This window comes from Klebsiella sp. CD33 (assembly GCF_051992865.1).
Lineage (GTDB): Bacteria > Pseudomonadota > Gammaproteobacteria > Enterobacterales > Enterobacteriaceae > Klebsiella > Klebsiella pneumoniae.
The window spans coordinates 4,258,509-4,316,179 of the sequence record NZ_CP197023.1 but is presented as its reverse complement, the minus strand read 5'-3'; the positions used below and the strand labels follow the sequence as shown (position 1 = coordinate 4,316,179).

Genomic DNA, 57,671 nt, shown 5'->3' with positions numbered 1-57,671 from the left:
GCGGGCAATAATATCGCCCATTTCATCAGTGCTGACCGCCGCCGTGCCGCGCGCTAAGTCGCCGGTTCGAACCCCTTCTTCTAAGGCGCGGTTGATCGCGTTTTCAATGGCGGTCGCCGCTTCGTCAGCGTCGAGGCTGTAGCGCAGCAGCAGAGCCAGGGAGAGGATCTGCGCGATCGGGTTGGCGATATTTTTGCCGGCGATATCCGGTGCGGAACCGCCCGCCGGCTCGTACAGGCCAAAACCTTGTTCATTGAGGCTGGCGGACGGCAGCATACCCATCGAGCCGGTGATCATCGCGCACTCGTCGGAGAGGATGTCGCCAAACAGGTTGGAGCACAGCAGCACGTCGAACTGGGACGGATCTTTAATCAGCTGCATGGTGGCGTTATCGATATACATATGCGCCAGCTCAACGTCCGGATACTCCTTGCCGATCTCGCTGACGATTTCGCGCCACAGGATGGAGGACTGCAGAACGTTGGCCTTATCGATGGAAGTCACTTTGTGACGACGCTTGCGGGCGGATTCAAAAGCGATGCGCGCGATACGCTCGATCTCAAAGCGGTGATACACCTCGGTATCAAAGGCTTTCTCATGCTGACCGCTGCCTTCGCGGCCTTTCGGCTGGCCGAAGTAGATGCCGCCGGTCAGTTCGCGTACGCAGAGAATGTCGAAGCCGTTAGCAGCGATGTCGGCGCGCAGCGGGCAGAACTCTTCCAGCCCCTGATACAGTTTGGCCGGGCGCAGGTTGCTGAACAGTTTAAAGTGTTTACGCAGCGGCAGCAGCGCGCCACGCTCTGGTTGTTCCGCCGGCGGCAGGTGCTCCCATTTCGGACCGCCGACGGAGCCGAACAGGATCGCATCCGCCTGCTCGCATCCGGCGACGGTCGCCTGCGGCAGGGGAGTTCCCTGACGGTCGATGGCCGCCCCGCCAACGTCATACTGGCTGGTGGTAATGTGCATGGCAAAACGTTGGCGCACGGCTTCCAGTACTTTCATCGCCTGGTTCATCACTTCCGGGCCAATGCCATCACCCGGCAAAACGGCAATATGGTAATTCTTCGACATTACACGGTTTCCTTATTGTTCTCTTTATTCTGAGCTTTGCGTTGCAATTCTTTTTCGACTTCGGCGGCGCGCCAGATGTTGTTCAGCACGTGAACCATCGCTTTGGCTGACGACTCTACGATATCCGTTGCCAGACCAACGCCATGGAAGCGGCGGCCATTGTAGTCAACGACGATATCCACCTGGCCCAGGGCGTCTTTGCCGTGGCCTTTCGCGCTTAAGCCATACTTCACTAATTCAATGTTGTAGTCGGTGACGCGGTTAATCGCCTGGTAGATAGCATCGACCGGACCGTTGCCGTTGGCGGCTTCGGTTTTGATCTCATCCCCGCAGACCAGTTTGATCGAGGCGGTGGCGATATCGCTGGATCCGGATTGGACGTTGAAGTAATCCAGGCGGAAATGCTCTGGCTCTTCCTGCTGCTTGTTGATAAAGGCCAGCGCTTCCAGATCGTAATCGAAGACCTGGCCTTTTTTGTCCGCCAGCTTCAGGAATGCGTCGTACAGATGATCCAGGTTGTAATCGCTCTCCTGGTAGCCCATCTCTTCCATCCGGTGTTTCACCGCCGCGCGGCCGGAGCGGGAAGTCAGGTTCAGTTGCACCTGGTTCAGGCCGATAGATTCCGGGGTCATGATCTCGTAGTTTTCGCGGTTCTTCAGCACGCCGTCCTGGTGAATGCCGGAGGAGTGGGCGAAGGCGCCGGTGCCGACGATGGCCTTGTTCGCCGGGATCGGCATATTGCAGATCTGGCTGACGGTCTGGCTGGTGCGCCAGATTTCATGATGATTAATGTTGGTGTGCACGTTCATGATGTCTTTGCGCACTTTGATCGCCATGATCACTTCTTCCAGCGCGCAGTTGCCGGCGCGTTCGCCGATACCGTTCATCGCACCTTCTACCTGGCGCGCACCGGCGTGGACCGCGGCGAGGGCGTTACCGACAGCGATGCCCAGATCATCATGGGTGTGGACGGAAATAATTGCTTTGTCGATATTCGGCACGCGATCATAAAGGCCGCTGATGATGTTGGCATATTCGAACGGCATGGTATAGCCGACGGTATCCGGGATATTAATGGTGGTGGCGCCGGCGTTGATCGCCGCTTCCACGACGCGAGCCAGATCGGCAATCGGCGTACGGCCGGCGTCTTCACAGGAGAACTCAACGTCGTCAGTGTAGTTGCGTGCCCGCTTCACCATATAGATCGCGCGCTCAATAACCTCATCCAGCGTACTGCGCAATTTGGTGGCGATATGCATCGGCGAGGTGGCAATAAAGGTATGAATACGGAAAGCCTCGGCCACTTTTAACGATTCCGCCGCCACGTCGATATCTTTCTCAACGCAGCGCGCCAGGGCGCACACGCGGCTGTTTTTAATGGTGCGCGCGATGGTTTGCACCGATTCAAAATCGCCCGGCGAGGATACCGGGAAACCGACTTCCATTACGTCGACCCCCATTCGCTCAAGGGCCAGTGCGATCTGCAGCTTCTCTTTGACACTCAGGCTTGCCTGTAACGCTTGTTCGCCATCACGTAAGGTCGTATCGAAAATAATGACTTGCTGGCTCATGGTTTGGATCCTTAGTCTGTGTCCTGGCGCCTTGTTGACGAGCATAAAAAAACCCGCGCCAAGGCGCGGGTTTTATAGTCTTGCTGGAAGATGACTTAACGCTGAACGTCGCCCAACAGCCTACCGCGCAAATGGCATGCGTTTAGTAGTAGTAGGCTGGTGATACGAGCGGTGCGAATCATTGCGTCAAACTCCAGATGAAATCGTTATGCTTTTAGAGTTACTGGATAGCTGTTTTAAAGTCAACCCCTGGCATGGAAAAAGCGTTTTGGGCTGACTAAATGAATTAGCAAAATGTGCTGATGTAAGCCCCATTTTGCCGAAGATCCTATTTTGGACCGAAGGCGGTTTATCCCCATTTGTTTCATTTGAAAAAGTGCTTTGCATTCAAGGCATCGTCGAAGAGGTGTCGCCAATGAAGGGACAAAAAACGGTATCTGGATGAAAATATTAAATTTATTTTTCCTGTGAATGTATTCGAACGCTAGCGGATTATTTTTCAATGATAAGGATTTGTTAATTTTATGGAGGGAAAAATAAAATACTTTATTATTGCTTAAGTTACAGTTAACTCGTGGTGCTGTTTTTATTTTTATGGATTATGGTTACACTTATCATCATTAAGTAATCAGTATGGTTTGAGCGGCTCAATTTTTTGATCAGGACCGTTTCTTCACTGCCACTCATAGCCTTGATATATTCCTAAAAATTTCTTTTGCTATTTTGTAAATGTCATTTGCATGGTAAATGATATTTTCGGCGCTAATTATAGCGGTTTAGTGAAGGGAATTCATCGTGACGGCGGAATTAGATATGTTAATTGAAACTCCAGAATATAAATCAGCCCCCGGACAGGAAGTCGTTAAACCTCAACTACGGATGGTTGATCTCAATCTGCTTACCGTTTTTGATGCGGTTATGCAAGAGCAGAATATTACTCGTGCCGCCCATACGCTCGGCATGTCACAACCCGCGGTGAGCAATGCGGTTTCACGACTGAAAGTGATGTTTAATGACGAGCTTTTTGTGCGCTATGGCCGCGGTATTCAGCCGACGGCGCGCGCCTATCAGCTGTTTGGCTCGGTACGCCAGGCGCTGCAGCTGGTCCAAAACGAATTGCCAGGCTCCGGTTTTGAACCGCTGAGCAGTGAACGCGTGTTCCATCTGTGCGTCTGCAGCCCGCTGGATAACATCCTGACGTCGGTTATTTTTAATAAAGTTGCAGAGATAGCACCCAATATTCATTTAGTCTTTAAGTCTGCGCTGAATCAAAATACGGAACATCAGCTACGTTATCAGGAAACAGAATTCGTAATCGGTTATGAAGAGTTCCGTCGCCCTGAGTTTGCCTGCGTTCCGTTATTTAAAGACGAAATGGTCCTGGTCGCCAGTCGCAACCATCCGCGTATTTCCGGGCCGATGATGGAGGCGGATATTTATCGCGAGGAGCATGCCGCCGTTGCTCTCGACCGGTATGCCTCATTTAGTTTGCCGTGGTATGACACGGCCGATAAACAAGCGCGTATCGCCTATCAGGGTAATGCGATGGTCAGCGTATTAAACGTAGTATCGCAAACCCAGATGGTGGCCATTGCCCCGCGCTGGCTGGCAGATGAATTTGCTGACAAGCTTGCCCTGCAAATATTACCTTTGCCGTTGAAGGTCAACAGTCGGACCTGCTATCTCTCCTGGCACGAAGCCGCTGGTCGTGATAAAGGCCACCAGTGGATGGAAGAGCTGCTGGTGGACATTTGCAAGCGCTGACCCGACGACGATAGATAGCAAAGGAGCTTCGGCTCCTTTTTTTATATGACATAAATCAAATAAAGCAGAATTTTATTCTGTTTACCTTGCGCGAGGAGTTCGTTGTGTTCGTGAAAAATGGATCTATTCCTGTTATCACCCTTTTTCGCCGAGTATTTACCATTCTCTTTTCTTATCTCTGAAGCAATTCACCATATTTTCCCCTCACCGCTTTCTTTTCTTCTTATTCAAGAAATAAGGCCTCAGCTGCGGCGAATTGCCTGCCTGCTGGCGAGCAGTTATGGTAGTGGCATGCAGTACATTCACCTCAATGCGGAGGACCACTCCTTCGCATCGTGCGAGCGCGCGGAAATTGAGTTCCGCTGTCGTAAAACAATAAGCCTGGAGGCAAACCATGGAGATGTTGTCAGGAGCCGAGATGGTCGTCCAATCGCTTGTCGATCAGGGCGTCAAGCAAGTATTCGGCTATCCCGGAGGCGCAGTCCTCGATATCTATGATGCGTTACATACCCTTGGCGGTATCGATCATGTGCTGGTTCGTCACGAGCAGGCGGCGGTGCATATGGCGGATGGCCTGGCGCGGGCGACCGGGGAGGTCGGCGTGGTGCTGGTGACCTCTGGGCCTGGGGCGACGAACGCCATCACTGGCATTGCGACAGCCTATATGGACTCTATTCCGTTGGTGATCCTCTCGGGGCAGGTAGCCACCTCGCTTATCGGCTACGATGCCTTCCAGGAGTGCGACATGGTGGGGATTTCCCGTCCGGTGGTGAAGCACAGTTTCCTGGTGAAGCAGACCGAAGATATTCCCGGCGTGCTGAAGAAAGCCTTCTGGCTGGCGGCCAGCGGTCGCCCCGGTCCGGTAGTGGTCGATCTGCCGAAGGATATTCTCAATCCGGCGAAGAAGCTGCCTTACGTCTGGCCGGACGCGGTGAGCATGCGCTCGTATAACCCAACCACCAGTGGCCATAAAGGGCAGATTAAACGCGCCCTGCAGACCCTTGTGGCCGCAAGTAAGCCGGTCGTCTACGTCGGCGGCGGGGCGATCAATGCGCATTGCGAACCTCAGCTGCGCGAGCTGGTGGAAAAACTGAAGCTGCCGGTGGCCTCATCCTTGATGGGACTTGGCGCTTTCCCGGCGACACACTCGCAGGCGCTGGGGATGCTGGGGATGCACGGCACCTATGAAGCCAACATGACCATGCACCACTCGGACGTGATTTTTGCCGTCGGCGTTCGCTTTGACGACCGGACCACCAATAACCTGGCCAAGTATTGTCCGAACGCGACGGTACTGCATATTGATATCGATCCGACTTCAATCTCGAAAACCGTGCCGGCAGATGTGCCGATCGTCGGCGATGCCCGGCTGGTGCTGGAGCAGATGCTGGAGCTGCTGGAGCAGGAGGAAGCGCAGCAGCCGCTGGACGACATTCGCGACTGGTGGCAACAGATCGAGCAGTGGCGTGCCCGTCATTGTCTGCGCTACGACGACCAGAGCGATAAAATCAAACCGCAGGCGGTAATTGAAACTATCTGGCGGCTGACCCAGGGCGATGCCTACGTCACTTCCGATGTGGGTCAGCATCAGATGTTCGCCGCCCTGTATTACCCCTTCGATAAACCGCGGCGCTGGATTAACTCCGGTGGTCTCGGCACCATGGGCTTTGGCCTACCGGCTGCGCTGGGGGTCAAAATGGCTCTGCCGGACGAAATGGTGGTCTGCGTGACCGGTGACGGCAGTATCCAGATGAACATACAGGAACTCTCCACTGCGCTGCAGTATGAGCTGCCGGTCCTGGTGCTTAACCTCAACAACCGCTATCTCGGGATGGTGAAGCAGTGGCAGGATATGCTCTATTCCGGGCGTCACTCGCAGTCCTATATGGAATCGCTACCGGACTTTGTCCGTCTGGCGGAAGCCTATGGCCACGTCGGGATCCGCATCAGCGAGCCGCAGGAGCTGGAGACGAAGCTTGCTGAAGCTCTGGAGCAGGTGCGCCAGCGTCGGCTGGTGTTTGTCGATGTGACCGTCGACGGCAGTGAGCATGTGTACCCCATGCAGATCCGCGGCGGCGGCATGGATGAAATGTGGTTGAGCAAAACGGAGAGGACCTGATTATGCGCCGGATATTATCGGTATTACTGGAAAACGAATCGGGTGCATTGTCCCGCGTTATCGGCCTCTTTTCCCAGCGTGGCTATAATATAGAAAGCCTGACTGTCGCGCCGACGGACGATCCCACTCTCTCCAGAATGACCATTCAGACCGTGGGCGATGAAAAAGCGATTGAGCAGATTGAAAAGCAACTGCACAAGCTGGTGGATGTCCTGCGGGTCAGCGAGCTGGGGCAGGGGGCTCATGTTGAACGCGAAATTATGCTGGTGAAGGTTCAGGCCAGCGGCTATGGCCGTGAAGAAGTGAAGCGCAACACCGAAATCTTCCGCGGACAGATTATCGACGTGACGCCTTCTATCTATACCGTCCAGCTCGCCGGCACCAGCGATAAGCTGGATGCATTTCTGGCCTCGCTGCGCGATGTCGCTCGGATTGTGGAAGTGGCTCGCTCCGGCGTGGTCGGCCTGTCTCGCGGTGATAAAATCATGCGCTAAGGATCGGGAACTGCTGTAAAAATAGCCCGGCAGAGACTGTCGGGCTTTTTTTTTGCGAAATCAGTAGGAACTGTAAGCGAAAGCGGTTGCTGCGCTAACTATTCTGCGCTTAGATGTTATAAAAAGGATTCCATACCTGAATAATGGTTATGTTTGGCACTTCTTACCCAAGGGGCAATTGTGAAACTGGATGAAATCGCCCGGCTGGCCGGTGTTTCAAGAACCACCGCGAGCTATGTGATTAATGGCAAAGCGAAGCAGTACCGCGTAAGCGATAAAACGGTCGAAAAAGTGATGGCTGTGGTGCGAGAGCACAACTATCACCCAAATGCGGTCGCTGCTGGCCTGCGTGCAGGACGCACACGCTCTATCGGTCTGGTGATCCCGGATCTGGAAAACACCAGCTATACCCGGATTGCAAATTATCTCGAACGTCAGGCGCGTCAGCGCGGCTATCAGCTGCTGATTGCCTGCTCGGAGGATCAGCCCGATAACGAGATGCGCTGCATCGAGCATCTGCTGCAGCGCCAGGTGGACGCTATCATTGTCTCTACTTCGCTGCCGCCGGAGCATCCATTTTATCAGCGCTGGGCTAACGACCCGTTTCCGATTGTCGCCCTCGACCGCGCCCTCGATCGCGAGCACTTCACCAGCGTGGTTGGCGCTGACCAGGATGACGCCGAGATGCTCGCAGCTGAGCTGCGGACGTTTCCTGGCGAAACGGTGCTCTATCTCGGCGCGCTGCCGGAGCTGTCGGTGAGCTTCCTGCGCGAACAGGGCTTCCGTAAAGCCTGGCAGGACGATCCGCGTGAGGTGCATTATCTCTATGCCAACAGCTATGAGCGCGAAGCGGCGGCCCAGCTGTTTGAGAAATGGCTTGAAACCCATCCGATGCCACAGGCGCTGTTTACCACCTCTTTCCCGCTGCTGCAGGGCGTAATGGATGTGACCTTGCGTCGCGAGGGTAAACTGCCCTCCGAGCTGGCGATCGCCACCTTCGGTGATAATGAGCTGCTCGATTTTCTGCAGTGTCCGGTACTGGCCGTGGCCCAGCGTCATCGCGATGTCGCTGAACGGGTGCTGGAGATCGTCCTCGCCAGCCTCGACGAACCTCGCAAGCCGAAGCCGGGTCTTAGCCGCATTCGCCGTAATCTCTATCGTCGCGGTAGCCTGAATCGCCGCTAAGGGCGCCATATCGCCAGCGCCCAGGTATAAACCTGGCAGGCCTGACCGTAAGCAGGCCGCTGGCGATAAATCAGGCAATTGACGTGCAAAATGCAAAACTGAATATATTTCAGACAAATCCCTAAACTTCTTTACGCGTTATTTTATTTTATTCACTGACCATCGTTTTGTGACTCCAAATGGGGTACAAAAAATGACTGCGCGGACTTTAATTGTATTATTTTGTTACATTCATCAGGTTAATTGCTGAATTAACACTCATTTTGTACGCGCCACGCTTTCTTCCCCGTCATATCCCGCGCCTGGCCAGTCCCTCTGCCAGCAACAGGTACTGTTAACGGCCGGCATAATGGCCTAAAATGCCGCTCGCGTCGCAAACTGACACTTTATATTTTCCCGCCGAAGATATTCTGTTGTTTATAACTGTTACGAGTTTGTTGGTTATTTTCTTACACGTATTCATAACGTTAATTTGCCTCGCCTGTTGATGATTTTTTCATCAGGGCTAATGTCGGCTGTAAATAATGGGTTTTTGAGCTCCGTTGGCATCCGTGCTGGCTTGACAAGCTTTTCCTCCGCTCCGTAAACTCCTTCTGGTGGGAATTTGTGGGGTAAAGTGGCGAAAAGGGGTGAGGCTGGCATGTTCCGTGGAGCAACGTTAGTCAATCTCGACAGCAAAGGCCGCCTGGCCGTGCCAACGCGCTATCGCGAAGGGCTGATCGAGGACGCTGCCGGTCAATTGGTATGCACCATTGACATTCATCACCCGTGCCTGCTGCTTTATCCATTGCCTGAATGGGAAGTCATCGAGCAGAAATTGTCGCGTTTATCGAGCATGAATCCCGTTGAGCGGCGCGTACAGCGTTTGCTTTTGGGTCATGCCAGCGAATGTCAGATGGATAATGCCGGCCGCTTGCTGATTGCGCCGGTGTTACGGCAGCATGCCGGGCTGACAAAAGAAGTGATGCTGGTCGGGCAGTTTAATAAATTTGAACTGTGGGATGAAACGACCTGGTATCAACGGGTCAAGGAAGATATCGACGCTGAGCAGTCCGCGACCGGTGAACTGTCGGAGCGCCTGCAGGATTTGTCCTTATAAAAATGATGGAAAATTATAAACATACTACGGTACTTCTGGATGAAGCCGTCAACGGCCTCAATATTCGTCCAGACGGTATCTATATTGATGGTACTTTTGGCCGCGGCGGTCACTCGCGCCTGATCCTCTCCCGGCTGGGTGCGGAAGGACGCTTGCTGGCTATCGATCGCGACCCGCAGGCTATTGCCGTCGCGCAAACCATCGATGACCCCCGCTTTTCCATCGTACATGGTCCCTTTTCACAACTCGCTGAGTACGTCGGCGAGCGCAATCTTACCGGTAAGATCGACGGCATTCTGCTCGATCTCGGCGTCTCTTCCCCGCAGCTTGACGATGCGGAACGCGGCTTTTCCTTTATGCGTGACGGGCCGCTGGATATGCGCATGGATCCGACGCGCGGTCAGTCCGCGGCCGAATGGCTGCAGACGGCTGAAGAAGACGATATCGCCTGGGTGATTAAAACCTTTGGCGAAGAGCGTTTCGGCAAACGTATCGCCCGCGCGATCGTCGAACGTAATCGCATTCAGCCGATGACCCGCACCAAAGAGCTGGCGGAAGTCATCGCCGCGGCGATGCCGGTAAAAGATAAGCACAAACATCCCGCGACCCGTACCTTCCAGGCGGTGCGCATATGGGTAAACAGTGAACTGGAGGAGATAGAGCAGGCGCTAAAAAGCTCGCTCAGCGTGCTGGCCCCGGGCGGGCGGCTGTCGATCATTAGTTTTCATTCGCTGGAAGATCGCATTGTGAAGCGCTTTATGCGTGAGCAAAGCCGCGGTCCGCAGGTTCCGGCGGGAATACCGATGACCGAAGCGCAGCTCAAAAAACTGGGCGGCCGTGAGTTGCGAGCACTAGGCAAGTTGATGCCGGGCGAAGAAGAGGTGGCAGAGAATCCACGCGCCCGTAGTTCAGTGCTGCGTATCGCAGAGAGGACGAACGCATGATCGGCAGAGTGACAGAGGCCTTAAGCAAGGTTAAAGGGTCGATTGGAAGCAACGAGCGCCATGCTTTGCCTGGCGTGATCGGGGACGACCTTCTGCGGTTTGGGAAACTGCCACTCTGCCTGTTCATTTGCATCATTATTACGGCGATTACCGTGGTCACCACTGCGCATCACACGCGCCTGTTGACCGCGCAGCGTGAACAGCTGGTTCTGGAGCGCGACGCCCTGGATATTGAGTGGCGCAACCTGATCCTCGAAGAGAACGCGCTCGGCGATCACAGTCGGGTTGAGCGGATCGCGACCGAGAAGTTACAGATGCAACACGTCGATCCATCACAAGAAAATATCGTTGTACAGAAATAAGGATTATTGCGACGGATGAAAGCAGCGCCAAAAACGCCTAAAGCAAAACGTCAGGAAGAACAGGCCAACTTTATCAGTTGGCGTTTTGCGTTGCTGTGCGGCTGTATTCTGCTGGCGCTGGCTTTTCTGCTGGGTCGCGTCGCCTGGCTACAGGTGATCAGCCCCGATATGCTGGTGCGCCAGGGCGATATGCGTTCTCTGCGCGTACAGGAAGTGTCCACCGCGCGCGGGATGATAACCGATCGCTCCGGACGTCCGCTGGCGGTCAGCGTGCCGGTGAAGGCTATCTGGGCCGACCCGAAAGAGCTCCATGACGCCGGTGGGGTTACCCTGGATACGCGCTGGAAAGCGCTGGCGGATGCCCTCAATATGCCGCTGGATCAGCTGGCGACGCGCATCAATACCAATCCGCGGATGCGGTTTATCTATCTGGCGCGTCAGGTTAATCCTGACATGGCCGATTACATCAAGAAGCTGAAGCTGCCGGGCATTCATCTGCGCGAAGAATCCCGTCGTTACTACCCTTCCGGGGAAGTAACCGCTCACCTCATCGGCTTTACCAACGTCGATAGCCAGGGGATTGAAGGGGTTGAGAAAAGCTTTGATAAATGGCTTACCGGCCAGCCGGGCGAGCGTATCGTACGTAAAGACCGCTATGGCCGGGTAATTGAAGACATCTCTTCTACCGATAGCCAGGCAGCGCACAACCTGGCGCTGAGTATCGACGAACGCCTGCAGGCGCTGGTCTATCGCGAGCTGAACAACGCCGTGGCCTTTAACAAAGCCGAGTCGGGCAGCGCCGTGTTAGTGGATGTTAACACCGGTGAAGTGCTGGCGATGGCCAACAGCCCATCCTATAACCCGAACAACTTCGCCGGTACGGCAAAAGACACCATGCGTAACCGTGCGATTACCGACGTGTTTGAGCCGGGTTCGACGGTGAAACCGATGGTGGTCATGACGGCGCTGCAGCGCGGTATCGTCAACGAAAATACCGTGCTCAATACCGTGCCTTATCGAATTAACGGCCACGAAATCAAAGACGTGGCGCGCTACAGCGAATTGACCCTGACCGGGGTGCTACAGAAGTCGAGTAACGTCGGTGTTTCTAAGCTGGCGTTAGCGATGCCGTCCTCAGCGTTAGTAGATACTTACTCACGTTTTGGGCTTGGAAAGGCGACCAATTTGGGGTTGGTCGGAGAACGCAGTGGCTTATATCCTCAAAAACAACGGTGGTCTGACATAGAGAGGGCCACCTTTTCTTTCGGCTATGGGCTAATGGTAACCCCGTTACAGTTAGCGCGAGTCTACGCAACGATTGGCAGCTATGGCATCTATCGCCCGTTGTCGATTACCAAGGTTGATCCTCCGGTTCCGGGCGAGCGCGTCTTCCCGGAATCACTCGTTCGTACCGTCGTTCATATGATGGAAAGCGTGGCGCTGCCCGGCGGCGGCGGTGTGAAAGCGGCGATCAAAGGCTATCGCATCGCGATTAAAACCGGTACGGCGAAAAAAGTGGGGCCGGATGGCCGCTATATCAACAAATATATTGCTTACACCGCAGGCGTTGCGCCCGCCAGCCATCCGCGCTTCGCGCTGGTGGTGGTGATCAACGACCCGCAGGCAGGTAAATACTACGGTGGCGCCGTTTCCGCGCCGGTCTTCGGTGCCATCATGGGCGGCGTATTGCGCACCATGAACATCGAGCCGGATGCGCTGGCAACGGGCGAAAAAAGTGAATTTGTAATTAATCAAGGCGAGGGAACAGGTGGCAGATCGTAATTTGCGCGACCTACTCGCTCCATGGGTGCCAAACGCACCGGAGCGCATTCTGCGAGAGATGACGCTGGACAGCCGGGTGGCTGCTTCCGGCGATCTCTTTATCGCGGTACAGGGTCATCAGGCGGACGGGCGTCGTTATATCCCGCAGGCGATAGCGCAAGGTGTGGCTGCCATTATTGCTGAAGCGCAGGGCGAAGCTAAAGACGGTGAGATCCGTGAAATGCACGGCGTGCCGGTTATCTACCTGAGCCAGCTTAACGAACGCTTATCGGCGCTGGCCGGGCGTTTTTATCATCAGCCGTCGCAGCAGCTGCGTCTGGTGGGCGTCACCGGCACCAACGGGAAAACCACCACCACTCAGCTGCTGGCGCAGTGGGCAAAGCTGCTCGGCGAAACCAGCGCGGTGATGGGGACCGTCGGTAACGGTCTGCTGGATAAAGTCGTTCCAACTGAAAACACCACCGGTTCCGCGGTGGACGTTCAACATGTGCTCTCCAGTCTGGTCGGGCAGGGGGCTACCTTCGGCGCGATGGAAGTCTCCTCCCACGGTCTGGTACAGCACCGCGTAGCGGCCCTGCAGTTTGCCGCCTCGGTGTTTACCAATCTCAGCCGCGATCATCTCGACTACCATGGCGACATGGAGCACTACGAAGCGGCGAAATGGCTGCTGTACTCCACCCATCATTGCGGTCAGGCCATCGTCAATGCTGACGATGAAGTCGGTCGTCGCTGGCTGGCAAAACTGCCGGACGCGGTGGCGGTATCGATGGAAGATCATATCAACCCGAATTGCCACGGCCGCTGGCTAAAGGCCACCGCGGTGAACTATCACGACAGCGGGGCGACCATCCAGTTTGACTCCAGCTGGGGCAAGGGCGAAATCGAAAGCCGCCTGATGGGCGCCTTTAACGTCAGCAACCTGCTGCTGGCGCTGGCCACGCTGCTGGCGCTGGGCTATCCGCTGGCCGATCTGCTGAAGACCGCAGCGCGTTTACAGCCGGTGTGCGGCCGTATGGAAGTGTTCAGCGCGCCGGGTAAACCTGCCGTGGTGGTAGATTATGCCCATACGCCTGACGCGCTGGAAAAAGCGCTGCAGGCGGCACGCCTGCACTGCAGCGGCAAGCTGTGGTGCGTCTTCGGCTGCGGCGGCGACCGCGACAAAGGTAAACGTCCGTTGATGGGCGCTATCGCGGAAGAATTTGCCGACATCGTGGTCGTTACTGACGATAACCCGCGCACCGAAGAGCCGCGGGCGATTATCAACGATATTCTGGCCGGCATGCTCGATGCAGGTCAGGCGAAGGTGATGGAAGGCCGCGCGGAAGCGGTGACCAACGCCGTGATGCAGGCGAAAGAGAACGACGTGGTGCTGGTGGCGGGTAAAGGCCATGAAGATTACCAGATCGTCGGCAACCGCCGTCTGGATTATTCCGACCGCGTGACCGTCGCGCGTCTGCTGGGAGCGGTAGCATGATTCGCTTTACGTTAAGTCAACTTGCCGCGATCGCCCATGGCGAACGGCAGGGTAGCGATGTCGCTATCGACGAGGTGACCACCGATACCCGTAAAGTGACGGCGGGCTGCCTGTTTGTGGCGCTGAAAGGGGAGCGTTTCGACGCCCATGATTTTGCCGAACAGGCGAAAGCGGCGGGCGCCGGCGCGCTGCTGGTGAGTCGTCCGCTGGCCTGCGATCTCCCGCAGGTGATTGTGAACGATACCCGGCAGGCTTTCGGTGAGTTAGCCGCCTGGGTGCGTCAGCAGGTGCCGACTCGCGTCGTCGCCCTGACCGGCTCGTCCGGTAAAACCTCGGTTAAAGAGATGACCGCGGCGATCCTCAGCCAGTGCGGCAACACGCTGTATACCGCCGGCAACCTGAACAACGATATCGGCGTCCCGATGACGCTGCTGCGGCTGACCAAAGAGCATCAGTACGCGGTGATCGAACTCGGCGCCAACCACCAGGGCGAAATCGCCTGGACCGTCAGCCTGACGCGTCCGGAAGCGGCGCTGGTCAACAACCTTGCTGCGGCGCACCTGGAAGGTTTCGGTTCGCTGGCGGGCGTGGCGAAGGCGAAGGGCGAAATCTATACCGGTCTGCCGGAAAATGGCATCGCCATCCTCAATGCCGACAATAACGACTGGCTGAACTGGCAGGCGGTGATTGGCGATCGCAAAGTGTGGCGCTTCTCGCCGAACGCGGCGAACAGCGATTTCACGGCGACCAACGTGCAGATCACCAGCCACGGCACCGAATTTACGCTGCAGACCCCAACCGGCAACGTTGACGTACTGCTGCCGCTGCCGGGACGCCACAACATCGCTAATGCGCTGGCCGCCACTTCGCTGGCGATGGCGGTAGGCGCCGATTTGGCGGCGGTGAAAGCCGGACTGGCGCAGCTGCAGGCCGTTCCGGGACGTCTGTTCCCGATCCGGCTGACCGAGAGCCAGCTGCTGCTGGATGATTCCTATAACGCTAACGTTGGTTCGATGACCGCGGCGGTGCAGGTGCTGTCAGAGATGCCCGGCTTTCGCACGATGGTGGTCGGCGATATGGCAGAGCTTGGCGCGGAGAGCGCGGCCTGCCATCGCGAAGTCGGCGAAGCGGCGAAAGCGGCGGGTCTGGATTGCGTCCTCAGCGTCGGTGCCTTGAGCGCGGATATCAGCCGCGCCAGCGGCGTGGGCGAACATTTTAACGATAAAGCCGCCGTGGTGGCTCGCCTGCGCGAGCTGCTGGCGGAGCACAAAATAATGACCATTTTAGTGAAGGGTTCACGTAGTGCCGCCATGGAAGAGGTAGTACGCGCATTACAGGAGACTGGGACATGTTAGTATGGCTGGCCGAACACTTGGTCAAATATTATTCCGGCTTTAACGTCTTTTCTTATCTGACGTTTCGCGCCATCGTCAGCCTGCTGACCGCGTTGTTCATCTCGTTGTGGATGGGCCCGCGCATGATCGCCCGTCTGCAAAAACTCGCCTTTGGCCAGGTCGTACGTAACGACGGCCCGGAGTCTCATTTCAGTAAACGCGGTACTCCGACCATGGGCGGGATCATGATCCTCACCGCGATCACCGTTTCCGTTCTGCTGTGGGCCTATCCATCTAACCCGTACGTCTGGTGCGTACTGACGGTATTAATCGGCTACGGCATCATCGGTTTCGTTGATGATTACCGTAAAGTCGTGCGCAAAGATACCAAAGGCCTGATCGCCCGCTGGAAGTATTTCTGGATGTCGGTGATCGCCCTGGGCGTGGCCTTCGCGCTGTATCTGGCGGGGAAAGATACCCCGGCAACCGAGCTGGTGGTGCCGTTCTTTAAAGACGTAATGCCGCAGCTGGGGCTGTTCTATATCTTGCTGGCCTACTTCGTTATCGTCGGTACCGGCAACGCCGTCAACCTGACCGACGGCCTCGACGGCCTGGCGATTATGCCGACCGTTTTCGTCGCGGCGGGCTTTGCGCTGGTGGCATGGGCCACCGGCAACATGAATTTCGCCAACTACCTGCATATCCCGTATCTGCGCCACGCCGGCGAGCTGGTGATCGTCTGTACGGCGATTGTTGGGGCGGGGCTGGGCTTCCTGTGGTTCAACACCTACCCGGCGCAAGTCTTTATGGGCGACGTCGGTTCACTGGCGCTCGGCGGCGCGTTGGGCATTATCGCCGTGCTGCTGCGTCAGGAGTTCCTGCTGGTGATCATGGGCGGGGTTTTCGTGGTGGAAACGCTGTCGGTTATTCTGCAGGTCGGCTCCTTTAAGCTGCGCGGTCAGCGCATCTTCCGCATGGCGCCGATCCACCACCACTATGAACTGAAAGGCTGGCCGGAGCCGCGCGTTATCGTGCGCTTCTGGATTATTTCGCTGATGCTGGTGCTGATTGGCCTGGCGACGCTGAAGGTACGTTAATCATGGCAGATTATCAGGGTAAAAAAGTCGTCATTATTGGGCTGGGTATGACCGGCCTGTCATGCGTGGACTTTTTCATGGCGCGCGGCGTAACCCCGCGCGTGATGGACACCCGCGTCGCGCCTCCGGGGCTGGATAAATTACCCGAATCGGTCGAATGCCATGTCGGCGGACTCAATGATACCTGGCTGCTGGCGGCGGACCTGATTGTCGCCAGTCCGGGGATTGCGCTGGCCCATCCTTCGCTCAGCGCAGCGGCCGACGCTGGCGTAGAGATCGTTGGCGATATCGAACTGTTCTGCCGCGAAGCGCAGGCGCCGATTATCGCCATTACCGGTTCTAACGGCAAAAGCACTGTTACTACCCTGGTGGGCGAGATGGCGAAAGCCGCTGGAGTTAACGTCGGCGTGGGCGGCAATATCGGCCTGCCGGCGCTGATGCTGCTGGACACCGATCGAGAGCTGTATGTGCTGGAGCTCTCCAGCTTCCAGCTGGAAACCACCTCCAGCCTGCAGGCGGTGGCGGCAACCATCCTCAACGTGACTGAGGACCATATGGACCGCTACCCGCTGGGGCTGCAGCAGTATCGCGCGGCGAAGCTGCGGATTTACGAGAATGCGAAGACCTGCGTGGTGAATGCGGACGATGCGCTCACCATGCCGGTACGCGGGGCGGACGAACGCTGCATTAGCTTTGGCGTCGATGTCGGTGACTACCACCTTAACCGCCAGCAGGGCGAAACCTGGCTGCGCGTTAAAGGTGAGAAAGTCCTCAATGTGAAAGAGATGCCTCTCACCGGTCAGCATAACTACAGCAACGCCCTGGCGGCGCTGGCGCTGGCCGATGCCGCGGGTCTGCCGCGGGCCAGCAGCCTGAAGGCGCTGACCACCTTTACCGGTCTGGCGCACCGTTTCCAGCTGGTGCTGGATCACAACGGCGTACGCTGGATTAACGACTCGAAGGCGACCAACGTCGGCAGCACCGAGGCGGCGCTGAACGGCCTGCAGCTGGACGGCACGCTCTATCTGCTGCTGGGCGGCGACGGCAAGTCCGCTGATTTTACCCCGCTGAAGCGCTACCTTGGCGGCGATCGTATTCGCCTGTACTGCTTTGGTCGCGATGGCGCCGAGCTCGCTGAGCTGCGTCCTGAGGTGGCGGTACAAACTGAGACTATGGAACAGGCGATGCGTCAGATTGCTCCCCTGGTGAAAGCGGGGGACATGGTGCTCCTGTCGCCGGCCTGCGCTAGCCTGGATCAGTTTAAGAACTTTGAACAACGGGGCGAGATGTTTGCCCGTCTGGCGAAGGAGTTAGGTTGATGCGTTTCTCTCTCCCACGCCTGAGAATGCCGCAGCTGAGCCTGCCTCGGCTGAGACTGCCGCGACTGCCGGGGATGTTTATTTTCGCCTGGCTATTCGCTGCGCTGAAAGGCTGGGTGATGGGCTCGCGCCCGAAAGATAACGACAGTCTGGTGATGTATGACCGGATGCTGCTATGGCTGACCTTCGGCCTGGCGGCGATCGGCTTTATTATGGTGACCTCGGCGTCGATGCCGGTCGGACAGCGCCTGGCGAACGATCCTTTCCTCTTCGCCAAGCGTGACGGCCTGTACATTGTGCTGGCCTTCGCGCTGGCGATGATTACGCTACGTCTGCCGATGGATTTCTGGCAGCGCCACAGTACCGCGATGCTGATCGCCTCGATCGTCATGCTGCTGATCGTACTGGTAGTAGGCAGCTCGGTAAACGGCGCATCGCGCTGGATAGCCCTTGGTCCGCTGCGTATTCAGCCGGCGGAGTTCACCAAGCTGTCGCTGTTCTGCTACATCGCCAACTATCTGGTGCGTAAAGCCGACGAAGTGCGTAACAACCTGCGCGGCTTCTTAAAACCGATGGGCGTGATTTTCGTACTGGCCATCCTGCTGCTGGCGCAGCCTGACCTCGGTACCGTGGTGGTCCTGTTCGTCACCACGCTGGCGATGCTGTTTCTCGCCGGCGCGAAGCTGTGGCAGTTCATCGCCATTATCGGCATGGGTATTTCGGCGGTGGTCCTGCTGATCCTCGCCGAACCATACCGTATTCGCCGCGTGACCTCCTTCTGGAACCCGTGGGAAGACCCGTTCGGCAGCGGCTACCAGCTGACCCAGTCGCTGATGGCTTTCGGCCGCGGCGAGATGTGGGGGCAGGGCCTCGGCAACTCGGTGCAAAAACTGGAGTATTTACCGGAAGCGCACACTGACTTTATCTTCGCCATTATCGGCGAAGAACTCGGTTATATCGGTGTGGTACTGGCGCTTTTAATGGTATTCTTCGTCGCTTTCCGCGCCATGTCGATTGGCCGTAAAGCGCTGGAGATCGATCATCGCTTTTCCGGCTTCCTCGCCTGTGCGATTGGTATCTGGTTTAGCTTCCAGGCGTTAGTTAACGTCGGCGCGGCGGCGGGGATGCTGCCGACGAAAGGTCTGACGCTGCCGCTGATCAGTTATGGTGGTTCCAGTCTGTTGATTATGTCGACGGCCATTATGTTGTTGTTGCGAATTGATTATGAAACGCGTCTGGAAAAAGCCCAGGCGTTTACACGGGGTGTGCGATGAGCGGTCAGGAAAAGCGGTTGATGGTGATGGCGGGCGGTACCGGCGGGCATGTGTTCCCGGGACTGGCGGTCGCGCACCATTTAATGGACCAGGGCTGGCAGGTTCGCTGGCTGGGTACCGCCGATCGTATGGAAGCGGATTTAGTGCCGAAAAACGGCATCGAAATTGATTTTATCCGCATCTCCGGCCTGCGTGGCAAAGGTATCAAAGCGCAGCTACTGGCGCCGGTGCGTATCTTTAACGCCTGGCGTCAGGCGCGGGCGATCATGAAGCGTTTCCAGCCGGACGTGGTGCTGGGTATGGGCGGCTATGTTTCCGGGCCTGGCGGTCTGGCGGCGTGGTCGCTGGGGATCCCGGTGGTCCTCCACGAGCAAAACGGCATTGCCGGCCTGACTAACAAGTGGCTGGCGAAGATTGCGAAGAAAGTGATGCAGGCGTTTCCCGGCGCGTTCCCGCATGCGGACGTCGTTGGGAACCCGGTGCGCACCGATGTACTGGCGCTGCCGCTGCCAGGTCAGCGTCTGGTTGGCCGTCAGGGGCCGATTCGCGTGCTGGTGGTCGGTGGCTCTCAGGGCGCGCGCGTCCTGAACCAGACGATGCCGCAGGTGGCGGCGAAGCTCGGCGCTACGGTGACCATCTGGCATCAAAGCGGCAAAGGCGGCCAGCAAACCGTGCAGCAGGCCTATGCCGCCGCCGGACAGCCGCAGCATAAAGTGACGGAATTTATTGATGACATGGCCGCGGCGTATGCCTGGGCAGATGTTGTGGTTTGCCGTTCCGGCGCGCTGACGGTTAGCGAAATCGCGGCCGCAGGTTTACCAGCGCTGTTTGTCCCGTTCCAGCACAAAGATCGTCAGCAGTACTGGAATGCGCTGCCGCTGGAGAAAGCCGGCGCGGCGAAAATTCTTGAACAGCCTGAGTTCACGGTAGAGGCGGTTGCCTCTACCCTGGCGAGCTGGGATCGGGAAACCTTGCTGGATATGGCGGAACGAGCGCGTGGCGCTTCGATTCCGGACGCTACCGAGCGGGTAGCAGAAGAGGTCAGCGCCGTAGCTTTGGCGCGCTAATTGCGGTGATTTTCACCGCCCGAATACAGAAGTTGATGGCGTAAAGAATGAATACACAAGATTTGGCAAAACTGCGTTCCATAGTGCCCGAGATGCGTCGCGTTCGGCACATTCACTTTGTCGGCATCGGCGGTGCCGGTATGGGCGGTATTGCCGAAGTGTTGGCTAACGAAGGTTACCAGATCAGCGGCTCCGACCTGGCGCCGAATCCGGTGACCCAGCAGCTGTCGCAGCTTGGCGCCACCATTTATTTCAACCATCGCCCGGAAAACGTGCGTGATGCCAGCGTGGTTGTCGTTTCCAGCGCGATTTCGGCAGATAACCCGGAAATCGTTGCCGCGCATGAGGCGCGTATCCCGGTGATCCGTCGTGCCGAAATGCTGGCGGAACTTATGCGCTTTCGCCACGGGATCGCCATTGCCGGGACCCACGGCAAAACCACCACCACCGCGATGGTATCCAGCATTTACGCCGAGGCCGGGCTGGACCCGACCTTCGTCAACGGCGGACTGGTAAAAGCGGCGGGCGTACATGCCCGTCTTGGCCATAGCCGTTACCTGATCGCGGAAGCGGATGAGAGCGACGCGTCGTTTCTGCATCTGCAGCCGATGGTGGCCATTGTCACCAACATCGAAGCCGATCACATGGATACCTACCATGGCGACTTTGAGAATCTGAAGCAGACCTTTATCAACTTCCTGCACAACCTGCCGTTCTACGGACGCGCGGTGATGTGCGTGGACGATCCGGTGATCCGGGAATTGCTGCCGCGCGTTGGCCGGCAGATCACCACCTACGGTTTTAGCGACGACGCCGACGTGCGCGTCGAGGACTATCGTCAGGTTGGGGCGCAGGGGCATTTCCGCCTGGTACGCCAGGATAAAGCGATCCTGCAGGTGACGCTCAATGCCCCGGGACGCCATAACGCGCTGAACGCGGCGGCGGCCGTCGCCGTGGCGACGGAAGAGGGGATTGACGATCGGGCTATTCTGCGCGCACTGGAGAGCTTCCAGGGAACTGGACGCCGCTTTGATTTTCTTGGCGAGTTTCCGCTGGCCGAAGTCAACGGCAAACCGGGCAGCGCGATGCTGATCGATGATTACGGTCACCACCCGACGGAAGTGGACGCCACCATTAAAGCAGCGCGCGCCGGCTGGCCGGATAAAAACCTGGTGATGGTATTCCAGCCGCACCGTTATACCCGTACCCGCGATCTGTATGATGATTTTGCCAACGTGCTGACCCAGGTGGATGCCCTGCTGATGCTGGACGTCTATCCGGCGGGCGAAGCGCCGATCCCGGGCGCCGACAGCCGCTCGCTGTGCCGCACCATTCGCGGTCGCGGGAAAGTGGATCCGATCCTGGTGCCCGATTCGGCCCAGGCCGCGGAGATGCTGGCGTCAGTCCTGACCGGCAACGATTTAGTACTGGTGCAGGGCGCCGGTAACATCGGTAAAATCGCCCGCCACCTGGCTGAAATCAAACTGATCCCGCAAAAAACGGAGGAGGAGCGCCATGGCTGATAAAATCGCGGTGCTTTTCGGTGGAACCTCCGCTGAACGTGAAGTGTCGCTGAATTCAGGCGCGGCGGTGCTGGCCGGGCTGCGTGAAGGCGGGGTGGACGCCCATCCGGTCGACCCGCGCGATGTTGATATTACCCAGCTAAAAAAGCAGGGCTTTAAGAAAGCGTTTATTGCCCTCCACGGCCGCGGCGGGGAAGATGGCACTCTGCAGGGGCTGCTGGAGTTAATCCAGCTGCCTTATACCGGCAGCGGCGTGATGGCTTCGGCGATTTCAATGGATAAACTGCGCAGCAAGTGGCTGTGGCAGGGCGCCGGATTACCGGTCGCGCCGTGGGTGGCGCTGACCCGCGCCCAGTTTGCCGCCGGGCTGTCTACTGACGTCGAACAGCAAATTGCGGCGCTGGGTCTGCCGGTCATCATCAAGCCGAGCTGTGAAGGCTCCAGCGTCGGGATGTCGAAAGTCAGCAAAAGTTGTGATTTAGCGAGTGCATTGGCGTTGGCTTTTCAGCATGATGATGAAGTTTTAGTCGAAAAATGGCTCAGTGGACCAGAATTTACCGTCGCCATAGTCGGTGAAGAAATTTTACCGTCAATACGTATCCAGGCCGCGGGAACCTTCTATGATTATGAGGCGAAGTATCTCTCTGATGAGACGCAATATTTCTGCCCAGGATTTGAAGATCCCGCGCGTGAGTCAGCTATTCAGAACCTGGTGCTTAAAGCCTGGAATGTTCTGGGTTGCAAAGGCTGGGGCCGTATTGACGTGATGCTGGACAGCGATGGCCAGTTTTATCTGCTGGAAGCGAATACTTCCCCGGGCATGACCAGCCATAGCCTTGTGCCAATGGCGGCGCGTCAGGCAGGAATGAGCTTCTCCCAGCTTGTTGTACGAATTCTGGACCTGGCGGGGTGATATGTCGCAGGCTGCGCTGAATACGCGGAACCATGAAGAAGAGGCTTCTTCTTCGCGTCGGAGTAATGGAACGCGGCTGGCAGGGATCGTTTTCCTGCTGGCGGTGCTGTTTACCGTGCTGGTCAGCGGGTGGATGGTTCTTGGCTGGATGGAAGATGCGCAGCGCTTACCGCTGTCGAAGATGGTGGTGACCGGCGAGCGTCACTATACGCGCAATGATGACATCCGTCAGGCGATCCTGGCGCTGGGTTCGCCGGGTACCTTTATGACTCAGGATGTGAACATCATCCAGAGCCAGATTGAACGTCTGCCGTGGATTAAGCAGGCGAGCGTCCGAAAGCAGTGGCCCGATGAATTGAAGATTCATCTGGTTGAATATGTGCCGATTGCGCGCTGGAATGATCAACATATGGTGGATGCAGAAGGAAATGCCTTCAGCGTGCCGGCGGATCGCACCAGCAAACAGAATTTACCGATGTTATACGGTCCCGAAGGCAGCGAGAACGAAGTGCTGCAGGGGTATCGTGACATGGGGCAGGTGCTGGCAAAGGATAAATTCACGTTGAAAGTGGCGGCGATGACCGCCCGTCGCTCCTGGCAGTTGACGCTTAATAATGACATCAAGCTCAACCTTGGCCGTGGCGATACCATGAAACGGCTTCAGCGCTTTATGGAACTCTACCCGGTTCTTCAGCAGCAGGCGCAGACCGACGGCAAACGGATTAGCTACGTTGATTTGCGTTATGACTCGGGTGCGGCAGTGGGCTGGGTACCTGCTCCCGCAGAGGAAACTAATCAACAACAGAATCAGGCACAGGCAGAACAACAATGATCAAGGCGACGGACAGAAAACTGGTAGTTGGACTGGAGATTGGCACCGCCAAGGTGGCCGCTTTAGTAGGGGAAGTTCTGCCCGACGGCATGATCAATATCATCGGCGTGGGCAGTTGCCCATCGCGTGGTATGGATAAAGGCGGTGTGAACGACCTCGAGTCGGTGGTGAAATGCGTACAGCGCGCCATCGACCAGGCCGAACTGATGGCGGATTGCCAGATTTCATCAGTTTATTTGGCACTTTCGGGTAAACATATAAGCTGTCAGAATGAAATCGGGATGGTACCGATTTCGGAAGAAGAAGTGACGCAGGACGACGTCGAGAACGTGGTCCACACCGCGAAGTCGGTTCGCGTTCGCGATGAACATCGTGTCCTGCACGTGATTCCGCAGGAATATGCTATCGACTACCAGGAAGGGATTAAAAACCCGGTAGGGCTGTCCGGCGTGCGTATGCAGGCGAAGGTGCATCTGATCACCTGCCATAACGATATGGCAAAAAACATTGTTAAAGCAGTGGAACGTTGTGGTCTGAAAGTTGACCAACTTATTTTCGCCGGGTTAGCGGCCAGTTATTCGGTATTAACAGAAGACGAACGTGAGCTGGGCGTCTGCGTTGTGGATATCGGCGGTGGTACAATGGATATCGCCGTCTACACCGGCGGCGCATTGCGTCACACCAAAGTGATCCCGTATGCCGGTAACGTGGTGACCAGCGATATCGCCTATGCCTTCGGTACGCCGCCGAGCGATGCCGAAGCGATTAAGGTTCGTCACGGATGCGCATTGGGTTCCATCGTCGGTAAAGACGAAAACGTCGAAGTACCGAGCGTTGGTGGACGTCCTCCGCGTAGCCTGCAGCGTCAGACGTTGGCAGAGGTGATTGAACCGCGCTATACCGAGCTGCTTAACCTGGTCAATGAAGAGATCCTGCAGCTGCAGGAACAGCTCCGCCAGCAGGGTGTTAAACATCATCTGGCGGCGGGGATTGTGTTAACCGGCGGCGCGGCGCAAATTGAAGGTCTGGCGGCCTGTGCGCAGCGCGTGTTCCATACTCAGGTGCGCATTGGCGCGCCGCTGAACATCACCGGTTTAACCGACTATGCCCAGGAGCCGTATTATTCAACGGCGGTGGGGCTGCTGCACTACGGAAAAGAGTCACATCTCAGTGGTGAAGCGGAAGTAGAAAAACGCGTGACGGCCTCAGTGGGCTCGTGGATTAAGCGACTCAACAGCTGGCTGCGAAAAGAGTTTTAATTTTTTAAGAGAACGCAGACAATTAGCGTTCTCAGGCGACAGGCACAAGACGGAGAGAAACTATGTTTGAACCTATGGAACTGACCAACGACGCGGTGATTAAAGTCATCGGCGTCGGTGGCGGCGGCGGTAACGCCGTTGAACACATGGTGCGCGAGCGCATTGAGGGTGTTGAATTCTTCGCGGTAAATACCGATGCGCAGGCGCTGCGTAAGACGGCGGTTGGCCAGACTATCCAGATCGGTAGCGGTATTACCAAAGGTCTGGGCGCGGGCGCGAACCCGGAAGTCGGCCGTAACGCGGCTGATGAAGACCGTGAAGCGCTGCGTGCAGCCCTTGATGGCGCAGACATGGTGTTCATCGCGGCAGGCATGGGCGGCGGTACCGGTACCGGCGCGGCGCCCGTAGTCGCGGAAGTGGCGAAGGATCTGGGGATCCTCACCGTTGCGGTGGTCACTAAGCCGTTTAATTTTGAAGGTAAGAAGCGCATGGCGTTCGCTGAGCAGGGGATCACCGAGCTGTCCAAGCACGTTGACTCACTGATCACCATCCCGAACGACAAGCTGCTGAAGGTCCTGGGGCGTGGAATTTCCCTGCTCGACGCATTCGGCGCGGCAAACGACGTCCTGAAAGGCGCGGTGCAGGGTATCGCCGAACTGATCACCCGTCCGGGTCTGATGAACGTCGACTTCGCGGACGTCCGTACCGTGATGTCTGAAATGGGCTACGCGATGATGGGCTCCGGGGTGGCGAGCGGTGAAGACCGTGCGGAAGAAGCGGCTGAAATGGCTATCTCTTCTCCGCTGCTGGAAGATATCGACCTGTCAGGCGCGCGCGGCGTGCTGGTCAACATTACTGCGGGCTTCGACCTGCGTCTGGACGAGTTCGAAACTGTGGGTAACACCATCCGTGCTTTTGCCTCGGATAATGCGACCGTGGTTATCGGTACCTCTCTGGACCCGGATATGAACGACGAGCTGCGCGTGACCGTAGTGGCGACCGGTATTGGCATGGATAAGCGCCCGGAAATCACCCTGGTAACCAACAAGCAGGTTCAGCAGCCGGTGATGGATCGTTACCAGCAGCATGGTATGTCGCCGCTGACTCAAGAGCAGAAGCCGGCAGCCAAAGTGGTGAACGACAATACGCCGCAAACCGCGAAAGAGCCGGATTATCTGGATATCCCAGCCTTCCTGCGTAAGCAAGCCGATTAAGAATCGACTGGAAGTTGGGCATCTGCGCTCTTTGTGCTAAACTGGCCTCCCGATAGTGGTGTACACTTCGGTTGGATAGGTAAATTGGCGAGATTATACGATGATCAAACAAAGGACTCTTAAACGTATCGTTCAGGCGGCTGGCGTCGGTTTGCATACCGGCAAGAAAGTCACACTGACGTTACGCCCTGCGCCGGCAAATACCGGGGTCATCTATCGTCGCACCGACTTGAATCCACCGGTAGATTTTCCGGCTGATGCCAAATCTGTGCGTGATACCATGCTCTGTACTTGCCTGGTTAATGAGCATGACGTGCGGATTTCTACGGTTGAACACCTGAACGCCGCATTGGCTGGCCTGGGTATCGACAACATTATTGTTGAAGTCGATGCGCCGGAAATCCCGATTATGGACGGCAGTGCGGCTCCGTTCGTTTATCTGTTGCTGGACGCCGGCATTGATGAACTGAACTGCGCCAAGAAATTTGTACGTATCAAAGAGACGGTTCGCGTCGAAGATGGCGACAAATGGGCTGAATTCAAACCGTACAATGGTTTTTCGCTGGACTTCACCATCGATTTTAACCATCCAGCGATTGATGCCAGCACCCAGCGCTATACGCTGAACTTCTCGGCCGATGCGTTCATGCGTCAGATTAGCCGTGCGCGTACCTTCGGTTTTATGCGCGATATCGAATATCTGCAGTCCCGCGGCCTGTGCCTGGGCGGCAGCTTCGATTGTGCCATCGTTGTTGACGATTATCGCGTACTGAACGAAGACGGTCTGCGCTTTGAAGACGAATTTGTTCGCCACAAAATGCTGGATGCGATCGGTGACCTGTTTATGTGTGGTCACAACATTATCGGCGCATTCACGGCGTACAAATCGGGTCACGCGTTGAACAACAAACTGCTGCAGGCGGTTCTGGCAAAACAGGAAGCCTGGGAGTATGTGACCTTCGAAGACGACGCAAAACTGCCAATGGCGTTCCGCGCACCGTCGATGGTTCTGGCGTAAGCCTGACCATTCAGTAAATTCGACTGGTAACCTGGTACTCTCTCCGACCAGGGAGCCAGTCGTTTTTCTTTTATAGCACCCTCCAGTTATTTTCGCTGCGATCCCTGGATAATAATTAGCGTGCGTTCGCTGCTTTATTAAGCGTTTTCGCCGGGCAATCGCCTTCATTCATGCTGCCTCAGGCCGGTATTAATGTTAGTATTTGAGCGCAAAATTATTTCTCAGGGTTGCTTTACCCCGTGGACATCAGGTTGTCCTGCGAAAAACATCAATAAAGAGACAGCCTGAACGACGACGGGTCTAGCAAAGAAAGGTAATGAACGTGAGTGGATTGCTGACGCGCTGGCGACAGTTTGGCAGACGGTATTTTTGGCCGCATCTCCTGTTGGGGATGGTCGCGGCCAGCCTCGGCCTGCCTGCGCTAAGCAACGGTCACGAGACCGCGGCGCCAGCGAAGGCGACCGCCAGCAATCACAATCCGAGCAAGGTTAATTTCTCTCAGCTGGCGCTTCTGGAGACGAATCGCCGGCCCAGCTTTACCGTCGACTACTGGCATCAGCACGCCATTCGCACCGTTATTCGTCATCTCTCCTTCGCCATGGCGCCGCAGGCGCTGCCGGTCGCGGAAGAAACTTCCCCGCTGCAGGCTCAGCATCTGGCGCTGCTCGACACCCTCAGCGCGCTGCTGACGCAGGACAGCACGCCGCCGGTGGTGATCCGCCAGGCGGGTTACATCCCTTCTTCATATTCTGCCTTCCGCGTCAGCGCCTGGATAAGCCAGGTGGCGGGGATCCGCGCAGGGCCTCAACGTCCCAGCTGAAAATAACCACGGACCATCCTATTTTTTGTGACTCCGCACCGCGGGGCGTTTGAGATTTTATTATGCTTATCAAAATGTTAACCAAGGTTTTCGGCAGCCGTAACGACCGTACGCTGCGTCGTATGCGCAAAGTCGTCAATATCATCAACGGCATGGAACCGGCGATGGAAAAACTCTCTGATGACGAGCTGAAAGCGAAAACCGCTGAATTCCGCGCGCGCCTGGAAAAAGGCGAAACGCTGGAGAGCCTGATCCCTGAAGCTTTCGCCGTCGTTCGCGAAGCCAGTAAGCGCGTATTCGGCATGCGCCACTTCGACGTCCAGCTGCTGGGCGGTATGGTGCTTAACGATCGCTGCATCGCCGAGATGCGTACCGGTGAAGGTAAAACCCTGACCGCGACCCTGCCGGCGTACCTCAACGCGCTAACCGGCAAAGGCGTTCACGTAGTGACCGTCAACGACTATCTGGCCCAGCGTGACGCCGAAAATAACCGCCCGCTGTTTGAATTCCTGGGCATGACAGTTGGCATCAACATGTCCGGCCTGCCGGCGCCGGCGAAGCGTGAAGCTTACGCTGCCGATATCACCTATGGCACCAACAACGAATACGGCTTCGACTACCTGCGCGACAACATGGCCTTCAGCCCGGAAGAGCGCGTTCAGCGTAAACTGCACTATGCGCTGGTGGATGAGGTGGACTCCATCCTGATCGATGAGGCGCGTACGCCGCTGATCATTTCCGGCCCGGCGGAAGACAGCTCTGAAATGTACCGCAAGGTAAACAAAATCATCCCGCATCTGATCCGCCAGGAAAAAGAGGATTCGGATACTTTCACTGGCGAAGGCCACTTCTCGGTGGATGAAAAAGCGCGTCAGGTTAACCTGACCGAACGTGGTCTGGTGCTGATTGAAGAGCTGCTGGTACAGGAAGGCATTATGGATGAAGGTGAGTCCCTGTACTCTCCAACCAACATTATGCTGATGCACCACGTTACCGCCGCGCTGCGCGCCCACGCGCTGTTCACCCGCGACGTTGACTACATTGTCAAAGATGGCGAAGTTATCATCGTCGATGAGCACACTGGCCGCACGATGCAGGGCCGCCGCTGGTCCGATGGTCTGCACCAGGCCGTTGAGGCCAAAGAGGGCGTGGAGATCCAAAACGAGAACCAGACTCTGGCCTCTATCACCTTCCAGAACTACTTCCGTCTGTACGAGAAGCTGGCGGGGATGACCGGTACAGCCGATACCGAAGCCTTTGAATTCAGCTCTATCTATAAGCTGGATACCGTGGTTGTACCGACCAACCGTCCGATGATCCGTAAAGATATGGCGGATCTGGTCTATATGACCGAAGCGGAAAAAATTCAGGCAATTATCGAAGATATCAAAACTCGTACCGCTGCCGGTCAGCCGGTGCTGGTGGGGACTATCTCGATCGAAAAATCTGAAGTGGTTTCCCGCGAACTGACTAAAGCCGGCATCAAGCACAACGTCCTGAACGCCAAATTCCACGCCAGCGAGGCGGATATCGTCGCCCAGGCGGGCTACCCTTCCGCGGTGACCATCGCCACCAACATGGCGGGTCGTGGTACCGATATTATGCTCGGCGGTAGCTGGCAGGCGGAAGTCGCTGCGCTGGAAAACCCAACGCCAGAGCAGATTGAGAAAATCAAAGCCGACTGGCAGGTACGTCACGATGCGGTACTGGCCGCAGGCGGTCTGCACATCATCGGTACCGAGCGTCATGAATCTCGCCGTATCGATAACCAGCTGCGCGGCCGTGCTGGTCGTCAGGGGGATGCCGGTTCTTCCCGCTTCTACCTGTCAATGGAAGATGCCCTGATGCGTATCTTCGCCTCCGATCGCGTGTCTGGCATGATGCGTAAACTGGGAATGAAACCAGGTGAGGCGATTGAGCACCCGTGGGTCACCAAGGCGATCGCCAACGCCCAGCGTAAAGTGGAAAGCCGTAACTTCGATATCCGTAAGCAGCTGCTGGAATATGATGATGTGGCCAACGACCAGCGCCGGGCGATCTACACCCAGCGTAACGAGCTGCTGGACGTGTCTGACGTCAGCGAAACCATCAACAGCATCCGCGAAGACGTCTTTAAGGCGACGATCGATGCCCATATTCCGCCGCAGTCGCTGGAGGAGATGTGGGATATCGAAGGTCTGCAGGAGCGTCTGAAAAACGACTTCGACCTCGACCTGCCAATCAAAGAGTGGCTGGATAAAGAGCCGGAGCTGCATGAAGAGACCCTGCGCGAACGTATTCTGCAGAGCGCGGTAGAAACCTACCAGCGTAAAGAAGAAGTGGTCGGCGCCGAGATGATGCGCCACTTCGAGAAAGGCGTGATGCTGCAGACTCTGGATTCGCTGTGGAAAGAGCACCTGGCGGCGATGGATTACCTGCGCCAGGGTATCCACCTGCGCGGCTATGCGCAGAAAGATCCGAAGCAGGAGTACAAGCGCGAATCGTTCTCAATGTTTGCCGCGATGCTGGAGTCACTGAAGTATGAAGTGATCAGCACCCTGAGCAAAGTCCAGGTGCGGATGCCGGAAGAAGTCGAGGCGATGGAACAGCAGCGTCGTGAAGAGGCCGAGCGCCTGGCGCAGATGCAGCAGCTCAGCCATCAGAGCGATGATGAAGCCGCAGCCCAGGATCTGGCGGCGCAAACCGGCGAACGTAAAGTGGGCCGTAACGATCCGTGCCCGTGCGGCTCCGGCAAAAAGTACAAACAGTGCCACGGCCGTCTGAGCTAAGGTCTGATAAAACAAACAAAGGCGCAGAGTTCTGCGCCTTTTTTATGGAGCGCATTCAATGAAAAAACTGCAAATCGCCGTCGGGATAATTCGCAATCCGCAAGGCGAAATCTTTATTACCCAGCGCGCCGCCGATGCCCATATGGCGAATAAGCTGGAGTTCCCGGGCGGGAAGATTGAATCTGATGAGACGCCTGAGCAGGCGCTAATCCGCGAACTGCAGGAGGAGGTTGGGATTACGGTCACCACCTCTTCGCTCTTTGATAAGCTGGAGTATCAGTTCCCCGATCGCCATATTACGCTGTGGTTTTTCCTCGTGGAAAGTTGGCAAGGCGAGCCGTGGGGTAAAGAAGGGCAGCCGGGTCGGTGGATGGCGGGACCAACGTTGGATCCGGCGGCGTTTCCTCCGGCGAATGAACCGGTTATCAGCAAACTTATCGCCCAGGGCTGAGCCCCGGGGCGCGAGGCTAACCCGCCAGGCGCCGGGTTAGCTTGCCATCAAATCAGGGTTGCTGCTCGCTCCAGTCATCGCTATCGGAGAGATCCCCCGCGCTGGGGATGCGCTTCTCTTCCGCAGCCCATTCTCCCAGATCGATCAGTTGGCAGCGCTTGCTACAGAACGGACGAAACGGACTCTGCTCGCCCCACACCACAGTTTTGCCGCAGGTCGGGCAGTTGACGATAGTCTCTTCTGACATGTTATCTCCTTAACAGCAGGCCAGTTCAAAATCAAAGCGCTCCGGCACGATCCCATATTCACTGTCCAGCGCCAGGAAACGGATGGCGAAACGGCTCTTATGGCCGGAAATTTGCGGATAAAGCTGGTGAGCCAGATCGAGACGCAGGCGCAGCAGATCGGCATCTTCACCATTATCCTGATAAAAGCCGTTGAGGCTGGTCTGTTTGCGGAACAGCGCGGAGTTGCGGATAAGATCGAGGATCAGGCTCAGGGACTGGACCAGCGGATCGAGGCTGGCAAGCCAGCTGGCCACCTGCTCGTCGCGATGCGCCTGTGGCATATGGAGCCAGATATGCAGGGTCGGTAAATCGAAGCTGCAGCAGCCGCCAGGAATACTCAGGCGCTGACGCACCAGCGCAATCAGGCGATCTTCACGCAGAAACTGACCAATGCGCGGCGCGGCCATCAGGGTGCTGGAGGACTGCTTCAACTGGTGGCGCAGCTCGTTAATGCGCTCCTGATCGACGCCCGGCACTTCTGCCCATGACTGGAGCTTACGCTGCTGGCGTTCCAGCTCTTTAACCAGGTCAGTGCGCACCTCGCCGCGCTCCAGGACATCCAGCAGATCGCCGGCGTTACGGAAAAAATGGAGCGCATCGGCATGGCTGGCAATCTGCGGACGGAAAGCCATCTGCTGGATCAGAAATTCGATGCGCAGCCAGGTGCGCATTTTCTCATTAAGAGGATGTTCAAACAGAACGGGGGTATGCATTACGAGTTTTCCTGTGAGGCGGCCTGCGATGCCAGCGTTAAATACTTTTCGTGCAGGCGGGCAACATCCGATGCCACTGCATCCGGCGTGCCAGTGTTTTCAATAACATCGTCCGCGACGGCCAGGCGCTGCTGGCGCGTGGCCTGGGCGGCAAGAATATGTTCAGCATGTTCGCGGCTGACCTTATCGCGCAGCATGGTGCGTTCGATTTGCGTCTCTTTCGGCACATCGACGACCAGTACGCGATCGGCCAGACTGGACAGGTGGTTTTCGACCAGCAAAGGTACGACCCAGAGGAGATAAGGGGAGGTGGCGGCCTGCATCTGGCGGCGCGTTTCCTGCTGAATCAGCGGGTGCAACAGCGCATTGAGCCAGGCTTTTTCCTCCACGTGAGCAAAAATTTTTTCCCGCAGCAGGCGGCGGTTCAGCGTGCCGTCGGGGGCAATCATCTGTGGTCCAAAGTGGCCGACAATGGCCTGGAGCGCCGGGGTACCGGGCTCGACCACCTGACGGGCGATAACATCGGCATCGATAACCTTAACCCCAAGCTGCGCGAAGGCGTCGGCGACCGTACTTTTACCGCTGCCGATCCCGCCTGTTAACGCGACTGTGTACCCCATATCTTCTGACCCTGAAACGGATTGCTCGTATTTTTTGCAGGCAGACAGCGATGACTGGCAGCGCGCCGGGGAGGCGACAGTGAGCATGTCGTGAGGGCCCCGCGCCAACCGGGATCGCCGTCCGCTATACTGTTTGTTTTAATCAAGCAAATCAAATGGTTAAAAACAATACTCCGGCAGGGGAAGGCATAGGCGCCTTTTTCTCCATTCACCAGGTAAATTTATACGATTGTAGCGTAAAAAAAGTGAAAATCGCAGTCTTGCGCGGGCCTGATTCGCGCGTATGATAACGTCACTGGAGTTGTGCTCTCACATTCATGCCATTAACCCCAGGAATTCGCACATGCGTATTGAAGAAGATCTGAAGCTTGGTTTCAAAGACGTTCTTATCCGCCCGAAACGCTCTACCCTCAAAAGCCGTTCTGATGTTGAGCTGGAACGTGAATTCACCTTTAAACATTCAGGCCTGACCTGGTCCGGCGTGCCGATTATTGCGGCTAACATGGATACCGTCGGCACCTTCAGCATGGCTAAAGCGCTGGCCACTTTTGGTATTCTGACCGCGGTACATAAGCACTACACCGCTGAAGAATGGCTGGCGTTTACCCAGGGCGCATCCGCAGACGTACTCAAGCATGTGATGGTTTCCACCGGCACGTCCGATGCGGATTTCGAAAAAACCCAGCAGATCCTCTCTCAGAACCCACAGCTGAATTTTGTGTGTATCGACGTCGCCAACGGCTACTCCGAGCACTTTGTACAGTTCGTGGCGAAGGCGCGCGAAGCCTGGCCGCAAAAAACTATCATCGCCGGGAACGTGGTCACCGGTGAAATGTGCGAAGAGCTGATCCTCTCCGGCGCCGATATCGTCAAAGTTGGCATCGGCCCGGGATCCGTCTGCACCACCCGCGTTAAGACCGGGGTCGGCTATCCGCAGCTCTCCGCCGTGATTGAGTGTGCCGATGCGGCGCACGGCCTTGGCGGCCAGATCATCAGCGACGGCGGTTGCACCATGCCGGGCGATGTGGCGAAAGCCTTCGGCGGCGGCGCTGATTTCGTGATGCTTGGCGGCATGCTGGCGGGCCATGAAGAGAGCGGCGGAACCATCGTTGAAGAGAACGGAGAGAAATTCATGCTGTTCTACGGCATGAGCTCCGAGTCGGCGATGACCCGCCATGTGGGCGGTGTCGCGAAATACCGCGCGGCGGAAGGCAAAACCGTTATGCTGCCTTTGCGTGGACCGGTGGAGAATACCGCACGTGATATTCTCGGCGGCCTGCGTTCTGCCTGCACCTACGTTGGCGCCTCGCGTCTGAAAGAGCTGACCAAGCGTACGACCTTTATCCGCGTTCAGGAACAAGAGAACCGGGTATTCAATAGCCTGTAATCGGCTGCACTGGCGCCTGCGCGGCGCCAGTGTTTCTCATCCTCCCGCCCCGCCAATGGCATCGCCCAGGTGAAAAACGGGCAAATACATTGCCACCACCAGAATCCCGACCAGCGAGCCGGTTATCACCAGCATCATTGGTTCAAGATGCGCAGCCAGACTATCGGCTCGCTGATAGGTTTGCTGGCGATGGTGATGCGCCAGGTTTTCCAGCATCTGATCCAGCGCTCCCGCGCTTTCCCCCGTGCGGATGAGCTGCAGGCACAGCGGTGTAAAACCGCCGCAGCGGCTTAACGCCTGCCAAATCGGCTCCCCCTGAACGATCAGCGCGCGGGCCTGCGCCAGACGCTGGCGCCACAGCGGGCACGACAGGGACTCTTCAACGCTTTGCAGCCCCTGCAGAAAGCTAATACCGGCGCTTTGGGTTAACGCCAGGATGGTGAAGATCAGGCTCAGCTGTTGTCCGCCGATCAGGGAGCCAATGAGAGGGAGCGCGTTAAGCAACCGCTGGCGGCGCAGCAACCAGTCGCTGCGCCGCCGGATCAGCTGGTTGAGCAGCAGCGGGCTCAGCAGCGAGGCCAGCAGCAGCGGCCAGCCGCGACTTAGCATGTCGCCTGCCGCAACGACCATCCGCGTCAATAGCGGTAGCGGCGTACTGAACGTCTGGTAGATGGCGGTGAACTCGGGCAGGACAAAATAGAGCATCCCCAGCACCACCAACAGCGCCAGAGAGAGCACGATCAGCGGGTAGCGCAGCGCTTTTTTGACTTTGCTGGCGAGCCGCTGCTGCTCCTGCTGCTGATTCGCCAACTGCAGGCAGCAGATATCGAGCTTGCCCGTCAGTTCGCCGGTGCTAATCATCGCCAGATATAGGGGCGGAAAAGCCTGGGGCCACTGCGCCAGCGCGGCAGAGAACGCCACGCCCTGGGCCAGCTCGCGGCCTAGCGCCTCAAGCAGCGCCTGCCACTGGGCATGCGACTGCTGCTGCGCCAGCAGCGATAACCCTTCCGCCAGCGGCAGGCCGGCCTGCAGCAGGGTCGCCAGCTGGCGGATCGTTTCGCAACTGTAGCGCGGGTGCCAGAGGCTCTGCTTCACCGCACAGCGGCGTACAGCCAGCGGTATAACTCGCTGCTGTTGGAGGTGCTGCAGGACCTCCAGACGCTTGGTTTGCCATAGCATCCCCTGACAAGGGGCGCCCTGCACATCGATACCGCGCCAGCGCCAGAGACGCTTAGTCGCCATGGGGGATCCCCAGCACCCGCACCACCTCTTCGAGGCTGGTCAATCCCTGTTCGATAGCCTGACAGCCGCTTTCAAAAAGCGTCATCATCCCTGCGGCTCGCGCCAGAGATTCAATCTCAATGGCGTTAAGTCCCTGGACTATCCCCTGGCGTAGCCCGGGGGTAACAGGCAGCACTTCGAACAGCGCCAGCCGGCCGTAATATCCGTGGTAACAATGTTCGCAGCCCGCTGCCTGCCAGCGTGGCAGCGGGCGGGGCCACAGGCTGTGCGGCAGGTCGGCGGCGCTGCCGGCATTACGCCGACAGTGGGGACACAGCTTGCGGACCAGACGCTGGGCGATGACCAGCGAGAGCGCAGAGGAAATCATCCAGCGGGCGATGCCCATTTGCTGCAGGCGGGTCAGGGTTTCACTGGTGGAATTGGTGTGCAGGGTGGATAGCACCAGATGACCGGTCTGGGCGGCTTTGAGCGCGATTTCAGCGGTCTCGGCATCGCGGATCTCGCCCACCATGACAATATCCGGATCCTGGCGTAACAGGGCGCGCAGCACACTGTGAAAAGTGAGTCCGGCGCGGGGATTGATTTGCGTCTGGTTCATCCCGGCGATGGGGATCTCCAGTGGATCCTCCACGCTACAGATATTCACTTGCTCACGGTTTCTGGCCTGCAGGGCGCTGTAGAGGGTCACCGTTTTCCCGCTTCCGGTTGGGCCGGTGACCAGCAGCAGACCCTGCGGCTGGTTCAGCGCCTGGCGAAAGGCCGCCAGCTGGGAGGATGAGAGTCCGAGTGCTTCCAGATCCAGCGCCTGGTCAACCTGATGCAGAAGGCGCAGGACAATCTTTTCGCCATAGCGGCAGGGCAGAGTGGCGATGCGAAAAGAGAGCGGTCGTCCCGCAAGATTCAGCGCGAACTGGCCATCCTGCGGTAAACGGTGCTCGGCGATATCGAGACTGGCCAGGACCTTGAGTCGCGCGATAACCGGTGCGGCCAGTTCGGGAGCCAGCAACGGTAGGGCGTGAAGGACGCCATCGACCCGCAGGCGGATGCGTAAGTGCGTTTCCGTGGGCTCGATATGAATATCAGACGCCCGCTGACGCAGGGCCTGTTCGAGGATCTGGTTGACCCGTTCGGCGATATTTTCCGGCCCGTCGTTCTGCGCCAGTTGCGCCTGCTTTTCCTGGGCCTGCAGACGCTTATCCATCTGCTCCTGGCTCCAGCATTCAATGTCGATCCGCTTTTGCGTCGCGAAGCGTAGCGCCTCCATTAACTCCGCCGGCGGGGTATTAACCACCGCAATAGAGATTGTCTGTTCATCGCTATGCAGCAGCATGGCGTGGTAGCGACGGCAGAGAGGGATCAGCTGTTCTGTTTTCATGCATTCGCCCTCACTTCACCCGGAAAACGTCTTCGCAGGCCTGCTGAAGCGCGCTATTGCCGGTGATTGTGCAGACGCGCTGCCAGCCGGTGACGCCCTCGGCATTGTCCCAGGTCGGCGTCAGGGTGACCCCCAGTCCGTTCAGACTCTCCTGACCGGTGAGGGTGACGACCCCTTTGGCCACGCTCATGGCGGAGAGGTAGCGCGTGGTTGTCGGCGAGGGAATGCCGTTGCTGCCGCCGTCGCATGGCGTTAGGCCGCCATGATCGAGCGCGCAAAGTTCGATGGCTGTCCGGTAAGGGACAAAGGTCTGCAGCAGGTCGGTGAGGGCGGCTTTACGCAGGTAGTTCTGGTAGGCCGGGATGCCGATGGCGCTAAGAATGGCGATGATTCCGATAACCACCATCAGTTCAATCAGGGTAAAACCTCTTTGTTTATCCATAAGTCGCTCCTTGTTGTGACAGGAGCACTGTGAAGGGATTGAGGGGCGCAGGCGAGGGGGCGAAAACGATCCGGGAAAGCGGGTTCCAGGGTTTTTATCTGGATTTCATGGTGAGCACGGGCGACTGCGAGGCGGGCCGCAAATTCAGGCCTTCACGCCCGGAAGCGTGAAGGCCTGTTGCTCAGCGGAAGCGCATCGACAGGTCGAGCGCCTGCACATGTTTGGTCAGGGCGCCGACGGAAATATAGTCGACGCCGGTATCGGCGAATTCGCGGATGGTGTCAAAGGTAACGTTGCCGGAGACCTCCAGCGCCGCCTGGCCTGCGGTAATTTTCACCGCCTCGCGCATCAGGTCGGTGGTGAAGTTATCGAGCATAATGATATCGGCCCCGGCTTTTAACGCCTGCTCCAGTTCATCCAGGGTTTCCACTTCCACTTCCACCGGCACATCAGGATGCAGCCAGAACGCCTTTTCCACTGCCTGACGGATCGATCCGGAGGCGATAATGTGGTTTTCTTTAATCAGGAACGCGTCGAACAGGCCCAGTCGATGGTTGGCGCCGCCGCCGCAGAGTACCGCGTATTTCAGCGCGGTACGCAGCCCTGGCAGCGTTTTGCGCGTATCCAGCAGTTGGGTTTTGGTGCCGGCGAGCAGGTCGACATAGCGACGGACGACGCTGGCGACGCCGGAGAGGGTTTGCACAAAGTTCAGCGCCGTGCGTTCGCCGGTGAGCAGAATACGCGACGGGCCTTCCAATTCGAACAGCGGCTGGTCGGCTTTGACCGCATCGCCGTCGGCCACGTGCCAGGTGATATTCACGTCGTCACCGGCGAGCTGAATAAAGACCTCTTCCACCCAGCGTTTGCCACAGAAGACGCCATCTTCACGAGTAATGACCACCGCATGGGAGCGTGCATCCTGCGGCAATAATTGCGCGCTAATATCGTTGTTGGCGTCGACTTCGCCGCCCAGATCTTCCCGCAGGGAGTGTGCGACAGCATCGGTAATATCGAGATTAATACGTTCCAGCAGCACGTCACGGCGGCGGTCGGGGTTGTAACGACGAGGCGACATGATAAAGCTCCAGATAGATAAGATTCAGAAGTGGGAAACATGCTAACCTGAACGACGTTTCAGTACCATACACACTTCATCCTTTGGGCCGGCGTGTGGCCCGGAAGCATGAGTTCGCGAAAGGAGATCCCGCATGCAGTTGAACGAGGGGTGGTTGGTCGGCGCGCGTCGGGTTCCCTCGCCGCACCATGACTGCCGTCCGGATGAAGAGACCCCTTCCTTACTGGTGGTGCATAACATTAGCCTGCCACCGGGGGAATTTGGTGGTCCGTGGATTGATGCGCTGTTCACTGGTACCCTGGATCCGCACGCGCATCCTTTCTTTGCCGAGATTGCTCATCTGCGCGTTTCGGCGCATTGTCTGATTCGCCGTGATGGCGAAATCGTGCAGTATGTGCCTTTCGATAAGCGGGCGTGGCATGCGGGCGTCTCCTGTTATCAGGGACGCGAACGCTGCAATGACTTTTCCATCGGCATAGAGCTGGAAGGCACCGATACTCTGGCGTATACCGACGCGCAGTACCGGCAGCTGGCGGCGGTGACGGATCTGCTGATCGCGCTTTATCCGGCTATCGCCGAAAACATTGCGGGCCACAGCGATATCGCGCCCGTGCGGAAAACCGATCCAGGACCGGCCTTTGACTGGATAAAATACCGTGCGCTGCTCAGCGCCCCGTCAGAAAAGGAGACCTCATGACGCTGTTTACGACGCTGTTGGTGCTTATCGCCGAACGGCTGTTTAAGCTGGGCGAACACTGGCAGCTTGATCATCGGCTGGAGGTGGCGTTTCGCCGGATAAAACATTTCTCGTTACCGGGCACGCTGCTGATGACGCTGGTGGCCGTCGCGGTCGTGTATATCATTCAGCGTCTGCTGCAGGGGCAGCTGTTTAACATACCGCTGCTGGTGTTCTGGATTTTACTGGGCCTGCTATGCATTGGCGCCGGCAAAGTTCGGCTGCACTACCATGCCTATCTGAAAGCGGCGTCGCGCAATGACAGTCGCGCCTGCGATGCCATGGCCAGCGAGCTGACGCTTATTCACGGCGTGCCGCCGGGCTGTGATGAGCGTGAGTACCTTAGCGAACTGCAAAATGCGCTGCTGTGGATTAACTATCGATACTATCTGGCGCCGCTTTTCTGGTTTGTCGTGGGGGGCGCCTGGGGCCCGCTGACGCTTATCGCCTACAGCGTACTGCGCGCCTGGCAGACATGGCTGGCGCGCTACCAGACGCCGCACCACCGGTTGCAGTCCGGGATCGATGGTATCCTGCATATTGTGGACTGGCTGCCGGTGCGTCTGGTGGGGGTGGTCTATGCCCTGGTGGGCCATGGTGAAAAAGCGCTCCCGGCGTGGTTTGCTTCGCTGGGCGACCGCCATTCGTCGCAGTATCAGGTGTTGACCCGCCTGGCGCAGTATTCCCTGGCCCGTGAGCCGCACGTGGATAAAGTAGCGACGCCGAAGGCTGCGGTATCGATGGCTAAGAAGACTTCGCTGGTGGTAGTGGTGATTATGGCGCTGCTGACGATTTACGGTACCCTGGTTTAACGGCCTGAGCCCGCGCGCTGCCTGCCACGATGTACGTACCTGCGGGGCTTTTGTTGCCTGATGGCGCTGCGCTTATCCGGCCTGGCGAGTCACCCGCAGGCTCACGTCACGTAGGCCCGGCAAGCAACAGCGCCGCCGGGCGATATATCAGACGCCGTGCTGGTCATGTTGCCGGGTGGCGGCTTCGCCTGACCCGGCCTGGAGAACCCGCGCCAGCGGGTAACATTCCGAACCGCTACAGCGTATCCGCCGGTGGAATACCGAAGTCGGGCATCCCGTCTTCCCGCCAGCTGACCAGCTTTAACCGCGTATGGCGATTGGGATCATACAGCGGGTCGCCTTCTATCTCAGTGTAATTCCGCGCGTGATACACCAGCACATCTTCCCCTTCCGGCGTTTGGGTAAAACTATTATGACCTGGGCCATACTGGCGGTTTTCATAGCTGGTGCGGAACACCGGCTGCGGAGCTTTATGCCAGTTTGCCGGCTGCAGCGGATCGGCCTGCCGGTCGATCCATAACAACCCCATGCAGTAGTTTTCATCGGTGGCGCTGGCGGAATAGCTGATAAATAGCTTATCGCCATGCATCAGTACCGCAGGCCCTTCGTTGACCTTAAATCCCCGGCACTCCCAGTCGAACTCCGGCTTGCTCAGCATGACCGGCTCGCCTTTTAACGTCCATGGGTTAGCCATTTCGGCGAGATACAGGTTTGAGTTGCCTTCGATATGCGGGGATTTTTGCGCCCACAGATACCAGCGTTTCCCCTGATGGGTAAAAGTGGTGGCATCGAGGGCGAAGGTATCGAAAGGCGTGACCACCTGGCCTTTTTCCTGCCAGCGGCCGGTCAGCGGATCGCTGTCAGCGCACTCGAGAACGAACATGCGATGCTGGAACATCCCCAGCGCATCCAGATCGTGAGTATGGGTGGCGGCAAAATAGATATACCACTTACCGTCTATTTCATGCAGCTCCGGCGCCCAAATCAGCTGGCTCATCGGCCCGCTTTGCGGCGCGCGCCAAACCACGACCGGCTCAGCATCGCGTAATCCTTCAAGGGTTACCGCGCGCCGGATCTCCAGCCGGTCGTATTCCGGCACCGAGGCAATAAAGTAGTAGTGGCTAAGATGGCGCAGGATAAAGGGGTCTGCACGCTGTTCAATAAAGGGGTTTGGCCAGTTGTTCATCAGGCTTTCCTTACGTGTTCACTGGTTTTCAGTTCCTGGTATTCGTTCAGCTCGCTGTAGTTGCTGCGGCGCTTCTCCAGATCGCTCTGAATCTGGCGCATCAGGGTACGGTCAACCTTCAGCAGGCGCACCACGCCGGCGGTGATCAGATAGCCGACGCCGGGAATGACTGAGAATAGCAGCACGATACCGTTCAGCGCGGAGGCGCTTTGCGCTTTCGCGCCGGCGTCGTAGCCGTACCATGACAGCAGGAAACCGACCATTGCCCCGGCGACCGCCAGGCCGACCTTGAGGAAGAACAGATTACCGGAGAAGCTGATACCGGTGATGCGCTTGCCGGTTTTCCATTCGCCGTAGTCATCAACGTCGGACATTAGCGACCAGTGTAGCGGGGAAGGGATTTGATGCAGAATGTTGAGCAGGAAGTAGAGCACCATAATCAGCGTGGTGGCGTGTGGATTAAAGAAATAGAAGGCGCAGGAGAACACGGCCAGCACGATATTGGTCCAGAAGAAAACCTGCAGTTTGCACCAGCGGTCGGTCAGGACTTTCGCCAGCATGCTGCCAATCATCATCCCAACTACGCCGAGGCTGATAAACAGGGTGGCAAAATGGGTGCTTTGTCCCATCACCCAGGTGACGTAGTACATGGTGGCGGCCATGCGGATAAAGCCCGGACAGACGTTGCACAGCGTGAGCAGCAGGATGCGCACCCACTGGTCATTTTTCCAGACGTCTTTCAGATCTTTTTTCAGTTCGTCATTCGTCTGCACCGCCGGGCGGATACGTTCGCGCACGGTGGCGAAGCAGAACAGGAACATACACATACCGATAAAGGCCAGCACGGTCATCGCCATCTGGTAGCCCTTCGCTTTATCGGCGCCGCCGAACCAGTCGGCCATTGGCAGCAGCGTCAATGACAGCAGGAGCGTGGCGATACCCACCATGACGAAACGATAAGACTGGCAGGCAACACGCTCTTTCGGATCGGCGGTCATCACCGTTCCCAGCGAGCAGTAGGGAATATTAATCGCGGTATAGGTAATCGACAGCAGAAAGTAGGTCACAAACGCATAGATGACTTTGCTATTGTAGGTCCACTCAGGAGTGGTGAACATCAGGACGCTGAACAGGGCGTAGGGGAAGGCGATCCACAGCAGCCATGGACGAAAGCGACCATATTTACTACGGGTGCGGTCGGCAAGAGCGCCCATGATAGGGTCGGTTACCGCATCGATGACTCGCACCGAGAGCAGAAGTACGCCGACCAGCGCCGGCGCCAGTCCGAATATATCAGTGTAAAAATAGTTCACAAACAGCATGATGGCGCCAAAGATAATATTGCATCCGGCATCACCCATCCCGTAACCAATCTTTTCTCTTATTGAAAGCGTGTTCTCTGCCATGTGCGGTCTCTCCGTTGCAGTATGGAGAGAATTATTGGCTGCGGTTGGCAGAAATACGTTGCAGGAACTCGTTGACGATATGGATAAATAAGCTATGGAGGGGAAAGTGTGAAGCAGATAACAATGCTCTGCGCCCATTATTCAGGGGAGGGCGCAGAGCAAAGTGAAGTATTGGTGAGATGTATTATTGTGCTTTTATGGTGGCGGCGGCTTTCTCTTTAAACAGGTAGCCCACGCCCAGCACCGCAATCCATACCGGGATCAGCCAGACGGAAATCGCCATCCCCGGGGTCATCAGCATAATCACCAGCACCGCCGCCATAAACAGCAGGCACAGCCAGTTGCCCAGCGGATAGAAGAGGGCCGGGAAACGCGTGACCACGCCCTGCTGCTTTTTGGCGCGACGGAATTTCATATGCGCGAGGCTGATCATCGCCCAGTTGATGACCAGGGCCGAGACCACCAGCGCCATCAGCAGACCGAAAGCAGATTCAGGCGCCAGGTAGTTGATCAGCACGCACAGCGCAGTGACCAGGGCCGAGACGAGAATGGTATTCACCGGCACGCCGCGTTTGTCGACGCTGAGCAGCGCTTTTGGCGCGTTGCCCTGCTGAGCAAGGCCGAACAGCATACGGCTGTTGCAGTACACGCAGCTGTTATAAACCGACAGCGCTGCCGTCAGCACCACCACGTTCAGAGCGTTTGCCACCAGCGTATCGCCAAGTTCATGGAAGATCAGGACGAACGGACTGGTGTCCGCGGTGACGCGGGTCCACGGCAGCAGGGAGAGCAGCACCGCCAGCGAACCAACATAGAAGATCAGAATACGGTAAATAACCTGATTGGTGGCTTTTGGAATGCTTTGCTCCGGATTATCCGCTTCCGCGGCGGTGATCCCCACCAGCTCCAGGCCGCCAAAGGAGAACATGATGATCGCCATCATCATCACCAGCCCGTAAAAGCCGTGCGGCAGGAAGCCCCCCTGGTCCCACAGGTTACGTACCGTCGCCTGCGGGCCGCCGTTGCCGCTGAACAGCAGCCAGCCGCCGAACAAAATCATCGCCACTACGGCGACCACTTTGATAATCGCGAACCAGAATTCCATTTCACCGAACACTTTGACATTGGTCAGGTTAATGGCGTTGATGGCGATGAAGAAGACCGCCGCCGAGGCCCAGGTAGGGATTTCCGGCCACCAGAACTGGATATATTTGCCAACGGCGGTCAGTTCCGCCATGGCCACCAGGACATACAGTACCCAGTAGTTCCAGCCGGAGGCGAAGCCGGCAAAACCGCCCCAGTATTTGTAAGCAAAGTGGCTAAATGAGCCGGCCACCGGCTCTTCCACCACCATTTCGCCCAGCTGACGCATGATCAGGAAAGCGATAAAACCGGCGATAGCGTAACCAAGAATGATACCCGGGCCGGCGGACTGAATGACGGACGCGCTCCCCAGAAACAGGCCGGTGCCGATAGCCCCGCCCAGCGCGATGAGCTGAATGTGACGGTTTTTCAGGCCGCGCTTCAGCCGATCGCCGTGCTGTTGACCTTCCATATGAAACCTCGTGTGTGGTTATTTTTTGTGTACGTCATCCGTCAGGTTGCTGCTTCACTGCTGTCCCTGCCTGAAAGCATAGCCAGCGAAAATTTGGGCGAAGTGGCCCACTTTTTACCTGAGTGATGGCGCGCACATATTGTTGTGTTTGTGTATTCAGTAACTTCCGTTTCTGTATTGTTTTGTTTACGGAAGGCTGTGTGGTAATTCCGAAAAAGGCCTTTCGTCTCCGGCAGAATAGTGGTAAGCGCGTTTGAATGCACCTGCTTTATGAAGGGATGATGACGATGTGTCTAAAAAGACATCAATAGTCACAATCTGTCGTATTTTGATGCATGCTGCTTTGTCATTATTTATTCACTTTAAGTGACTATGTATTCATTTATTGCAGCGTTGAATCGGTTCAGAAAGCGTAATTTTTCGTTTCTATAAAGTTAAGGCTACCTCTTTGTGAGTAAACGTAACATTTGTGCAAGGTTACATTTCTGAAATGTTATTTCTGTAAGGTTGTTAAAATGTCCCGGGTTTACTGATTTCAATCAAAACCTGTATGGACAGAAGGTGAATACTTTGTTACTTTAGCGCTACGAACTTTAAATTGGTAAGACCAATTGACTCCGGGCTAATGGCAGAGACAGGGAATATGGCCTACAGCAAAATCCGCCAACCAAAATTATCCGATGTGATAGAGCAGCAGCTGGAGTTTCTGATTCTTGAGGGGACCTTGCGCCCCGGTGAAAAACTCCCGCCAGAACGCGAACTGGCTAAACAGTTCGACGTTTCCCGCCCCTCGCTGCGTGAGGCGATTCAACGCCTCGAAGCCAAGGGCTTGTTGCTTCGTCGTCAGGGAGGTGGAACGTTTGTTCAGAGCCGCCTGTGGCAGAGCTTCAGCGATCCGCTGGTTGAGCTGCTGTCCGATCACCCTGAATCCCAATTCGATCTGCTTGAGACCCGTCACGCGCTGGAAGGCATCGCGGCCTATTACGCGGCGCTGCGCAGCAATGATGAGGATCGCGACCGTATCCGTGAGCTGCATCAGGCTATTGAACGCGCTCAGCAGTCGGGCGATTTGGACGCTGAGTCCGGCGCCGTCGTCCAGTATCAAATCGCCGTCACCGAGGCGGCACACAATGTGGTGTTGCTTCATCTGCTAAGGTGTATGGAGCCGATGTTGGCGCAAAACGTGCGTCAGAACTTTGAATTGCTGTATGCCCGGCGGGAAATGCTCCCGTTGGTCAGCAACCATCGCACTCGCATTTTCGAGGCGATAATGGCCGGGGAGCCGGAGCAGGCGCGTGAAGCGTCGCACCGTCACCTGGCGTTCATTGAGGAAATTTTGCTGGATCGTAGTCGTGAGCAGAGCCGTCGAGAGCGCTCACTGCGTCGTTTACAGCAACGAAAGGACGAGAACTCCGGTTCTTAAGCGCCATTTTTAGAGCGCGGCAACTAAACGCAGAACCTGTCTTATTGAATTTTTGGTTGTTCCAGCGTGAAGAACGAAGAGTTCAATGGGACAGGTTCCAGATTAATCAACGATTAGATAGATAAGGAATACCCCCATGTCAGAACGTTTACACAATGACGTGGATCCGATCGAAACTCGCGACTGGCTACAGGCGATCGAATCGGTCATCCGTGAAGAAGGTGTTGAGCGCGCTCAGTATCTGATTGACCAACTCCTTTCTGAAGCCCGTAAAGGCGGAGTGAAGGTTGCTGCAGGCGCTTCCGCCGGCAACTACGTCAACACTATTGCCGTTGAAGATGAGCCGGAATACCCGGGCAATCTGGATCTGGAACGTCGCATTCGTTCTGCGATTCGCTGGAACGCCATCATGACCGTTCTGCGCGCGTCGAAAAAAGATCTCGAACTGGGCGGCCACATGGCGTCCTATCAGTCTTCCGCGACCTTCTACGAAGTCTGCTTCAACCACTTCTTCCGTGCGCGCACTGAGAAAGATGGCGGCGATCTGGTGTACTTCCAGGGTCACATCTCTCCGGGCGTATATGCACGTGCGTTCCTGGAAGGCCGTCTGACCGAAGAGCAGATGGACAACTTCCGCCAGGAAGTTCACGGCAAGGGTCTGTCCTCTTATCCGCACCCGAAACTGATGCCGGAATTCTGGCAGTTCCCGACCGTATCCATGGGTCTGGGGCCGTTGGGCGCTATCTATCAGGCCAAATTCCTGAAATATCTGGAACACCGCGGTCTGAAAGACACCTCCGAACAAACCGTTTACGCCTTCCTGGGCGACGGCGAGATGGATGAGCCGGAATCAAAAGGCGCTATCACCATCGCCACCCGTGAAAAACTGGACAACCTGGTCTTCGTCATCAACTGCAACCTGCAGCGTCTGGACGGCCCGGTCACCGGTAACGGCAAAATCATTAACGAACTGGAAGGCATCTTCGGTGGTGCTGGCTGGAACGTTATCAAGGTTATCTGGGGCGGCCGTTGGGATGAGCTGCTGCGTAAAGACACCAGCGGTAAGCTGATTCAGCTGATGAACGAAACCGTTGACGGCGACTACCAGACCTTCAAATCCAAAGACGGCGCTTACGTTCGTGAGCACTTCTTCGGCAAATATCCGGAAACCGCTGCCCTGGTCGCTGACTGGACTGACGAGCAGATCTGGGCTCTGAACCGCGGTGGTCACGATCCGAAGAAAGTCTACGCTGCATTGAAGAAAGCGCAGGAGACCAAAGGTCAGCCGACCGTGATCCTGGCGCATACCATTAAAGGTTATGGTATGGGCGATACCGCTGAAGGTAAGAACATCGCGCACCAGGTTAAGAAAATGAACATGGACGGTGTTCGCTACGTCCGCGATCGTTTCAATGTGCCGGTGGCGGATGCCGATCTCGAAAAACTGCCGTACGTAACATTCCCGGAAGGTTCCGAAGAGCACACTTACCTGCACGCTCAGCGTCAGAAGCTGAACGGCTATCTGCCGACTCGTCAGCCGAAGTTCACTGAGAAACTCGAGCTGCCGACCCTGGCCGACTTCAGCGCGCTGCTGGAAGAGCAAAACAAAGAAATCTCTACCACTATCGCTTTCGTTCGCGCCCTGAACGTGATGCTGAAGAACAAGTCGATCAAAGATCGTCTGGTGCCGATCATCGCCGACGAAGCGCGTACCTTCGGTATGGAAGGTCTGTTCCGTCAGATCGGTATTTACAGCCCGAACGGCCAGCAGTATACCCCGCAGGACCGTGAGCAGGTTGCTTACTACAAAGAAGACGAGAAAGGCCAGATTCTGCAGGAAGGGATCAACGAGCTGGGCGCAGGCGCATCCTGGCTGGCTGCTGCGACCTCTTACAGCACCAACAACCTGCCGATGATCCCGTTCTACATCTACTACTCGATGTTCGGCTTCCAGCGTATCGGCGATCTGTGCTGGGCGGCTGGCGATCAGCAGGCTCGCGGCTTCCTGATTGGCGGGACTTCCGGTCGTACTACCCTGAACGGCGAAGGTCTGCAGCACGAAGATGGTCACAGCCACATTCAGTCGCTGACTATCCCGAACTGTATCTCTTACGACCCGGCGTACGCCTATGAAGTGGCTGTCATCATGCATGATGGTCTGGTCCGTATGTACGGCGAAGCGCAAGAGAACGTTTACTACTACATCACTACGCTGAACGAAAACTACCACATGCCGGCCATGCCGGAAGGCGCCGAGGAAGGTATCCGTAAAGGTATCTACAAACTCGAAACCATCGAAGGTAGCAAAGGTAAAGTTCAGCTGCTGGGCTCCGGTTCTATCCTGCGTCACGTGCGTGAAGCAGCGCAGATCCTGGCGAAAGACTACGGCGTGGGTTCCGACGTGTATAGCGTTACCTCCTTCACCGAACTGGCGCGTGATGGCCAGGATTGCGAACGCTGGAACATGCTGCACCCGCTGGAAACCCCGCGCGTGCCGTATATCGCTCAGGTAATGAACGACGCTCCGGCAGTGGCATCCACTGACTATATGAAACTGTTCGCTGAGCAGGTTCGTACTTACGTACCGGCTGATGATTACCGCGTACTGGGTACCGATGGCTTCGGTCGTTCCGACAGCCGTGAAAACCTGCGTCACCACTTCGAAGTCGATGCTTCCTATGTGGTCGTAGCAGCGCTGGGCGAACTGGCTAAACGTGGTGAAATCGATAAGAAAGTGGTGGCTGACGCTATCGCGAAATTCGACATCGATGCAGAAAAAGTTAACCCGCGTCTGGCGTAAGAGGTAAAAGAATAATGGCTATCGAAATCAAAGTACCGGACATCGGGGCTGATGAAGTTGAAATCACCGAGATCCTGGTCAAAGTTGGCGACAAAGTAGAAGCTGAACAGTCGCTGATCACCGTAGAAGGCGACAAAGCCTCTATGGAAGTCCCGTCTCCGCAGGCTGGCGTCGTGAAAGAGATTAAAGTCTCCGTCGGCGACAAAACCGAGACTGGCAAACTGATTATGATTTTCGATTCCGCCGAGGGTGCAGCCGCCGCTGCACCTGCGCAGGAAGAGAAGAAAGAAGCCGCTCCGGCCGCCGCTGCTCCAGCGGCTGCCGCGGCAGCGAAAGAAGTTCACGTCCCGGATATCGGCGGCGATGAAGTCGAAGTCACCGAGATCATGGTTAAAGTGGGCGACACCATCGCCGCTGAGCAATCCCTGATCACCGTAGAAGGCGATAAAGCCTCTATGGAAGTTCCGGCGCCGTTCGCCGGTACCGTCAAAGAGATCAAAATCAATACCGGCGATAAAGTTTCCACCGGCTCCCTGATTATGATCTTCGAAGTGGCGGGCGCTGCGCCTGCAGCCGCTCCGGCACAGGCTGCCGCGCCGGCTGCTGCGGCTCCGGCTGCCGCAGCAGGCGTGAAAGATGTTAACGTCCCGGACATCGGCGGCGACGAAGTTGAAGTCACCGAAGTGATGGTTAAAGTCGGCGATAAAGTCGCGGCGGAACAGTCCCTGATCACCGTAGAGGGCGACAAAGCCTCTATGGAAGTTCCGGCGCCGTTCGCGGGTACCGTTAAAGAGATCAAAATCAGCACCGGCGATAAAGTCAAAACCGGTTCCCTGATCATGGTCTTCGAAGTGGAAGGCGCTGCGCCTGCCGCCGCTCCGGCTCAGGCTGCTGCCCCGGCGCCAGCTGCTGCCCCGGCTCAGGCCGCTAAGCCTGCCGCTGCGCCGGCTGCGAAAGCAGAAGGTAAAAGCGAATTCGCTGAAAACGATGCCTACGTTCACGCGACCCCGCTGATTCGCCGCCTGGCGCGCGAGTTCGGTGTTAACCTGGCGAAAGTGAAAGGCACCGGCCGTAAAGGTCGTATCCTGCGCGAAGACGTTCAGGCCTACGTGAAAGACGCGGTTAAACGCGCTGAATCCGCACCGGCGGCTGCCGCTGGCGGCGGTATCCCGGGCATGCTGCCGTGGCCGAAGGTTGACTTCAGCAAGTTTGGCGAAGTCGAAGAAGTGGAGCTGGGTCGTATCCAGAAAATCTCTGGCGCCAACCTGAGCCGTAACTGGGTGATGATCCCGCACGTTACCCACTTCGACAAAACCGATATCACCGATCTGGAAGCGTTCCGCAAGCAGCAGAATGCCGAAGCTGAGAAGCGTAAACTGGACGTGAAATTCACTCCAGTGGTCTTCATCATGAAAGCGGTTGCCGCTGCGCTTGAGCAGATGCCGCGCTTCAACAGCTCGCTCTCCGAAGATGGTCAGCGCCTGACGCTGAAGAAATACATCAACATCGGTGTGGCGGTGGATACCCCGAACGGTCTGGTGGTTCCGGTCTTCAAAGACGTGAACAAGAAGAGCATCACCGAGCTGTCTCGTGAATTGACCACCATCTCGAAGAAAGCGCGCGATGGCAAACTGACGGCTGGCGAAATGCAGGGCGGTTGCTTCACCATCTCCAGCATCGGCGGCCTGGGTACCACCCACTTCGCGCCGATTGTTAACGCGCCGGAAGTGGCCATCCTCGGCGTGTCTAAGTCCGCGATGGAGCCGGTATGGAATGGTAAAGAGTTTGTGCCGCGCCTGATGCTGCCAATCTCTCTGTCCTTCGACCACCGCGTCATCGACGGTGCTGATGGTGCCCGCTTCATTACCATCATTAACAACACCCTGAGCGACATTCGCCGCCTGGTGATGTAATCGAAAAAGCCGGCCTGACGGCCGGCTTTTTTCTGATAACCTCAGGCTGTTGGGGATTATCAGCAACAAAGGACAAAATCGTTTGCCGTTTGTTGTTTAAAAATTGTTAACAATTTTGTAAAATACACGCGGATAGAACGTCCCGGTGGACTTGGGCGTAAGAATAATAGCGTCAGACCCGCCGGATATAAATTACAGAGGTCATGATGAGTACTGAAATCAAAACTCAGGTCGTGGTACTTGGGGCAGGCCCCGCAGGTTACTCTGCAGCCTTCCGTTGCGCTGATTTAGGTCTGGAAACCGTCATCGTAGAACGTTACAGCACCCTCGGTGGTGTTTGTCTGAACGTGGGTTGTATCCCTTCTAAAGCGCTGCTGCACGTGGCAAAAGTTATCGAAGAAGCGAAAGCGCTGGCCGAACACGGCATCGTTTTCGGCGAACCGAAAACTGACATTGACAAGATCCGCACCTGGAAAGAAAAAGTCATCACTCAGCTGACCGGTGGTCTGGCTGGCATGGCCAAAGGTCGTAAAGTGAAGGTGGTTAACGGTCTGGGTAAATTTACCGGCGCTAACACCCTGGAAGTGGAAGGCGAAAACGGCAAAACCGTGATCAACTTCGACAACGCCATCATCGCGGCGGGTTCCCGTCCGATTCAGCTGCCGTTTATCCCGCATGAAGATCCGCGCGTATGGGACTCCACCGACGCGCTGGAACTGAAATCTGTACCGAAACGCATGCTGGTGATGGGCGGCGGTATCATCGGTCTGGAAATGGGTACCGTATACCATGCGCTGGGTTCAGAGATTGACGTGGTGGAAATGTTCGACCAGGTTATCCCGGCTGCCGACAAAGACGTGGTGAAAGTCTTCACCAAACGCATCAGCAAGAAATTTAACCTGATGCTGGAAACCAAAGTGACTGCCGTTGAAGCGAAAGAAGACGGTATTTACGTTTCCATGGAAGGTAAAAAAGCACCGGCGGAAGCGCAGCGTTACGACGCAGTGCTGGTCGCTATCGGCCGCGTACCGAATGGTAAAAACCTCGATGCAGGTAAAGCTGGCGTGGAAGTTGACGATCGCGGCTTCATCCGCGTTGACAAACAAATGCGCACCAACGTGCCGCACATCTTTGCTATCGGCGATATCGTCGGCCAGCCGATGCTGGCGCACAAAGGTGTCCATGAAGGCCACGTTGCCGCAGAAGTTATCTCCGGTCTGAAACACTACTTCGATCCGAAAGTGATCCCATCCATCGCCTACACTGAACCAGAAGTGGCATGGGTCGGTCTGACCGAGAAAGAAGCGAAAGAGAAAGGCATCAGCTACGAAACCGCCACCTTCCCGTGGGCTGCTTCCGGCCGTGCTATCGCTTCTGACTGCGCAGATGGTATGACCAAACTGATCTTCGACAAAGAGACCCACCGTGTTATCGGCGGCGCGATTGTCGGCACCAACGGCGGTGAGCTGCTGGGTGAGATCGGCCTGGCTATCGAGATGGGCTGTGACGCTGAAGACATCGCCCTGACCATCCACGCTCACCCGACTCTGCACGAGTCCGTTGGCCTGGCGGCGGAAGTGTTCGAAGGCAGCATCACCGACCTGCCAAACGCCAAAGCGAAGAAAAAGTAACTTTTTCTTTCAGGAAAAAAGCATAAGCGGCTCCGGGAGCCGCTTTTTTTATGCCTGATGTTTAGAACTATGTCACTGTTCATAAACCGCTACACCTCATACATACTTTGAAAATAGTCACTCAGTAAACTTATAGGCAGTTAACGATATCGATGAGGTGTGAGATGAAACGCTTTTTAACCACAGCGCTGGTCGCTGCAACGTTTTTTACCGGTGTGGCTTACGCCGCTGACGCCAACATTCCCTGGGCGGACAACAGCGGCGGTACGGAAACGACCCACATTGCGGCGATGGGCCAGGATCTGAATGCCCAGCATCAGCAGGTGACGAAGACCAATGAAGGGGTATGGGCGGCGAATTCCGGTAGCATCAGCGCTGACGAAGCGGCATTATCCAGCACAAAACCAGCCTTTGCCGGCGATCCTTCTCTGATGCCTCACCAGGGCTAAGTGAATGAAAACGCCCGGTTGCGTGAGTGCAACCGGGCGTTTTTTTTAAGGTTCTGCCACCTGCCAGCCGGCGTCAGCGTCGGGGGTAAAGCGCGTTATCTCCTGTGCCTTTGCGGCGCTCTCTTCACCGAGATTGGCCTGATAGACCCTATCCTGTTGATCGATCATAAAGCTCATCACGCCGGTTTCACCCCAGGCTATCGGCCAGGCCAGCAAGGCGACGCTCTGGTCATCGCGACCGGCGATAATTCGAAAGCGATAGCCATGGTAGCCGCTACCGGGTACCGTCGGGCTAAAGGCCGGACCGAGCGGGCTTGGCGCTTCGCCCGGCGAAGTTGGCCAGTACAAGCCATCTTTTTTGCCTTCGCTACTGATGATTTTCTGCGCCCAGCGGTGGTTCAGATGATAATAATCCTGCTGGGCATCAACATAGGCATGCATGGCGGCGATCGCCGACAGCTCATTGCGGCCGATGGCGCGGGTGAGGATCTCCTCTTCGCCAGCGGCCATATCAAAGCGCCATCCCTCAGACGTTTTTACGATAGGCACGGGCAGACGCCATGCCTCGCTACCGACATCGAGCCAGGCTTTGTCACCCTGCTGGATGATGACATGTTTCACCTGCCAGTCGCGTTGAAAGCGATCGACGGCGGCAGGGTCGATCCCGTCCGTGGGTAAAAACTGCTGCCAGTTATCGCCGAGTACTTCGCTCAGCGCGGCTTCATTAGGCTGGCTGATCGCTTCGGCCAGCGCAGTTGCGGCCTGTTCCGGCGTGGCAAACTGCTGTTGGGCGAAGGCGGCAAGCGGCGACAGCATTAACGTAAACAGGGCAACGGATAATGGGTTTCTCATTCTGCTCATCCTTAGCGGCGACGCAGTTCATGGTGTTCGGAAAGACGTTCTCTGGCGCCCTCGCGTAACTCGCGGTTTACGCCGGATAACTGGCGGCTCTGCAGTCCTCGTTCCTGCTGCGCTTGCCAGGAGGGGGCGCGGCTTTCGTTGCCGCTAAGGGCGTTGGCGCGCAGATGGCTGAGCGTCTGCTGACGCTGGGCTGGCGTGGCGGACTGGAACTGCTGCCGGCGCTGCTGCTGCTGAGGTGTGCGGTTCTGCTCGTGGCTCCTGGCGGCTTCTCGACGCTGCTGTTGCTGCGGCGTGGGGGTTTTCAGCTGCGTTTTTGCCGCCTCGCGACGCTGCTGTTGGGTCGGCGTGCTGTCGTAACCGCGGTAATTACTGCGTTGGGTGGCTTGCTTCAGCTGCGCCGAGGCCGCCTGACGCTGGGCGTCGCGTGAGGCGTTGTTTGCCGCCAGATTGCCCGCTGTGGCCGTCGGTACGTTATGCTGCAGCTGGGTCATCGCTGCCTGGCGCTGCGCTTCGCGATCGACTGGCGCATGTTGGGTCGCGCTCAGTCCGCCGGAAACGTTGGTCTGATGGAAGCGCTGAGCTACCGTATTATCGGGATACGGTGTGTGTCCGCGATAGGCAGGATTGTGCTGCCAGTTAACGTGGTTTCCCGGCAGGTTTTCTCCTGTTATGTGATTGAAATTATTTACATTAATATTGATGTTATCGCCATTATGCGAGTAATCGCCGTGGTGGTAGTCGTCATCGTGATGGTGATGGTCATCATCATCCCAGTCGATACTGCTGAACAGCGCCCAGGTGGTGGCCACGCCGAGGCTGTACCCGAAGCCTTTGACGAAGCTATCGGTAAACTGCTCCCCGGGAGGGGGCGGCAGATAGACCGGCGGATAGGCGCTGTTCGGCCAGGTACCATAGACGGTGGAGGGGTTATAGCTGGGAACATAGACCACCTGTGGATTGGTCGGCTCTATTTTAATGACCTGCGTGGGCGCAGGCGCCGCTGTGTGGGCGGTTGCGGTTGCTGCCGTGCTGCTGCTGGCTGAAACCGGTGCGGCAGGGGTGACAATCACTTTCTGCTGCGGTGTGGATTTCAGCGTCCCGGTCTGTTGGGCAATGGCGCGCAGGCGCTGCACTGAATCCATCACATCATGCGGCTGGGCCAAAAACGCATTGCCAAGATTTTCCACCCAGGGCGGATTCTCGCCCATCATCGCCAGCAGGGCAGGGAAAGCGACAAGAGATTTGACGCTAGGGTCCCACGGCTGGCTGGCAACCGCCTGCACGGCCGCATCCCCTTTCATCGCGGGGTTATCCTGGGACCACTGGACCGCCTGCAGGACGTTGTCGGGATAAGTGGAGGCCATCAACACCTGCGACAGCAGGCTGTCCGGGTAGAGCGCGATAGGGGCGACCCACTGATCAATTTGCGCCTGGGTGTAAGTGGCGGCCACCGGCTGTGTCGTCGACGCTGCGGGCGCTGGCGCTTGCTGCGCAGGCGGTTCAGCGATCGTCGCTGGGGTTCGGCTTTGCACATAGAGTGTTCCTGCCGCCGCGAGTAAGCCAGCGCTACAGAGCAGGGCGATAATATGGGGTTTGAACGGCAGTGACATGGAAACTCCTGACCCAAAAAGTAACCCATCTCGCTAAAGTATCTGCGAAAACGGCGCGTTTGCTGAGTATAAGTAAGCGGTATGGCTTTTTATTGATTATTGTTGGGATCGGCCCGTGGCGTTGTACGCGGAAAGGAATTTTTGTCGTGGGATTTGAACAGAAAGCCTGCAATATCCTGCCCTTAACGATTCAGCTAAATTTTAATGTTGCTTTTTTGTAAACAGATTAACACCTTTCAAAAATCCTGCTATGCTGCCGACGCGGTATCGGGCATTTACCCTACAAACTGCTGTCTCACAGGAGCGTGAAGAAAATCGCCCAGCCACTAAATCCTTCAAGATGCGTCACGCGGCAAGCTAAGCCAGGACAGAGGCAGATTGATTGAAGACGTGTAGGCCGCATTATGACAATGAGAGCGAGGAGAACCGTCGTGCTAGAAGAATACCGTAAGCACGTAGCTGAGCGTGCCGCCATGGGGATTGTTGCCAAACCCTTAGATGCAACCCAAATGGCCGCGCTGGTAGAACTGCTGAAAAACCCGCCTGCGGGCGAAGAAGAATTCCTGTTAGACCTGCTGATTAACCGTGTACCGCCGGGCGTCGACGAAGCCGCCTATGTTAAAGCTGGATTCCTTGCCGCGATCGCCAAAGGCGAAGCGACCTCCCCCCTGGTTACCCCTGAAAAAGCCGTTGAACTGCTGGGCACCATGCAGGGCGGTTACAATATCCATCCGCTGATCGATGCGCTGGACGACGCGAAACTGGCGCCGATTGCCGCGAAAGCGCTCTCCCATACCCTGCTGATGTTCGATAACTTCTACGACGTGGAAGAGAAAGCTAAAGCGGGTAACGAGCATGCTAAACAGGTTATGCAATCCTGGGCTGACGCCGAATGGTTCCTGAACCGTCCGCAGCTGGCAGAGAAAATCACTGTTACCGTCTTCAAGGTCACCGGCGAAACGAACACCGATGATCTCTCTCCGGCGCCGGATGCGTGGTCGCGCCCAGACATCCCGCTGCATGCGCTGGCAATGCTCAAAAACCCCCGCGAAGGCATTGAGCCGGATCAGCCGGGCGTGGTTGGCCCAATCAAACAGATCGAAGCCCTGCAGCAGAAAGGCTACCCGCTGGCCTACGTCGGCGACGTGGTCGGGACCGGTTCTTCACGTAAATCCGCCACCAACTCGGTGCTGTGGTTTATGGGCGACGATATCCCGAACGTGCCGAACAAGCGCGGCGGCGGCCTGTGTCTGGGCGGTAAAATCGCGCCAATTTTCTTCAACACCATGGAAGATGCGGGCGCGCTGCCTATCGAAGTTGATGTGTCTAACCTGAACATGGGCGACGTAATCGACGTTTACCCGTTCAAAGGCGAAGTGCGTAACCACGAGACCAACGAACTGCTGGCCAGCTTCGAGCTGAAAACCGATGTGCTGATCGACGAAGTGCGCGCCGGCGGCCGTATTCCGCTGATCATCGGTCGCGGTCTGACCACCAAAGCGCGTGAAGCGCTGGGCCTGCCGCACAGCGATGTCTTCCGTCAGGCGAAAGACGTGGCGGAAAGCACCCGCGGCTTCTCGCTGGCGCAGAAAATGGTTGGCCGCGCCTGCGGCGTTGCCGGTATCCGTCCGGGCGCTTATTGCGAACCGAAAATGACCTCCGTCGGTTCTCAGGACACCACCGGTCCAATGACCCGTGATGAGCTGAAAGACCTGGCGTGCCTGGGCTTCTCTGCAGACCTGGTGATGCAGTCCTTCTGCCACACCGCGGCCTACCCGAAGCCGGTTGACGTTACCACGCACCACACTCTGCCGGACTTCATCATGAACCGCGGCGGTGTTTCTCTGCGTCCGGGCGATGGCGTGATTCACTCCTGGCTGAACCGCATGCTGCTGCCGGATACCGTGGGTACCGGCGGTGACTCCCACACCCGTTTCCCAATCGGCATCTCCTTCCCGGCGGGCTCTGGTCTGGTGGCCTTCGCCGCCGCGACCGGCGTGATGCCGCTGGATATGCCGGAATCGGTGCTGGTGCGTTTCAAAGGTAAAATGCAGCCGGGGATCACCCTGCGTGACCTGGTCCACGCCATCCCGCTGTACGCCATCAAGCAGGGCCTGCTGACCGTGGAGAAGAAAGGTAAGAAAAACATCTTCTCTGGTCGCATCCTCGAGATCGAAGGTCTGCCGGATCTGAAAGTCGAGCAGGCGTTCGAGTTGACCGATGCCTCGGCGGAGCGTTCTGCCGCCGGCTGCACCATCAAGCTGAATAAAGAGCCGATCGTTGAGTATCTGAACTCCAACATCGTTCTGCTGAAGTGGATGATCGCCGAAGGCTACGGCGACCGCCGTACCCTGGAGCGTCGTATCCAGGGCATGGAAAAATGGCTGGCGGATCCGCAGCTGCTGGAAGCCGATGCTGACGCGGAATACGCGGCAGTGATCGACATCGATCTGGCGGATATTAAAGAGCCGATTCTGTGCGCGCCGAACGATCCGGACGATGCCCGCCTGCTGTCTGATGTGCAGGGCGAGAAGATCGACGAAGTGTTCATCGGCTCCTGCATGACCAACATCGGCCACTTCCGTGCCGCCGGTAAGCTGCTGGACAGCCACAAAGGCCAACTGCCGACTCGCCTGTGGGTGGCGCCGCCAACCCGTATGGATGCCGCGCAGCTGACCGAAGAAGGCTACTATAGCGTGTTTGGTAAGAGCGGGGCGCGTATCGAAATCCCTGGCTGTTCCCTGTGTATGGGTAACCAGGCGCGCGTGGCCGACGGCGCGACGGTGGTTTCCACCTCTACCCGTAACTTCCCGAACCGTTTAGGTACCGGCGCTAACGTCTATCTGGCCTCTGCCGAACTGGCAGCGGTGGCTTCGCTGCTCGGCAAACTGCCGACGCCGGAAGAGTACCAGACCTTCGTGGCGCAGGTGGATAAGACGGCGGAAGATACCTACCGTTATCTGAACTTCAACCAGCTGGATCAGTACACTGAAAAAGCTGACGGCGTGATCTTCCAGACCGCGGTGTAAACCATTCGGTCAGCCCGGCTGACCGTTTGGCGATAAACTCTCCAATGCCCGGTGAACATTGCATCAGCGGGCATTTTTATTTCCAAACCTCCCGCCCGCTACGCTTTTTTTCTTTCTGTCTGCTGCGATAATTACTGCATGGGTACAGTGCAGCGGTGACGCATTGCCCTTGCAGAGGAAAAGACTATGGATTACGAATTTCTGCGCGATATTACCGGAGTGGTAAAGGTGCGAATGTCGATGGATCACGAGGCGATCGGCCACTGGTTCAACGAGGAGGTGAAAGGCAATCTTACTCTGCTGGACGAAGTGGAGCAGGCTGCGCGCACCGTGAAGGGCAGCGAGCGTTCCTGGCAGCGTGCCGG

Annotated in this window: 48 protein-coding genes (2 of these 48 cut by a window edge); 33 read left to right on the top strand and 15 right to left on the bottom strand. The window is 56.9% G+C overall.

Translation table 11 applies throughout. The features are described 5' to 3' along the window. From leuB to leuL, 3 genes are all read right to left on the bottom strand, one after another. Positions 1 to 1,071, bottom strand: the 5' portion of a protein-coding gene (gene leuB / locus ACR809_RS21190; RefSeq protein ID WP_002888487.1) for a 3-isopropylmalate dehydrogenase. 21 nt of this gene lie to the left of the window's left edge; the window shows 1,071 of its 1,092 coding nt (coding positions 1-1,071); its start codon is at positions 1,069 to 1,071; its stop codon lies beyond the left edge, outside the window. After that, positions 1,071 to 2,642: a 2-isopropylmalate synthase gene (gene leuA, locus ACR809_RS21185; protein WP_004178594.1), complete on the bottom strand. Its 1,572-nt coding sequence runs from the start codon at positions 2,640 to 2,642 to the stop codon at positions 1,071 to 1,073. The genes leuB and leuA overlap by 1 nt, the downstream gene beginning before the upstream one ends. 95 nt (positions 2,643 to 2,737) lie before the next feature. Next, positions 2,738 to 2,824, bottom strand: a complete 87-nt coding sequence (gene leuL / locus ACR809_RS21180; RefSeq protein WP_004222662.1) for a leu operon leader peptide — start codon at positions 2,822 to 2,824, stop codon at positions 2,738 to 2,740. A 613-nt stretch (positions 2,825 to 3,437) separates the two neighbouring features. On the opposite strand from leuL, the gene leuO reads away from it, so the two are divergent. The 23 genes from leuO to mutT all read left to right on the top strand — a co-directional run bounded on the left by leuO (position 3,438) and on the right by mutT (position 30,754). Beyond that, complete coding sequence (leuO, locus tag ACR809_RS21175; protein ID WP_004192013.1) at positions 3,438 to 4,406, top strand: transcriptional regulator LeuO; 969 nt, start codon at positions 3,438 to 3,440, stop codon at positions 4,404 to 4,406. A gap of 394 nt (positions 4,407 to 4,800) precedes the next feature. Next, positions 4,801 to 6,525, top strand: a complete 1,725-nt coding sequence (gene ilvI / locus ACR809_RS21170) for an acetolactate synthase 3 large subunit (protein WP_002888534.1) — start codon at positions 4,801 to 4,803, stop codon at positions 6,523 to 6,525. Between the two features lie 2 nt (positions 6,526 to 6,527). Continuing rightward, positions 6,528 to 7,019 (top strand): acetolactate synthase small subunit, encoded by a 492-nt coding sequence (gene ilvN, locus ACR809_RS21165; RefSeq protein WP_002888536.1) that lies wholly within the window; start codon positions 6,528 to 6,530, stop codon positions 7,017 to 7,019. A 180-nt stretch (positions 7,020 to 7,199) separates the two neighbouring features. Further along, complete coding sequence (gene cra, locus ACR809_RS21160) at positions 7,200 to 8,204, top strand: catabolite repressor/activator (RefSeq protein WP_004145952.1); 1,005 nt, start codon at positions 7,200 to 7,202, stop codon at positions 8,202 to 8,204. 640 nt (positions 8,205 to 8,844) lie between these two features. Then, on the top strand, positions 8,845 to 9,303 hold the full coding sequence (gene mraZ / locus ACR809_RS21155; RefSeq protein ID WP_002888541.1) for a division/cell wall cluster transcriptional repressor MraZ: 459 nt from the start codon (positions 8,845 to 8,847) through the stop codon (positions 9,301 to 9,303). A 2-nt stretch (positions 9,304 to 9,305) separates the two neighbouring features. Next, a complete protein-coding gene (rsmH, locus tag ACR809_RS21150) occupies positions 9,306 to 10,247 on the top strand; it encodes a 16S rRNA (cytosine(1402)-N(4))-methyltransferase RsmH (protein WP_002888547.1) in 942 nt (313 codons plus the stop codon). After that, positions 10,244 to 10,609 carry a cell division protein FtsL gene (ftsL, locus tag ACR809_RS21145; RefSeq protein ID WP_002888550.1) on the top strand — a complete coding sequence of 122 codons (366 nt, stop codon included), beginning with the start codon at positions 10,244 to 10,246 and terminating at the stop codon, positions 10,607 to 10,609. Before rsmH ends, ftsL begins: the two co-directional genes overlap by 4 nt. Before the next feature lie 15 nt (positions 10,610 to 10,624). Then, positions 10,625 to 12,391, top strand: a complete 1,767-nt coding sequence (locus ACR809_RS21140) for a peptidoglycan glycosyltransferase FtsI (protein ID WP_002888559.1) — start codon at positions 10,625 to 10,627, stop codon at positions 12,389 to 12,391. Next, entirely contained in the window at positions 12,378 to 13,865 is a 1,488-nt protein-coding gene (gene murE / locus ACR809_RS21135) for a UDP-N-acetylmuramoyl-L-alanyl-D-glutamate--2,6-diaminopimelate ligase (protein WP_004182923.1), read from the top strand. Before ACR809_RS21140 ends, murE begins: the two co-directional genes overlap by 14 nt. Then, positions 13,862 to 15,220 carry a UDP-N-acetylmuramoyl-tripeptide--D-alanyl-D-alanine ligase gene (gene murF, locus ACR809_RS21130; RefSeq protein ID WP_004177411.1) on the top strand — a complete coding sequence of 453 codons (1,359 nt, stop codon included), beginning with the start codon at positions 13,862 to 13,864 and terminating at the stop codon, positions 15,218 to 15,220. The genes murE and murF overlap by 4 nt, the downstream gene beginning before the upstream one ends. Continuing rightward, complete coding sequence (gene mraY / locus ACR809_RS21125; RefSeq protein WP_002888562.1) at positions 15,214 to 16,296, top strand: phospho-N-acetylmuramoyl-pentapeptide-transferase; 1,083 nt, start codon at positions 15,214 to 15,216, stop codon at positions 16,294 to 16,296. Before murF ends, mraY begins: the two co-directional genes overlap by 7 nt. Positions 16,297 to 16,298: 2 nt before the next feature. Further along, entirely contained in the window at positions 16,299 to 17,615 is a 1,317-nt protein-coding gene (gene murD / locus ACR809_RS21120) for a UDP-N-acetylmuramoyl-L-alanine--D-glutamate ligase (protein ID WP_004151364.1), read from the top strand. After that, a complete protein-coding gene (gene ftsW, locus ACR809_RS21115; protein WP_002888565.1) occupies positions 17,615 to 18,889 on the top strand; it encodes a cell division protein FtsW in 1,275 nt (424 codons plus the stop codon). Before murD ends, ftsW begins: the two co-directional genes overlap by 1 nt. After that, a complete protein-coding gene (gene murG, locus ACR809_RS21110; protein ID WP_002888566.1) occupies positions 18,886 to 19,956 on the top strand; it encodes an undecaprenyldiphospho-muramoylpentapeptide beta-N-acetylglucosaminyltransferase in 1,071 nt (356 codons plus the stop codon). Before ftsW ends, murG begins: the two co-directional genes overlap by 4 nt. 47 nt (positions 19,957 to 20,003) lie before the next feature. Continuing rightward, positions 20,004 to 21,479 (top strand): UDP-N-acetylmuramate--L-alanine ligase, encoded by a 1,476-nt coding sequence (murC, locus tag ACR809_RS21105; RefSeq protein WP_004145947.1) that lies wholly within the window; start codon positions 20,004 to 20,006, stop codon positions 21,477 to 21,479. Then, positions 21,472 to 22,392, top strand: coding sequence for a D-alanine--D-alanine ligase (locus ACR809_RS21100; RefSeq protein ID WP_076027607.1), 921 nt, complete (start codon positions 21,472 to 21,474; stop codon positions 22,390 to 22,392). The genes murC and ACR809_RS21100 overlap by 8 nt, the downstream gene beginning before the upstream one ends. Position 22,393: 1 nt before the next feature. After that, positions 22,394 to 23,224 carry a cell division protein FtsQ gene (gene ftsQ / locus ACR809_RS21095; protein ID WP_002888624.1) on the top strand — a complete coding sequence of 277 codons (831 nt, stop codon included), beginning with the start codon at positions 22,394 to 22,396 and terminating at the stop codon, positions 23,222 to 23,224. Further along, the gene (gene ftsA / locus ACR809_RS21090; RefSeq protein ID WP_002888625.1) at positions 23,221 to 24,483 is read left to right on the top strand and encodes a cell division protein FtsA; all 1,263 of its coding nucleotides are present in this window, start codon (positions 23,221 to 23,223) and stop codon (positions 24,481 to 24,483) included. Before ftsQ ends, ftsA begins: the two co-directional genes overlap by 4 nt. Before the next feature lie 62 nt (positions 24,484 to 24,545). Further along, positions 24,546 to 25,697 carry a cell division protein FtsZ gene (ftsZ, locus tag ACR809_RS21085; protein ID WP_002888628.1) on the top strand — a complete coding sequence of 384 codons (1,152 nt, stop codon included), beginning with the start codon at positions 24,546 to 24,548 and terminating at the stop codon, positions 25,695 to 25,697. Positions 25,698 to 25,797: 100 nt separating this feature from the next. Next, the gene (gene lpxC, locus ACR809_RS21080) at positions 25,798 to 26,715 is read left to right on the top strand and encodes a UDP-3-O-acyl-N-acetylglucosamine deacetylase (protein WP_122051554.1); all 918 of its coding nucleotides are present in this window, start codon (positions 25,798 to 25,800) and stop codon (positions 26,713 to 26,715) included. 322 nt (positions 26,716 to 27,037) lie between these two features. Next, on the top strand, positions 27,038 to 27,535 hold the full coding sequence (secM, locus tag ACR809_RS21075) for a secA translation cis-regulator SecM (RefSeq protein WP_197718015.1): 498 nt from the start codon (positions 27,038 to 27,040) through the stop codon (positions 27,533 to 27,535). A 62-nt stretch (positions 27,536 to 27,597) separates the two neighbouring features. Beyond that, positions 27,598 to 30,303: a preprotein translocase subunit SecA gene (secA, locus tag ACR809_RS21070; RefSeq protein WP_002888638.1), complete on the top strand. Its 2,706-nt coding sequence runs from the start codon at positions 27,598 to 27,600 to the stop codon at positions 30,301 to 30,303. A 58-nt stretch (positions 30,304 to 30,361) separates the two neighbouring features. Then, positions 30,362 to 30,754, top strand: coding sequence for an 8-oxo-dGTP diphosphatase MutT (gene mutT / locus ACR809_RS21065; RefSeq protein WP_004145942.1), 393 nt, complete (start codon positions 30,362 to 30,364; stop codon positions 30,752 to 30,754). A 52-nt stretch (positions 30,755 to 30,806) separates the two neighbouring features. Here the strand turns inward: mutT and yacG are convergent, their stop codons facing one another. The 3 genes from yacG to coaE are packed head-to-tail and all read right to left on the bottom strand — an operon-like array spanning position 30,807 to position 32,374. Continuing rightward, entirely contained in the window at positions 30,807 to 31,001 is a 195-nt protein-coding gene (gene yacG / locus ACR809_RS21060) for a DNA gyrase inhibitor YacG (protein ID WP_002888644.1), read from the bottom strand. Between the two features lie 9 nt (positions 31,002 to 31,010). Then, positions 31,011 to 31,754 carry a cell division protein ZapD gene (gene zapD, locus ACR809_RS21055; RefSeq protein ID WP_004178596.1) on the bottom strand — a complete coding sequence of 248 codons (744 nt, stop codon included), beginning with the start codon at positions 31,752 to 31,754 and terminating at the stop codon, positions 31,011 to 31,013. Continuing rightward, positions 31,754 to 32,374, bottom strand: coding sequence for a dephospho-CoA kinase (gene coaE / locus ACR809_RS21050; protein WP_029496935.1), 621 nt, complete (start codon positions 32,372 to 32,374; stop codon positions 31,754 to 31,756). The genes zapD and coaE overlap by 1 nt, the downstream gene beginning before the upstream one ends. 343 nt (positions 32,375 to 32,717) lie before the next feature. Between coaE and ACR809_RS21045 the strand changes: the two genes are divergently transcribed. Beyond that, complete coding sequence (locus ACR809_RS21045) at positions 32,718 to 33,761, top strand: GMP reductase (RefSeq protein ID WP_122051552.1); 1,044 nt, start codon at positions 32,718 to 32,720, stop codon at positions 33,759 to 33,761. 36 nt (positions 33,762 to 33,797) lie between these two features. Here the strand turns inward: ACR809_RS21045 and hofC are convergent, their stop codons facing one another. From hofC to nadC, 4 genes are all read right to left on the bottom strand, one after another. Further along, positions 33,798 to 35,003, bottom strand: a complete 1,206-nt coding sequence (gene hofC / locus ACR809_RS21040; RefSeq protein WP_004182933.1) for a protein transport protein HofC — start codon at positions 35,001 to 35,003, stop codon at positions 33,798 to 33,800. Next, on the bottom strand, positions 34,993 to 36,378 hold the full coding sequence (gspE, locus tag ACR809_RS21035; protein WP_004145935.1) for a type II secretion system protein GspE: 1,386 nt from the start codon (positions 36,376 to 36,378) through the stop codon (positions 34,993 to 34,995). Before gspE ends, hofC begins: the two co-directional genes overlap by 11 nt. Before the next feature lie 10 nt (positions 36,379 to 36,388). After that, entirely contained in the window at positions 36,389 to 36,820 is a 432-nt protein-coding gene (ppdD, locus tag ACR809_RS21030) for a prepilin peptidase-dependent pilin (RefSeq protein ID WP_002888683.1), read from the bottom strand. A gap of 181 nt (positions 36,821 to 37,001) precedes the next feature. Beyond that, positions 37,002 to 37,895, bottom strand: coding sequence for a carboxylating nicotinate-nucleotide diphosphorylase (gene nadC / locus ACR809_RS21025; RefSeq protein WP_002888684.1), 894 nt, complete (start codon positions 37,893 to 37,895; stop codon positions 37,002 to 37,004). A gap of 133 nt (positions 37,896 to 38,028) precedes the next feature. Between nadC and ampD the strand changes: the two genes are divergently transcribed. After that, on the top strand, positions 38,029 to 38,592 hold the full coding sequence (ampD, locus tag ACR809_RS21020; protein ID WP_002888692.1) for a 1,6-anhydro-N-acetylmuramyl-L-alanine amidase AmpD: 564 nt from the start codon (positions 38,029 to 38,031) through the stop codon (positions 38,590 to 38,592). Beyond that, on the top strand, positions 38,589 to 39,443 hold the full coding sequence (ampE, locus tag ACR809_RS21015; RefSeq protein ID WP_004177406.1) for a beta-lactamase regulator AmpE: 855 nt from the start codon (positions 38,589 to 38,591) through the stop codon (positions 39,441 to 39,443). Before ampD ends, ampE begins: the two co-directional genes overlap by 4 nt. A 235-nt stretch (positions 39,444 to 39,678) precedes the next feature. Here ampE and ACR809_RS21010 read toward each other — a convergent pair whose 3' ends face one another. From ACR809_RS21010 to aroP, 3 genes are all read right to left on the bottom strand, one after another. Beyond that, the gene (locus ACR809_RS21010) at positions 39,679 to 40,629 is read right to left on the bottom strand and encodes a glycoside hydrolase family 43 protein (protein ID WP_004177405.1); all 951 of its coding nucleotides are present in this window, start codon (positions 40,627 to 40,629) and stop codon (positions 39,679 to 39,681) included. Beyond that, positions 40,629 to 42,035 (bottom strand): glycoside-pentoside-hexuronide (GPH):cation symporter, encoded by a 1,407-nt coding sequence (locus ACR809_RS21005; RefSeq protein WP_004145929.1) that lies wholly within the window; start codon positions 42,033 to 42,035, stop codon positions 40,629 to 40,631. The genes ACR809_RS21010 and ACR809_RS21005 overlap by 1 nt, the downstream gene beginning before the upstream one ends. Before the next feature lie 184 nt (positions 42,036 to 42,219). After that, on the bottom strand, positions 42,220 to 43,590 hold the full coding sequence (gene aroP, locus ACR809_RS21000; protein WP_004147090.1) for an aromatic amino acid transporter AroP: 1,371 nt from the start codon (positions 43,588 to 43,590) through the stop codon (positions 42,220 to 42,222). A 643-nt stretch (positions 43,591 to 44,233) separates the two neighbouring features. Here aroP and pdhR point away from each other — a divergent pair. The 5 genes from pdhR (at position 44,234) to ACR809_RS20975 (ending at position 51,806) form a co-directional block, all read left to right on the top strand. Beyond that, positions 44,234 to 45,013, top strand: coding sequence for a pyruvate dehydrogenase complex transcriptional repressor PdhR (gene pdhR / locus ACR809_RS20995; RefSeq protein ID WP_002888699.1), 780 nt, complete (start codon positions 44,234 to 44,236; stop codon positions 45,011 to 45,013). A gap of 136 nt (positions 45,014 to 45,149) precedes the next feature. Continuing rightward, the gene (gene aceE / locus ACR809_RS20990) at positions 45,150 to 47,813 is read left to right on the top strand and encodes a pyruvate dehydrogenase (acetyl-transferring), homodimeric type (protein ID WP_002888700.1); all 2,664 of its coding nucleotides are present in this window, start codon (positions 45,150 to 45,152) and stop codon (positions 47,811 to 47,813) included. A gap of 14 nt (positions 47,814 to 47,827) precedes the next feature. Then, on the top strand, positions 47,828 to 49,726 hold the full coding sequence (gene aceF, locus ACR809_RS20985; RefSeq protein WP_004147092.1) for a pyruvate dehydrogenase complex dihydrolipoyllysine-residue acetyltransferase: 1,899 nt from the start codon (positions 47,828 to 47,830) through the stop codon (positions 49,724 to 49,726). Between the two features lie 206 nt (positions 49,727 to 49,932). Continuing rightward, positions 49,933 to 51,357 (top strand): dihydrolipoyl dehydrogenase, encoded by a 1,425-nt coding sequence (gene lpdA, locus ACR809_RS20980; protein WP_002888731.1) that lies wholly within the window; start codon positions 49,933 to 49,935, stop codon positions 51,355 to 51,357. Between the two features lie 164 nt (positions 51,358 to 51,521). Then, positions 51,522 to 51,806 carry a hypothetical protein gene (locus ACR809_RS20975; RefSeq protein ID WP_004177403.1) on the top strand — a complete coding sequence of 95 codons (285 nt, stop codon included), beginning with the start codon at positions 51,522 to 51,524 and terminating at the stop codon, positions 51,804 to 51,806. Positions 51,807 to 51,851: 45 nt separating this feature from the next. On the opposite strand, the gene ACR809_RS20970 is transcribed toward ACR809_RS20975, so the two are convergent. Beyond that, positions 51,852 to 52,658: a DUF2950 family protein gene (locus ACR809_RS20970; protein WP_023284687.1), complete on the bottom strand. Its 807-nt coding sequence runs from the start codon at positions 52,656 to 52,658 to the stop codon at positions 51,852 to 51,854. Between the two features lie 11 nt (positions 52,659 to 52,669). Further along, on the bottom strand, positions 52,670 to 54,277 hold the full coding sequence (locus ACR809_RS20965) for a DUF3300 domain-containing protein (RefSeq protein WP_020805132.1): 1,608 nt from the start codon (positions 54,275 to 54,277) through the stop codon (positions 52,670 to 52,672). 431 nt (positions 54,278 to 54,708) lie between these two features. Between ACR809_RS20965 and acnB the strand changes: the two genes are divergently transcribed. Continuing rightward, the gene (acnB, locus tag ACR809_RS20960; protein ID WP_002888735.1) at positions 54,709 to 57,306 is read left to right on the top strand and encodes a bifunctional aconitate hydratase 2/2-methylisocitrate dehydratase; all 2,598 of its coding nucleotides are present in this window, start codon (positions 54,709 to 54,711) and stop codon (positions 57,304 to 57,306) included. Between the two features lie 186 nt (positions 57,307 to 57,492). After that, positions 57,493 to 57,671, top strand: partial view of a protein YacL gene (yacL, locus tag ACR809_RS20955; RefSeq protein ID WP_016531441.1) — the beginning only. It continues 184 nt past the right edge of the window; the window shows 179 of its 363 coding nt (coding positions 1-179); it begins with the start codon at positions 57,493 to 57,495; its stop codon lies beyond the right edge, outside the window.

What these genes read in the sequence shown, in the direction of transcription:
- leuA (WP_004178594.1), bottom strand. Translation starts at nt 2,642, where the DNA reads ATGAGCCAGCAAGTCATTATTTTCGATACGACCTTACGTGATGGCGAA.
- leuL (WP_004222662.1), bottom strand. Translation starts at nt 2,824, where the DNA reads ATGATTCGCACCGCTCGTATCACCAGCCTACTACTACTAAACGCATGC.
- ilvI (WP_002888534.1), top strand. Translation starts at nt 4,801, where the DNA reads ATGGAGATGTTGTCAGGAGCCGAGATGGTCGTCCAATCGCTTGTCGAT.
- ilvN (WP_002888536.1), top strand. Translation starts at nt 6,528, where the DNA reads ATGCGCCGGATATTATCGGTATTACTGGAAAACGAATCGGGTGCATTG.
- mraZ (WP_002888541.1), top strand. Translation starts at nt 8,845, where the DNA reads ATGTTCCGTGGAGCAACGTTAGTCAATCTCGACAGCAAAGGCCGCCTG.
- rsmH (WP_002888547.1), top strand. Translation starts at nt 9,306, where the DNA reads ATGATGGAAAATTATAAACATACTACGGTACTTCTGGATGAAGCCGTC.
- ftsL (WP_002888550.1), top strand. Translation starts at nt 10,244, where the DNA reads ATGATCGGCAGAGTGACAGAGGCCTTAAGCAAGGTTAAAGGGTCGATT.
- ACR809_RS21140 (WP_002888559.1), top strand. Translation starts at nt 10,625, where the DNA reads ATGAAAGCAGCGCCAAAAACGCCTAAAGCAAAACGTCAGGAAGAACAG.
- murF (WP_004177411.1), top strand. Translation starts at nt 13,862, where the DNA reads ATGATTCGCTTTACGTTAAGTCAACTTGCCGCGATCGCCCATGGCGAA.
- mraY (WP_002888562.1), top strand. Translation starts at nt 15,214, where the DNA reads ATGTTAGTATGGCTGGCCGAACACTTGGTCAAATATTATTCCGGCTTT.
- murD (WP_004151364.1), top strand. Translation starts at nt 16,299, where the DNA reads ATGGCAGATTATCAGGGTAAAAAAGTCGTCATTATTGGGCTGGGTATG.
- ftsW (WP_002888565.1), top strand. Translation starts at nt 17,615, where the DNA reads ATGCGTTTCTCTCTCCCACGCCTGAGAATGCCGCAGCTGAGCCTGCCT.
- murG (WP_002888566.1), top strand. Translation starts at nt 18,886, where the DNA reads ATGAGCGGTCAGGAAAAGCGGTTGATGGTGATGGCGGGCGGTACCGGC.
- murC (WP_004145947.1), top strand. Translation starts at nt 20,004, where the DNA reads ATGAATACACAAGATTTGGCAAAACTGCGTTCCATAGTGCCCGAGATG.
- ACR809_RS21100 (WP_076027607.1), top strand. Translation starts at nt 21,472, where the DNA reads ATGGCTGATAAAATCGCGGTGCTTTTCGGTGGAACCTCCGCTGAACGT.
- ftsQ (WP_002888624.1), top strand. Translation starts at nt 22,394, where the DNA reads ATGTCGCAGGCTGCGCTGAATACGCGGAACCATGAAGAAGAGGCTTCT.
- ftsA (WP_002888625.1), top strand. Translation starts at nt 23,221, where the DNA reads ATGATCAAGGCGACGGACAGAAAACTGGTAGTTGGACTGGAGATTGGC.
- ftsZ (WP_002888628.1), top strand. Translation starts at nt 24,546, where the DNA reads ATGTTTGAACCTATGGAACTGACCAACGACGCGGTGATTAAAGTCATC.
- lpxC (WP_122051554.1), top strand. Translation starts at nt 25,798, where the DNA reads ATGATCAAACAAAGGACTCTTAAACGTATCGTTCAGGCGGCTGGCGTC.
- secA (WP_002888638.1), top strand. Translation starts at nt 27,598, where the DNA reads ATGCTTATCAAAATGTTAACCAAGGTTTTCGGCAGCCGTAACGACCGT.
- mutT (WP_004145942.1), top strand. Translation starts at nt 30,362, where the DNA reads ATGAAAAAACTGCAAATCGCCGTCGGGATAATTCGCAATCCGCAAGGC.
- yacG (WP_002888644.1), bottom strand. Translation starts at nt 31,001, where the DNA reads ATGTCAGAAGAGACTATCGTCAACTGCCCGACCTGCGGCAAAACTGTG.
- zapD (WP_004178596.1), bottom strand. Translation starts at nt 31,754, where the DNA reads ATGCATACCCCCGTTCTGTTTGAACATCCTCTTAATGAGAAAATGCGC.
- coaE (WP_029496935.1), bottom strand. Translation starts at nt 32,374, where the DNA reads ATGGGGTACACAGTCGCGTTAACAGGCGGGATCGGCAGCGGTAAAAGT.
- ACR809_RS21045 (WP_122051552.1), top strand. Translation starts at nt 32,718, where the DNA reads ATGCGTATTGAAGAAGATCTGAAGCTTGGTTTCAAAGACGTTCTTATC.
- hofC (WP_004182933.1), bottom strand. Translation starts at nt 35,003, where the DNA reads ATGGCGACTAAGCGTCTCTGGCGCTGGCGCGGTATCGATGTGCAGGGC.
- gspE (WP_004145935.1), bottom strand. Translation starts at nt 36,378, where the DNA reads ATGAAAACAGAACAGCTGATCCCTCTCTGCCGTCGCTACCACGCCATG.
- ppdD (WP_002888683.1), bottom strand. Translation starts at nt 36,820, where the DNA reads ATGGATAAACAAAGAGGTTTTACCCTGATTGAACTGATGGTGGTTATC.
- nadC (WP_002888684.1), bottom strand. Translation starts at nt 37,895, where the DNA reads ATGTCGCCTCGTCGTTACAACCCCGACCGCCGCCGTGACGTGCTGCTG.
- ampD (WP_002888692.1), top strand. Translation starts at nt 38,029, where the DNA reads ATGCAGTTGAACGAGGGGTGGTTGGTCGGCGCGCGTCGGGTTCCCTCG.
- ampE (WP_004177406.1), top strand. Translation starts at nt 38,589, where the DNA reads ATGACGCTGTTTACGACGCTGTTGGTGCTTATCGCCGAACGGCTGTTT.
- ACR809_RS21010 (WP_004177405.1), bottom strand. Translation starts at nt 40,629, where the DNA reads ATGAACAACTGGCCAAACCCCTTTATTGAACAGCGTGCAGACCCCTTT.
- ACR809_RS21005 (WP_004145929.1), bottom strand. Translation starts at nt 42,035, where the DNA reads ATGGCAGAGAACACGCTTTCAATAAGAGAAAAGATTGGTTACGGGATG.
- aroP (WP_004147090.1), bottom strand. Translation starts at nt 43,590, where the DNA reads ATGGAAGGTCAACAGCACGGCGATCGGCTGAAGCGCGGCCTGAAAAAC.
- pdhR (WP_002888699.1), top strand. Translation starts at nt 44,234, where the DNA reads ATGGCCTACAGCAAAATCCGCCAACCAAAATTATCCGATGTGATAGAG.
- aceE (WP_002888700.1), top strand. Translation starts at nt 45,150, where the DNA reads ATGTCAGAACGTTTACACAATGACGTGGATCCGATCGAAACTCGCGAC.
- aceF (WP_004147092.1), top strand. Translation starts at nt 47,828, where the DNA reads ATGGCTATCGAAATCAAAGTACCGGACATCGGGGCTGATGAAGTTGAA.
- lpdA (WP_002888731.1), top strand. Translation starts at nt 49,933, where the DNA reads ATGAGTACTGAAATCAAAACTCAGGTCGTGGTACTTGGGGCAGGCCCC.
- ACR809_RS20975 (WP_004177403.1), top strand. Translation starts at nt 51,522, where the DNA reads ATGAAACGCTTTTTAACCACAGCGCTGGTCGCTGCAACGTTTTTTACC.
- ACR809_RS20970 (WP_023284687.1), bottom strand. Translation starts at nt 52,658, where the DNA reads ATGAGAAACCCATTATCCGTTGCCCTGTTTACGTTAATGCTGTCGCCG.
- ACR809_RS20965 (WP_020805132.1), bottom strand. Translation starts at nt 54,277, where the DNA reads ATGTCACTGCCGTTCAAACCCCATATTATCGCCCTGCTCTGTAGCGCT.